Source organism: Pseudoalteromonas sp. BSi20439, from assembly GCF_000241165.1.
Lineage (GTDB): Bacteria > Pseudomonadota > Gammaproteobacteria > Enterobacterales > Alteromonadaceae > Pseudoalteromonas.
Genome location: NZ_BADW01000198.1, coordinates 1 through 57,671 on the forward strand (window position 1 = coordinate 1; position 57,671 = coordinate 57,671).

Below are 57,671 nucleotides of genomic sequence, written 5' to 3' on the forward strand. Positions count from 1 at the left end.
AGCTCCATTACTATTTATAAAACATCACAGTAGCCAAAATATGAGTGGGCCGATACAAGTATTATTATTCAGAGGCTGTGTAAATAACCAAACTGGAAAAGTAGTTAAGCAATCTATAGTAGTACTTTAGCAGCCAAATTATATGCTTATAAAAGTGGTTATCTAATGTGTTTTAGTACAATAAGTTTAGTTTATGAAATTTCAACTCCGTGCCTCAAACGCGCTTAATAAATACTCAAAGGCTGATTTACCTCGCTTGCCACATGAACCTGGTAAACAAGCGGGGGTAAATACCCTAATTAGTGACGGCGATAATTTAAACTGGCAATTGCAGATTATTGATAACAGCTATAAATGCCGTTAAAAAACAATTGCTTGGGTGTGTGGTGGTTATGTCGGGTGGCGTGACTTTGCCACTTAACCGACCTACGTTGGGTGGGTAATGTGTATTGTTGGGGTGTATGTGTTGGGGGGTAAAAAAGCTTGATAACGATATGTTATCAAGCCTTTGTATAGCTGCTTGTTATTCAACCGTGGCTGTTAAACCACGACGTTTAAGTAAGGCTGATGTGTCTGGCTCTTGGCCACGAAATGCTTTAAACGATTCCATCAGGTCACGCGAGTTACCGACTTCTAAAATTTCTTTACGGTATTTGTCACCTAGTTCACGTTTTAAGCCACCTTGCTCTTGTACATAAGCAAATGCATCAGCAGCTAAAATTTCACTCCACATGTAGGCATAGTAGCCTGCAGAGTAACCGCCCCCCATTGAATGAGAAAAGAATGCAGACTTATAACGCGGCGGCACAAATGGCACGTTAACGCCGTGTTTTGTTAAAACATCTTGCTCAAATTTTTCAATATCTTGCAGTGGTGCGTCTGCTGGTAATGAGTGCCATTCCATATCTAATAAAGCAGCAGATACATATTCTAATGTATCAAAACCTTGGTTAAAGCTGCGCGATTTAATCACTTTTTCAAGCAGTTCATCAGGGATTGGCTCACTTGTTTGGTAATGTTTAGCATAGTTTGCAATGACCTCAGGGTGCATTGCCCAATCTTCTTCAAACGTAGACGGGAATTCAACAAAGTCTCTTGATACTGACGTACCAGATAAGGTTGGGTATTTTACTTTTGAAAGCATACCGTGCAAGCCATGGCCAAGCTCATGGAACATAGTGGTTGTTTCATCGTAGCTAATAAGTGTCGGCTCACCTTTGGCGCCTTTTTGAATGTTCATAACATTCACGACAACAGGTTTTTGCCCATGCAAACCAGACTGTTTAACAAACGAGCTCATCCATGCGCCGCCACGTTTACCTTCACGCGCAAAATAATCAGCAAAAAAGATAGCTAGGCTTTCACCATTTGCGTCAAATACTTCATATGCTTTTACATCTGGGTGATACACAGGTAGATCGTTACGTGGCTTAAATGTAATGCCATACAAACGATTCATGGTAAAGAATACACCGTCTTCTAATACACGGTTAAACTCAAAATATTCTTTTACTGCTTTTTCATCAAGGTTGTACTTATCTTGACGTACTTGCTCGGCATAATATAACCAATCCCATGGTTTAAGTTCGAACTGCTCTGCAGATGCATTTATTTTTTCTTGAATATCGGCAGCTTCTAACGCTACATTTTGAGTTAGCCTTGGCACCATGCTAGCAAACATATCAAATACAGCTTGTGGTTTTTTAGCCATTTGCGACTCTAAACCAAATTCAGCCCAGCTGTTGTAGCCAAGTAGCTTTGCTTTTTGTGCTCTTAATTTAACTAGTTGCGCAACAATGTCGCGATTACTAAATTCACCATCTAGCGCGCGCTCTGAAGATGCACGCCACACTTTCTCGCGTAAATCACGGTTTTGTAATGAAGCTAAAACAGGCTGGCGAGTGGTATTGGTGATTTTAATTAAATACTGCCCTTCGTGGCCGGCTTCTGTGGCTGCATTAGCAAATTGTTCAATTTGACCTGCCGATAAGCCAGCTAACTCTTTTTGGTCTTTTACGATGACAACATTACTTTTACTTAGCGCAAGTAAGTTTTGTGAAAACTGCGTCGTTAAGGTTGATAGCGATGAGTTAATATCACGTATTTGCTGCTTTTGTTCATCATTAAGCTGAGCGCCTGAGCGCACAAAACGTTTATAGTAAACGTCTAATAGTCGTGTTTCTTGCGCTGTTAATGCTAAAGAGTCTGTTTTTTCAAAAAGTGTGGCTACTTTTTTAAATAACGCATCATTTAAAAAGATGTTGTCTCTGTGCGCTGCAAGCTTTGGTGCAAGTTCTTTTTGAAGCTCACGACGCGCTGGGTTTGAGCTAGAGCCTGCAAGGTTGTAAAAAATGCTGCTTGCACGCGTTAATAACTCGCCACTTTGCTCAAGTGCCACTATGGTGTTTTCAAAAGTCGTAGGGGCTGTATTATTAATAATGTCTTGTACTTGCGCCATTTGCTGCGCCATACCTTGATTAAAGGCAGGTAAAAAATGCTCATCTTTGATGACTGCAAAGTCAGGGGTTTCGTACTGTAGTGTGCTTTTTTCTAATAATGGGTTGGTAGCTTGTTGTGCTTGCGCTGAAATACTTTGCGCAGTTGTTTGTTGTTTGTTGTCAGCGTTTACATTTGGCTCAGAGCAGCCCGAAAGTAATAACGCCGAGCTGATTGCCGTGGCGAGTAAAGTTTTCATATTTACATTCTCTTATTATTGTAACCAGTCGTTACCTTGTCATTAATCAAGTAAGAGTACGTTGACTTAAATGTAACTACACTTAGGTTGCGATAAAGTCTGTATTAACTGCGACGAGCTGTTGAGTTATATGCCTCATAGTGCGTTTTTTGACGAGCGAGTAAAATATAAAGCAGTAAATAGGAGGGGCGTTGAGTGGCTTAAATACGCCAGTGATGTTTAATTTATTTATTTAACTAGTTATTTATCGACGCACGTCTTTTGGTGCGCCACCTTTTGGCCAGTCATCCGCTTTATTGGCAAAAATAGGGCGTTCTAAATGTGAAAAGTAATAAGCAATATCAACAGCTTGTTGCTCGGTTAACATGCCTTCTTGGCCCAATGGCATATTTCCTTTAATAAATGCCGCTGCGGTGTAAGTGCGTGCCATACCTGCACCATCATTAAACGACTGACTGCCGGCAATGGCTGGGAACATGTAAGTATTATTAGGATATAAGCCTTGACCGTCTAGTTGGTGACAACTTGCACAGTGCTGAACGTAAAGAGTTTTTCCGTTATCGGCGTTTGGTACTAGCTCTTTATTAATAGTGACAAAACCTGTGTTGTCTTGCAGATCGTTTTTGTTTTTTATATTTTGTGATAAAAAGTTCATGTAGCTGACAATAGCCTGCATAGGCACTGAATTAGTAGGCAGTGGCTGACCGTTCATTGAGCGTTGAAAACAGCCATTAATTCTGTCTTCAATGGTGTTTATTTTTGCATTACGTGAACGATACTTTGGATATACCACATTTATGCCCACATAAGGCGCGGCTTTGGCTACACGCCCTTCATTAAGATGGCAAGTGCTACAATTGAGCTTATTATTTACGTTATTGGGAAGTTGTTTATAGGTATCAATAATTAATAAGCGCCCATAACGAATTAAATCCGACTCAGGGCTGGCATCGAGCTCATTAATAGCGGGCGTTACTAGGGTGTTAGGGTGATTTGCTGATAAGTTTATAATTGTGGGCGCATTACTTAACGCTTTTTGCACAAGTGATTGTGCTTCTTGTGAGCATACGGGCAAAGTAAATAACGTCGCGAATACAACACTAAAATAAACTTTAAACATAATTAAAACCTAAATAAAAAGAATAAAACGACAGTGCCATTATTGCTGCAATGTGGCTGAGTATTTTAATACCGCTGAATTAGTTAGGTGAATCAGTAAACCGTGACCCACTATCATTAAAATATAGTTAACGATTACTTAAAGGGTTAATAATTTAGTTTGATTATTGAACAGCAGTGCTTAGGTGGAGGTGTCATTAGTTTGTGATTAATTTATATAAGTTTGGTATGCATAGCTAAATGATTATGAACCATAACGCTATGCAAAGTGAGGTGTTTTTTGACTATTTTATTTACAGTTATAATCCATAATTTTGTGTGATAAAGCGCTAAGTATGTCCACTACTTTAAAACTTGCTTGCTCCATAAGAGATACTTTTTCTACAGCAGTATTGATATCGCCTAATTGGAATGCTTCTAAAGCAGCAAAGCCATTCTTATGGACATCTTCATGTGGTTGCTCTAATGCTTTAAAGTCATTTATTTTTGAGTATTTTAATGCACCTTCACCTTGGTAATACCATTGTCCTAAACGACACATGGTATGATCAGAAAAGTCGTCTGCGGTTTTAGTTGATTGCCCTAATATAACCTTGTAAATATCGTACTTCCATACAATGTGATCCATTTTTACTGTTTGAATAAATGCATCGGCACTTGAATTAACAATAACGCTATACATATTTTGTGATAGTTCAACCACCTTTTTAGCGGTAGCATCAATTTCTGATGAGCTATTTGCAATGCCATCACTTTCTTCGCTAACGTTAGTAATGTTAGTTACAACGCTTTGCATTTGCTCATTGACCTTAGCTATTAAATTAGAGATCTCGTTAGATGCATCAGAAGAGCGCTGAGCGAGCGTCCTTACTTCATCTGCCACAACAGCAAAGCCTCGTCCTTGCTCTCCGGCTCTAGCGGCCTCGATGGCCGCATTGAGTGCAAGTAAATTTGTTTGATCAGAAATCCCTTTAATTATGTTTACAAAATCATTAATTCCGATTGTTACTGACTGCAATTCTTTAACGGATTTAGTGGCTGATTTTGTATCTCTTGAGATATTATGTGTTGACGATGAAGTCGTTGCTAACATATCTAAAATTGTATCAAGTAATTCTTGGGATGACTTAAATGACGTAATATCATTAATTAGTTTATGTGAAGTTGAGGCTAAGCTTTCTCTGATGTCACTAATTAAATCAGATGACTGTAATGATAATGTGTTTAATTCACGCTGTTTTACAAAGGCTGTATCATTTGCTATTTCATTGTCGTTTTGTTGTGATTGCTCGCTGTTTGCTGCTAACAATTGCGCTTCAAGCTTTTTATTGGTTTTTTTTAATTGAATTAACTCGTTATTTAACTCATTAATTTTGTTTTTATATTTTGAATTGAACAGCATGTAGACCCCAATTTAAACACAGAAAATAAATGTATATTTTTTATTAAATTTACCTGAACATTGATTACTTTATTCGATTTTTTGCGGGGGTGGAATTGACGTCCACCCAGGTCGATTTTTATAAAAGTAAGTTACAACACTATAATAGATGATCTATAACCCTTTGGTAAATAAACTTTTCTTTTAATGCTTATAATAAGCTTGTTTAAGGTGAACACTGCTTTAGAAGTTAGTACTTCCTAATTGATTTACTCAACTGGGCTTGAAACTCATCAGGGAATAAAATTGTGCCGTCGTCTTCTTCGGTAGGGAACACGGCCACCAGTAAGTCGTCTTCTTCAAGGCCAGGTGTCCAGCGGCTAAACCAATCGTTTGTTGGAATTGCTGTAGGTGTACAGCCTTGCCATTCGCCGGTTGCCCAGGCTTGTGCGAACTCTCGTGTTGGCCATACAGGCACACAGTCGTCGTCTTCGTTAGTGAGCATGACGCAGCCGTCGTCATCATTTAAAATCCACACTTGCTTAAACTGCTGCACGGTTTCGTACATGTATGCGAGTCGTTTTTTTGCGCCAAGGCCTAAAATTACGTCGTCTTGCTTTGATAAATTGTCAGTGGTCATTTTTGGCTCTCTCTCACTGTGGGGGGAATACAAAAGGCAGCGACATACTGCGCTTTAAAATTTAGTTTAGCTAATGGCTGCAAGCAGCTCATCGGCTAGTTGGTTTAGTGCGTCGGGGTCTTGATTTGTTAATGCGTAAGTGCGCAATCCATAAATACCCATAACACAAAATCGTGCTAGTTCTATGGCACTTCGCCCATTGGTAATTTCTTTATTATCTATCGCTTTCTGTAATTGCTGCGCAAAGGCGTGCTCGTACGCCGTTAAATTAGTACGTAATACGTGGCAAATTTGTGGATCGTTACCCTCCACTTCACTAATGCTTTTTGTAAGCAAGCATACTTTAGTTGCTTCGCCGTCAATACATTCTTGCACAATGATATTAAGGTATTGTTTCAGCGTATCTAAAATACAATTACTGTGCTCAAAAAGCGCCGTAAACTGTGTATTGCGATCGGTTTGGTATTGCTCCGTGGCGGCTAAAAAAATGCCTTTTTTATTACCAAATGCCCCATACAAAGAACCCGGATGTAAATGGGTGGCTTGAGTCAGTTTTTGCATACTGGTTTTTGCGTAGCCATGCAGCATAAACATGGCCATAGCTTGGCGTAGTACAAACTCTTTATCAAATTCTGCAGTTCTCATAATGACTCTTTTAGTGGAGAGAGTAGTAATGAATAAATTTATTTTTCTTAGGCCTGGGTGGCAGTTTACGCAATCTTAAACAAAGTTTCAAAATTATACTTGAATATTCATTCAAGTGACCTTATCTTGAATGTACATTCAACAAAGGATAAATATTATGTCGATTGACTTACTTTCACCTTTTAAATTAAATAACAGCATTGAACTGCAAAACCGCGTACTTATGGCTCCACTGACTCGCTGTATGGCAGATGACAATTTAGTGCCAACACAAGCCATGGTTGATTACTACGCTCGCCGTGCTGATGTAGGCTTAATTATTAGTGAAGCCATTATTATCCGTGCTGATGCACAAGGCTACCCAAATACACCGGGTATCTTCACCAGCGAACAAATTCAAGGTTGGAAAAAAGTCACTGACGCTGTACATGCCAATGGCGGAAAAATGTTTGCACAACTTTGGCATGTTGGCCGTGTAGCTCACCCACACTTTTTTGGTGGTGATGTACTGGCGCCATCGGCAATAGGGGTTGATGGTTCAGTACCGCGTATGCGCGAGCTGACTTATGTTACGCCAAAAGCTGCCACTAAAGACGACATTAAAGGCTTAGTGGCTGACTACGCTAAAGCCGCAGAAAATGCGATGGAAGCGGGTTTTGACGGCGTAGAAATTCACGGTGCTAATGGTTATTTAATTGACCAATTTTTACATTATGCGGCAAATGAACGTGATGACGAGTACGGCCAAACACCAGAAAACATGTCGCGCTTTGCACTGGAAGTAACCGATGCAGTTATTAATGTAGTAGGCAATGAGCGCACCGCAATGCGTTTAACGCCAGGTGCTTATTTTAATATGAGCGAAGACAATCGCGATAAAGCAGTATTTGATTACTTATTACCTGAGCTTGAAAACCGCAAGTTAGCTTATTTACACGGTGGTATTTTTGACGACAGCATGCGTTTTGATTCACTAGAAGGTAAATCAACCTCTGAATTTTTACGAGCTGGTTATGCAAGTACCTTAGTGGGTGTAGGTAGTTATAGTTTTGAAACTGCGAAAGAAGCGATTAACGACAATAAATTTGATTTAATTGCTATTGGTCGCCCGCTTATAGCTAACCCAGATTACATTAGCAAAATTAAAAACGGCGAAGAAGTCACAGCTTACAGTGACGAAATGCTAGCTGAATTGAAATAGTAACTAATTTAGTAAAAACGATAGGGCACTCATGGGCAACTATGGGTGTCTTTTTTTATACATTTATTTGCCATAATTTACTCATAATTGTTTAACCTTGCTGTCAATAAAGTTCCCCCTCGTTGTCATATTTAAAAATTAGACTATGCCCGCTTTCATAATTACCTTTTATAATTAGAATCAAACGGGACAACAATGTACGCTTTAAAAAATAAATCGATTTTGAGCATGGCTGTGGCCATGGCGGTATCAACTTCAGCTTATGCTAACGATAACGTGATAGAAGAAGTAACCGTTACTGCAAAACCAACCAGTTATGCAAACAACGTTATTGAACCTGCCATGCTTGAGCAACAAAGCTCGGTATCGAGTGTGTTATCAGTAATAGATAACTTACCTGGCATTAGCATAAACGAAGGCGACGCATTTGGCGGCGACGATTGGTCAACCACTATTACCATGCGTGGTTTTAGTATCGACTCAAACCAGCAGCAATTAGGTATGACGGTAGACGGTATTCCTAATGGCGGTTCTAATTATGGCGGTGGTGCTAAAGCGAATCGTTACCTAGATAGCGAAAATCTTGTCACCGTGGAAGTAGGTCAGGGCACTTCAGATATTAAATCAGCCTCGTTAGAGGCGCTAGGTGGTACTTTTAACTTTGTAAGTAAAGCGCCTAGCTTTGAAAAAAGCACCACTTTTGCATATACCTCAGGCAGCCATGACGCAAGTCGCTATTACGTTAAACACGAAACTGGCACCATTTTTGATAATACTCAAGCGTATGTGAGTTATTCGCAAACCGATACTAGCCGCTGGATTGGCTCGGGCAGCAATGGCGGGAAAGATAACCAACATGCTGAAGCGAAATTTGTCACCACCCTTGATGAGTTAACTATAACAGGGCGTTTATCCTACGATGATGTAAGCGAGACGAATTACAACAGCGTGAGCTTGGCACAATTTGAACAAACTCCAGATTGGGATCAACTAACATGGAACTGGACAGGCGTTCCGCACTTTGACCAAATGTTTGCAGAAGGTTGGGGCACGCTGCGTGAAAATACTCTAGGGTATTTAAAGTTTGAATACGCGATTTCACCTACCTCATTGTTAACAATTAGCCCGTATTACCATAAAAATTCTGGCCGTGGCGATTGGATCCCTCCTTATTTAACGTCCCCTGTAGATGAAAGTGGTAACCCAACCACAGAAGGTGGCACAAACGCAGGGTCTTATGGCTTTACAGATAGTAATGGCAATCCACTTGCCCCCAACGCAGGTTGTACAGCAAGCTTAAACTGGCCGTGGGAGTCGGGTCCTGAGCTTAACCCTGCATGTTACGACGCTGATGCCACGCCAGTTATGTCTTATCGTCATACACATTATAATAAAGATCGTTTAGGGGTAACTGCTAATTATCAAGCGACCTTTGGCATGCACGATATTGAAGCGGGTTTTTGGTATGAGCAAAGTGACCGTGATGAGTCGCGTGATTGGCATAAAGTTATAGATGCGCGCATTTATCATCACTTTGATAACACCCCATACTGGACGCAATACAAAAACACCTTTGAAACCGATACCCTTAAATGGTACGCCCAAGACTCAATGGCATTTGGCGACTTAACCCTTAATCTAGGGGTTAAAAAGTACTTAGTAGACATAGAAAAGTATGACCATTATCAAAATGCGACAACAGCTAAAGTAAACAGTGATTCAGACCTTCTATTTAGTGGCGGTATTTTATATCAGCTAAATAGTAATACTGAGTTATTTACCAGCTATAGCGAAAACTTTGCTGCCATTAAAGATGGTGTGCTTGAACGCGACAGCTCTGATTTATCAGCTATTGAGCCAGAAACCGCTGAAAATATTGATCTAGGTGTACGCTATCAAAATAATGCACTTAAACTAACGGCAACGGCCTATTCAATTGAATTTGATAACCGTATCACCTTTATCGCACCAGGCAGCGACACCGGCGGTATAGATTACACCATAGGTACTAACGGCTCGTACCTAAATGTGGGAGGTATTGAATCGACAGGTTTAGAGCTGTCAGCAAGTTATATGCTTAATAATGAGTGGAATGTATATAGCTCATACACTAATAATAGCTCTGAATACAAAGGCGATGCGCCAGGCTTTGAAGCAGGAGGCAAGGTAATTGATTCAGTAGATGATTTATTTGTGCTTTCAACCGATTATTACAGCGGTGATTTCCGCTTTGGTTTATCGGCTAAATACACTGGCGAGCGTGGCGATGTAGATAGCTATACCGTGCTTGATTTAAATGCAGGCTATGCAGCCGAAGTTAATGCTGGCCCATTCAAAGCCGTTGATATTGCTTTTGTGGTTTACAACATTACTGATGAAAGCTACCTAGCGGGCGGCACAGGTAATGGGAGCACTTACTTTATTGGCGCCCCACGCACAGCAGCCGTGACGTTAACCGCCACGTTTTAAAACGTAATAAACGTAATTAAGCCCATCATTGATGGGCTTTTTATTAAACGAGGTGTGTATGCAAACAATAATAACAATACTAATAATCGGTTTGGCTTTACTTAACAGTCAGGCGGTTTTGGCTGCACCGCAAAATGTGGTGTTGGTAACTTTAGATGGGGTTCGCTGGCAAGAAGTATTCAATGGTGCCGATAACAAGCTGATTAATAAAAAAGAGTTTGTTAAGCAGCCAGCACAGTTAAGCAATGAATTTTGGCATGAAAGTCCGCAACAGCGTCAACAGTTGTTAATGCCATTTTTAACTCAAACCATTGCAAAACAAGGCGTTATTATTGGCGATAGGGCTAAAGGCTCAACTATGTCGGTGAGTAATCCGTGGTATTTTTCATACCCTGGATATAACGAAATTCTCACTGGCGAAGTGGATGAAAGTATCAACAGTAACGACAAGGTATTCAACCCAAATAAAACTATTTTAGAGCGTTTAAACGCCCAACCTGAATTTAAAAACAGCACCGCATTATTTGGTAGTTGGGATGTGTTTCCTTTCATTGTAAATACCCAGCGCAGCAAGGTGCAGGTGAATGCGGGGTTTATGCCCGTTGCTGATGATTTATTTGCCGACGCAGCGCTACTTAATGCGCTACAAACAGAGATACCTAGCCCTTGGCATAATGTGCGGCTTGATAGTTTTACCTATCGATTTGCCAAGGCGTATATGCTGGCGAAAAAACCAAGACTATTGGTGATTAGTTTGGGAGAGACTGACGACTTTGCTCACGATGGCCATTACGATGCTTACTTAAAGTCGGCCAAACAAAGCGATGCATTTTTAAAAGATTTATGGCAAACCATTCAAAGTACTGCAGGTTATAAAAATAATACCACGTTAATTGTTACTACCGATCACGGCCGTGGAAGTCATGCCAGTGTTTGGCAGCATCACAGCTCTCGTCGAGCATTGCTAGAGCTTAATCTAGGCGCAGATGTGTTTCCTAACGGTATAGTAGGCTCTGAGCATATTTGGCTTGCAGCTATTGGCCCTGCAATTAAAAATAACGGTTTAATTAAAACTAAAAACGAGCTTAAACAAGCGCAAGTTGCCGCCACCGTTTTAAAAGCACTTGGGCAAAACCCACACATAATTAACCCCAATATGGCACCGGCTATTAATGAGATTTTAAAATGAAACAGTTGCTAAAAACCTTTAAGTATTCTGCACTGTCACTGACTATTGTGATTAGCAGTGGAGCAATGGCTGCGCCGTCTAAAATATTATTTGGTTCTTGCGGGCATCAAGATAAAGACATCCCTATCTTTAATGCGATAAATAAAGAGCAGAGTGATTTATTTATATTTTTAGGCGATAACATTTATGGCGATACTAACGACATGGCTGTGCTTAAAAATAAATACCAACGCCTTGGAGCAAAGCCAGGCTTTAAAGCACTACGCGCACAAACACCAATAATAGCCATGTGGGATGATCACGATTATGGTCAAAATGACGCGGGGAAAGAGTATCCGCATAAAGAAGCATCGCGGCAAATCATGCTCGATTTTTGGCAAGAACCGGCAAACTCAAAACGCCGTACCCGCGCTGACGGCATTTATACCTCGTACATGTATGGCGAAGGCGAGCAAACCGTGCAGGTGATCATGCCAGATTTACGCTTTAATCGTGACACACTTAATTCTGTTAGCGAGATTGAGTATTACACCAAGCGTAAAGCAAATAACCAAGGCCCGTATAGTCCAACTGAAGTTAAAGGCGCGTCAATGCTAGGGGAGGTACAGTGGCAATGGCTTGAAGCCGAGCTGAAAAAGCCAGCGGCAATAAAGCTAATAGCGTCGAGCTTGCAGTTACTGCCTGATTTTACCGGCTGGGAGTCGTGGGCAAATTTTCCTGAGGATCGAAATCGTTTATTTGCGCTAATTAAAAAACACCAAGTAAATGGTGTGATTATTATTAGTGGCGATACTCATTGGGGCGAGATTTCAAGGTATCAACAAAACCTTGATTATCCGCTTATTGAAATGACCAGCTCAGGTCTGACAGAAAAGTGGAAAGACGTTAGCCCTAATCAGCATCGTGTGGGTAATTACACACATAATGTTAACTATGGTGATTTAAGCATAGACTGGCAACAAGTCGACCCTGCTATTTCATTAAAGCTTAAAGACATTGAGGGGCAAGTTATTATGCAAAGTGACTTTAGTCTTTCAAGTATTAGTCCTTATAAATAGCATCACTATTTAAATAATAAACGCACTGCGGGTAAAGCTGTGCGTTTAAAATTTCATCTATCGGCGGGCTAACTTGCTGATTTATTAATGCCAATTTCCTCTTAGCGCTACCGCTTAAATTGAAAATATCTTACACTGGCTTTATCTCAAGTAAGGCTGGTATCGTATGCTCAATATTATTCAATCAAACCGTATGGAAGCCCTGCAAGCGCAGTTTCATCAGCTATTAAAAATAAACCCATTGCAAAGCCCATTTGATAAAGAAGTGGTGTTAGTGCAATCGCCGGGTATGTCGCAATGGCTTAAAATAGGTTTAAGTGAAAATTTAGGCGTAGCTGCACAGGTAGACTTTCCGCTACCATCGAGTTTTATTTGGCAGTTGTATCAGCAATTACTGCCAAACGTGCCTAAAGAGTCGGCCTTTAACAAACCTAACCTTGCTTGGAAATTATTTGCCATTTTACCCCAGTGCATAAATGAACCGCTGTACTTACCGCTTAAAACCTATTTAGAGGGCGATATTGACGGCCAAAAAACCTTTGCTCTATGTGAAAAAATAGCCGATGTGTACGACCAATATTTGATGTATCGCCCCCATTGGATAGCCACTTGGGATAGTGGTGTTGATACGCTTGACGATGTTGATATAACGATTGCGCCTTGGCAACCCGATTTATGGCGTCGTATCGTCAAATTAAGCAAGCAGCTGGGGCAAAGCCAATTTCACCGTGCCAATATGCAAGGGCAGTTACTCAGTGCACTTGAGAGCATGGATAGCAGCTTATTACCAAAACGCATTAGTTTATTTGGCATATCGGCGATTGCCAGCTCGCAGCTTGAGGTGTTTGAAGCCTTGAGTAAAAAAACTGAAGTGTTTTTGTTCTTTTTTAACCCCAGCGAGCATTATTGGGGCGATATAATTGATGAAAAAACAGCGGCTAAAATCACCGCTAAATATGCCAAAATGCCGCTGGTGGAAGCACAGCAAAAAAAGCACACCAACCCCGATGAGGAATACTATTTTATTGGTAATCCGCTGTTATCGTCGTGGGGTAAACTAGGCCGCGATTATTTTGAGCAACTAGTGCAGCTTGATGCCCGCTGGATTGATGGCTTTATAGATGCATTTGACGACAGCTTACTTGGCCAAGTGCAAAGTGAAATTTACCAACTTGCCTTTAAAGGTGAGTCGCTCACCAATAACAAAGAATGGTTTATTAACGATGAGGGCAAGCTGCCAATAAGTGTAAACGATGCAAGCATTACACTTAGCGATTGCCATACACCACTTCGAGAAGTAGAGCGTTTGCACGATTACTTACTTAATTTGTTTAATCAGAACCCAGCGCTTACCCCCAAAGACATCATCGTGATGATGCCCGACGTTGGTACCTACAGCCCTTATATTGAAGCAGTTTTTGGTGGTGCACAGGGCAGCCGATTTATACCTTATGCGCTAGCCGATTTAGCCATAGAGCAAGAAAAGCCAGTGCTGAGTTCGTTTGCTAGTTTAGCTAACCTACCGTTTTCGCGCTTTGGTGTGTCGGATATTCTCGATTTATTACAGGTTACCCAAATTGCTGAAAAATTTGGCTTAGAAGCGCATGAATATGAGCAAATTCAGTATTGGTTGGAGCGCGTTGGCGTTAAATGGGGCGTAAACGCTGAACATAAAAGTAGCTTTGATTTACCCGCAATTGAGCTTAACACTTGGCAACATGGCTTAAACCGGCTACTACTGGGTATTGCCATGCGCGATGAGCAATGCCCATTTAATGGTATTTACAGTGCCGATGAGGTTGAGGGCATGGCGCTCGATACACTCAACAAGCTGGTACATTTTATTGATGTGTTGCAAGACTTTAAAGCTAAGCTCACCCCCGATGACACACTCACCAATAAAGCCCAAATTTTAAGTGAGCTGCTCAATACTATTTATGAGAGCGAAAGCGACGACAGTTGGGATTTATTAGTACTGCAAAAAGTACTCGAAGATATAGGTAAGCACCACGATAACGGTGATTACAGTGAGGCCGTATCGCAGCGCATTGTTAGCTATTTAATTAAACAAGGCATACAAGAGAAAGGTGTCGGCCAGCGATTTTTAGTGGGGCAAGTGAATTTTTGTACCCTCATGCCCATGCGCGCCGTCCCCTTTAAAGTGGTATGTATGCTAGGCTTAAACGATGCCGATTACCCGCGCACGGTGCAGCCAATCGGATTTGATTTAGTGCCGTATTCTAAAAAGCAAAAAGGTGACCGTTCACGAAAACTCGATGACCGTTACCTCTTTTTAGAAGCGCTATTAAGTGCCCGAGATAATTTATACATGAGCTACATTGGCCGATCATGTTTTGATAACCAGCCGCGCATGCCATCAACGCTTGTCAGTGAATTGTTAGAATACATAGGTCGCAGCTTTAAACTTAGCGAACCCAGTGATAAATCCTTGCCAGATTGTCTTATTAGCCAGCAACATCTTCAACCTTTTAATAGTCAGTACTATTTGCCAGCTAGCGCTGAACAGGCAGGACTTAACAACCATAGCTATAATCCAATTTGGCTGCCTAGCGAGGCCATTGAGCCAAAAGCAATTACTACGCTTGATGTAACGCCTCCAGAGTTGCTTGATCTTGATGTGTTTATTCGCAGTGTGTGCCATGCCCAAGAGAGCTTTTATCAGCAAAGCTTAGGGTTACGTTTGCCGCAATTTAACGACATAGCCAAAGATGAAGAACCGTTTAGCTTAGATGCGCTGCGCCGTTATTTTTACCTTGATGAAATACTTGAAGCTAATATTAACGATATTCCACTAAGTACCGAGCAAATACTGCAGCGCGGTGAGTTGCCGCAAGCTCATGTTGGCAGCTTAATTTATGAGAACATGCAACATCGCGTTGATGCGCTTGCAGGGCAAGTAAAACAACAAGTAAAAGCGGGTAAAAGCGAACCGATAGAAGTGTTACTGTCGCATGAAAATACCACCATTGAAGGCTGGCTAAACCATGTGTATATGCAAAAACAAGTGTTTTATCGTAGTGCCAGTATTAAAGCTAAAGATTTAATTAAAGGCTTTATTTATCACCTTGCTGCACAAAGCATGCAACAGGAGGTTGAAACCTTATTACTGGGTTTAGATAAGCAAATTAGCTTTGCCCCAATGAGTAAAGCCGATGCCGATTTACTGCTCGCAGATTGGTTTGCGCTTTATAAAGCATTACGCAACAAGCCCGTGGCGTTTTTTCCGGTAAGTGGTTATGAATACGTAAAAAGCGGTGGTGATATGGCAAAAGCCAACAGTAAATTTAGTCCACAGTATATTGGCCGAGGCGAAGGAGAAAACCCTTATATTCGTCTCACGGTGCAATCACTTAATGACTGCCAAGACGAATTTATACATTGGAGCGATAAGCTACTCGACCCATTATTTGAGCACGCCAAGGAGAGTGACTATGCAAGCGCTTAATCCACTCACTATGCCATTATCAGGGCAAAGCTTAATTGAAGCCAGTGCTGGCACAGGTAAAACCTACACGATCACGGGTTTGTATTTGCGCTATTTATTGGGCATGCAAATACCTGGTGAGCTGAATACGCCATTGAGTGTTGAGCAAATTTTGGTAGTCACCTTTACCGATGCCGCCACGCAAGAAATTAAAGACCGTGTTCGCAGCCGTATTATTGCCGCGCGTGATGCGTTACTGGGGCAAGTACCTAATGATGAGCTAATTGAGGGTGTAATAGCAGGCGTTGATGACAAGCACCGTGCGTTTGACTTACTTGATGCCGCAGCTAAATCAATGGACGAAGCGGCTATTTTTACCATTCATGGTTTTTGTCAGCGAATGCTAAAGCAGCATGCGTTTGAATCCGGTGTGGCATTTAACTTAGAGTTCATTTTAGATGAGCGCGATATTCTGCTTGAAACCATAAAAGACTTTTGGCGCGCGTTTGTATACCCACTCAGTAAAGAAAGAACAGATGCGATTTTAGCGGTATTTGCCGCGCCCGAATCACTATTTAGTCATGTAAGTAGTATTTTAAATAAGGCGAACGCAGAGATAACCCCGCAAGTTAGTTTAGATGCGGTATGGCAAGCGCGAGATGAATACTTGGCGTGTGTTCCAGCCTTTAAAAAAGCCTGCCTAGAGCAAGAGTTTATTGGTGCTGTTAAAGCATCCGATTTAAGTGGCTCAAAAACACCTGGGCGAAAGGGCAGTCTTGCTGCACTTGAAGCATTTTGCTTAGGCAATGATGACTTTTTTGAATTTGGTACCAGTAAGTATTCGTTTGAGGTGTGGAGTAGCGAGAGCTTAAGTAATGCCGCTAATTATAAAAAAAATGGCACATTACTGACTCATCCACTTATTAGCCAATTCGATGCCTTAGCAGCACTTAACAACACCATCAACCAAGGGCTAAAAATTGCGATAGTGCAATATGCGGCGAGCTGGGTAAAAGCGGCCATAGTTAAACGCAAACAAGAACAAAGCGTGATCACCCCTGACGATTTGCTGACTAATTTACACAGTGCCTTAAAGAGTGAACAAGGTGATGTGCTCGCACAAAAAATAGCGCAGTTATTTCCGGTGGCAATGATAGATGAGTTTCAGGATACCGATCCGGTTCAGTACGGTATTTTTAGTAAAATTTATGCTCAAAGCAATACCACTTTAGCTATGATAGGCGACCCCAAACAAGCAATTTATGGGTTTAGGGGTGCAGATATATTTACCTACATTGGCGCAAAAGAAGCGGTAGATGAGCCACAACAATTTACATTGGGCACTAACTTTCGTTCAAGCAGTGATATTGTAAATAGCGTAAATAGCTTATTTAGCAAATACGCCAATAGCTTTATTTATAACGATGCCATTCCCTTTAATAAAGTGAAAGCCAAGGGAAAAAAAGCAGATGAGTCGTTTTTAATTGACGGTAAACCGGCCACCGCGTTTGAGTTTAATGTGTTTGTAGATGAAGCCGGCGATGAAAAAAATAAGCCGACCAGTAAAGGCGTAGGGCAAGCACATTTAGCCACCCATTTTGCTAATAAAATAGTTACTTTACTTGAGCAAGCAAACCAGGGTGTTGCCTGTATTGGCGCTAACCCTGTCAGTGCTGCTGATATTTGTATTTTGGTGCGCGACCGCGTTGAAGCACAAATAATGAAGCAAACGCTGAGTAAAGCTAATATCGCCAGTGTGTATTTGTCGCGCGACAGTGTATTTAGCCAAGAGTTGAGTCATCACTTGCTCAATTTTTTAACGGCTTTGCATGGTCAGTACGATGAGGCATTACTACGCGGTGTATTAGCCGGCCCGTTATTTTGTTTAAGCTATAACGATATTTTTGCTTTAGCCGATGATGAAAATAGCTGGCAGGAACACCTAAACTTTCTTGCTCAACTTAGCCATATTTGGCACAAGCAAGGGGCAATGGCAATGCTTGAACGCTTACTGAGTCATAATCAGCTCAGTGCCAAATGGCAAGGTTTGGGCTATAACGTAGAGCGGTGGCTTACCGACTTTAGGCACCTTGGCGAAATACTGCAGCAAAAACAAATTGAGCTTGAAGGGACACTCCGTTTAGTACGTTGGTTTGCGCAAAAGGTGAGCCAGCAAGATGGCGAAACAGTGCAAGTTCGCTTAGAAAGTGATGCGAACTTAGTTAAAATTGTGACTATGCATGCTTCTAAGGGGCTTGAATACCCATTGGTATTTATGCCATTTGCCAGTGGTTATCGTGAAACTAAAGACGCGCTTTATCATCAAAATGGCAAGTTGATTTACGATTTAAGTAAAAATGAAGATGCCCTGCAAAAAGCCGAGCAAGAACGTTTAGCTGAAGATTTACGTTTGCTTTATGTAGCACTGACTCGTGCAGTGCATTTTTGTTCGCTGGGCGTGTATAACATTTCTCAAGGGCAAAGTAGCCGTTTAGCAATTCAAAGTAGTGCGCTGGGGCATGTATTGTTCTCAGGGTTAGAGATAACCAGCAGCCAAGTGTGGCGCACCCATTTAAGTGAATTTTGTGAGGCTAATCATGCTATGCAATATCAGCAATTTACCTCTGGCGAACTAGTTGAGCAGGGCATACTTCGCTTAAATAACAGTGACACTAAACAGCACGATTTACTTATTAATACAGTAACGGCGCAGATTGAACGTGACTGGCGAGCAACCAGCTTTAGTGCCTTGAGCTTTAAAAAGCATGCAGAGCAACTTGCTCCAGGGCGCAGTGATGAAGATCATCAAAGAGATGAGTTTGCTGTGCAGCAAGATGAACTTCCTTCACCGTATAGCTTTCCAAAGGGTGCAAAACCAGGGAGTTGTTTGCACGAAATATTTGAGCAGCTTGATTTTACCAGTCCGGTAAATCATCCCACGAATACAGAGCAAAACTTAACGGCTGTGATTGAGCGTGCTTTTGAAAAATACCATATCGATGAGCAATGGCAGCAAATTACCGAGCAATGGGTACTCGATGCACTTAATTGCCCGTTAAACAGCGAGAATAATTTAAGTTTGAGCCAATTAGCGCCAAGTGACTGTTTAGTAGAAATGGAGTTTAATTTACCGCTTAGCAGCCTCAGTGCCCCTAAGCTTAATGAAGTGTTGATTAAACATTTTGGCTTTAACCAGAGTAAACTTGAGTTTGCCCATGTGAAAGGGTTACTAAAAGGCTTTATTGATTTAATTTTTTGCTACCAAGGCAAGTATTATATTTTAGATTATAAATCGAATTATTTGGGCAGCACCCCTGCCGATTATGTTCCTGAGCAGCTAGAGCAAGCCATGACCAGCCATCAATATCATTTACAGTATTTAATTTATACCGTAGCGCTGCATCGCTTGCTTAAACAGCGAATTCCCGATTATTCAATAGAGACGCATTTAGGCGGTGTTTATTATACTTTTTTACGCGGTATGCCAGCAGGAGAGGGAGTGTACTTTAAACAGCTAAGTGCAGATCAAGTCGTTATTTTAGATGGCTTGTTTAGCCAAGGAGCCATGCTATGAGTGATTTAAATCAACAACCGGGTTTGTTTGATGACTTAGATGATGCGCCTTTAGATGAACCTGTGCTCACAACAGCGCAGCCAACGATGCAGACCAGCGAAAGCATTAAAGTCGTGCCGTTGCTAACGTATTTAACGGACGAACATAGAGTGCGTGTGGTTGATGTAAAACTGGCTGAATTACTCAGTGGCACAAACGCACAGCAAGGGTATGACGACCTCTTTTATATAATTTTAATGCTGTGTTTATCGCAGCAAAGCCAACATAGCTGTTTAACCCTAACAGAGGTTGATTGGACTAATCCGTTTAATTTACGTCAAAGCGACTTTACTAAACTAGAGGGCACACAGCCTGACACTCTGAGCCCATTTAGTAATGACTTTACGACTGAGGCGGCAATACGTTATTTACTCTCACATCACAGTGTTGGGGATCAAAAGCCGCTGCAATTGTTTAATCAACGGTTATATTTTTCTCGTTTAGCAGGCTATGAACAGACTCTTGCGCAACGATTACTAACAATGAGCGAGCGACAACTTAACATTGATGATGCAGTACTTGCTCAGTTATTAACCCGCTACTTTCCTGATGATCCGAGTATTGACATTGATTGGCAAAAAGTAGCGTGTGCGATTGCCGCCACAAAAGGTTTTAGTGTGATCACGGGCGGGCCTGGCACCGGTAAAACCACCACGGTAACAAAGCTGTTAGCGATTTTACAATCGTTATATAAAGCGGCGCCATTGAGCATAAAATTAGTAGCACCCACCGGTAAAGCAGCGGCACGGCTAACAGAGTCAATTTTAGGGGCTAAAAATAAGCTTAGTGAAATACCGGCTGATATTAATTCGTTGATCCCGCAAAGTGCGCAAACCATTCATCGTCTGTTGGGAGTTAAGCCATTTACCAATAAATTCCGGCACGATAAAAGCAATCCGCTGCATGTTGATGTGCTGATTATTGATGAGGCCAGCATGGTCGACTTATCACTTATGGCTAAATTAATTGAGGCCTTGCCAGATCATGCACGATTGATTTTACTCGGTGATAAAGACCAACTTGCCTCGGTTGATACTGGCAGCGTAATGAGTGATTTATGCCAAGGGTTAGTGCTTGGGCAAACACCACATTATTCGAAAGTACGCTGCGAGCAATTGAACACGCTGTGCTTTAATGGCGCCATTAAACTCAACGCGCAAACTCAAAGTGAGTTTAAACTCGCTGACTGCATTGCTTTTTTACAACATAGTTATCGGTTTGATGCCAAAAGCGGTATTGGTCAATTGGCGCTGGCTGTAAATACCAACAACCGAGGAATATTAAACTATGTTGAACAACAAAGCAGCGAAGGGCATTTTAGCGATATTATTTTAGACTATGATTTTGTTTCCACACCGATTGAAAAGTTAGTAAATAGTGCCGCAAGTCATTATGCTAATTACCTAACACTGATAGCCCAAGATGCCAGTGTTGCACAAATACATGCAGCTTTTGCCAGTTATCAGTTACTGGCTGCGGTTCGTGAAGGTGATTATGGTGTTAATAGTTTAAACCTGCGTATTGAACGGGTATTGCAACAGCAAGGTTTAATAAGCGTTAACCCTAATCAGCGGCATTATACAGGGATGCCAATTATGGTTAGCCAAAACGACTATCAGCTAAAATTATTTAACGGTGATATAGGGATTTTAATGCCCGATGATAGCGGTCAACTCAAGGCACTGTTTATTGATGAGCAAGGCAATGAACGGGCATTTTCGCCCGCACGATTACCGGCGCACGATAAAGTGTATGTAATGACCATTCATAAATCCCAAGGCTCAGAGTTCAGTTATACAGCGATGGTATTACCACCGCTCAAGCAGGCGAGTATCGGTATTAATAGGCAATTAGTGTACACGGGAATTACCCGGGCAAAGCATACCTTTGAGCTGGTGGCAGATAAAAAAGTGCTGCAACTGGCCATGGGTAAAAGTGTATCACGGGCGTCAGGCTTGTATGAGCGATTAGTGTAAAGCCATACTTATACTAATCGTTTATTTTTCGGGTTCGCTTTCTAAAAACGTTGGGTTGCCAGCCAAAATGCAGTGCGCCCAATCTTAGAAAACGGTTACCAATAATGAACCTATAATGCACCATAAATAAGGTGCTTCTAATAAAAATAGCGTGGCATAGGTTAAGCCTCCTGCAAAACACGCGGTGGAGTAAAGTTCTTCGCGCATCACCAGCGGTACTTCTCTACAGATCACATCACGTATTAAGCCGCCAAATATACCCGTTGTCATTCCCATTGTAAGCGCAACCACCATGGTTGTGCCTTCAATGAGTGCTTTTTCAATACCGACCACATTAAAAATAGCCATACCAATGGCGTCAACCAGCAACATGTAATAGTTAGACACATCGGGTAAGTGGCGAATAAACATTACGGTGACAAAAATAGCGCCATAGGTAGCGTATAAATAATCGGGGTTGGCTATCCAAAATACAGGTTGGTTAAGAAGAATGTCTCTTAGTGTGCCACCACCTAACGCAGTGACTGAGCCAACAACGACAACACCAAATCCACCAATGTCTTTGTCATGGCCTAATAACGCACCTGAAATTGCAAAAAATGCGACGCCAATAAGGCTCAAAAAGTTAAAATATTCTGCCGTCATTGAGGTGTCCTTACCAAGTTGAGAATTTACATTAGATATTAAAGGTAAGTGATTGGGGGTTTATATTAGCTGAATAACACTCTCTATAACATAAGCACAGGTTATTAGCCCTGTGCTTGTTATACTGGGTTGTTATTGTAAGTAGTCAACGACCAGTTGTGATAATGATTCTACGCCAAGTTGTAAGGCATTTTCGTCAACATAAAACTGAGGTGAATGATTACTTGGCGCCGTTTTAGCGTTTTGATCTTTTGGAGTGACACCTAAAAAGTAAAACAGTCCAGGGGTTTCTAGCGCATAATAACTAAAGTCTTCTGCACCGGTAATCAAGTCTGTTGTAATAATGTTGTCAGCGCCAGCAATACGGGCAAGCGTAGGGGTCATTTTTTGAGTCAGTGCAATATTATTTACTGTTACAGGGTAACCGTGATCTATATGCACGTCGGCTTTTGCACCAGCGGATTCGGCAACCAGCTCAGCGGTTTTAGCTAAACGTTTTTTAATATCGGCGCGCATAGTTTGATCAAAGGTTCTAATTGTTCCAATTAGCTCGACGTTATCAGGGATTATATTTGAGCGTATGCCGCCATTAATCGCGCCAAACGAAATAACAGAAGGTGCTTTAGTTACATCAACTTGGCGTGAGGCGATTGTTTGAGTTGCCATTATAATTTGTGATGAAGCAACTATGGGATCTACGCCATTCCAAGGGCGCGAGCCATGAGTTTGACGACCCGTTACGTTAATTGTGAAAGAGTCTTCACTGGCCATTAGTGGCCCTTCTCTAAAGCCAATTTGACCAGTATTAAGTGAGCTGGTGACATGTAAGCCAAACACCGCTTCAGGTTTTTGTTTAAATAAACCTTCTTTTAGCATTAGCTCAGCGCCACCTTCTTCTCCCTCGGGGGCACCTTCTTCAGCCGGTTGAAATACAAACAGTACTTCACCCGCTAACTGATCTTTAATTTTTACCAGTGATTCTGCTACGGCCATTAAAATAGCAACATGAGTGTCGTGCCCGCAGGCATGCATAACGCCTACTTCATTACCACGATAGGTTGAGGTTTGTTTAGAGGCAAAGGGTAAATCAACTTGTTCGGTAACGGGTAAAGCATCCATATCGGCACGAAGGGCGATTAAAGGGCCTTTTTTACCACCGCTTAATTTAGCCACAACACCGGTATGCGCAACACCAGTTTGTACTTCAAGACCCAGTGATTTTAAATGGTTAGTAATGTACTTCGCGGTTTCAAATTCGCGATTACTCAGCTCTGGATATTGATGCAAATGCCGACGCCATGTAATGACTTTTTCACTCACGCTTTGTGTTGCATGTTCAAGTTGGGTGTTAATGCTACTAGCAAAACTAGGCGCTGAAATAGCAGTAAATAAAACACTGCCAAAAATTATTTTTTTTATCATTTTAATTCCTTGGTTTTCATCGTGTGTAATTAACTTACGCTATTACATCAATAAAAAGTAGTGTTGTTTAATAGTTAATCGCAGTCCAAGAAAAGTTTGTTGAAGCTGCTTAAAAAAGTATTTATTGCTATTTTGTTTAGCACAATAGTTTAGCGCTTTTGTCGTATTTTAGTGCAGATGTTTAGCTTTAACGGTGGAAATGATAACAAAATGTTGCATTTTTTGAGTTTGTTCCCAATACTGGTCAGTGCATTGCTTTTATCATGCACTGACATCAGCGTGTAATAAGCTAAGCATAATAAAAATATTGAATCAGTTAAGGATTAATATGAATAACACACACATATTTAAACGCGCGACTTTATTTGCAGCCGCAATAGGACTCTTAATGAGTTTTTCTGCGCTCAGTAAAGAGTATAAAGTAGTTTTAATTCATGGCTTGCAAGTATCTCAGCTTACTAATAAAGCAGGCAGTGATGTGGTAAATGACGGTCAAAGTTATTGGCAGTCTTATTGGGTGAATCGTGCAGATGAGCGTATTGATTGGCCTGCATATGAGCGAATAGAAGGCAAAATTACCACAGATTGGGTATGGCCCAAGCTACAACAGATCTCTCGTTCAAATCTATGCGAACCAGGCTGTGTGTTTGTAACCCACTCAACCGGTGATTTAGTTGCCCGATATATCATAGATAACCAAGAAAACTGGCTAGAAAACGCGGGTTTAAAACCGCTTAATATTATAGCGACCTTTGATTTAGCAGGTGCTGGTGGCGGCAGTGAATTAGCCGACTTAGCGGTGAGCGCGTTAAACGGCGCATCATGGAATTTTGCAGTTGATGCTGCATTAACATGGTGGCTAGGCAGTGAGGTTAATGAAGCGGTAGGTGTTTTACACGATTTAAAAGTTAATAATGCACGCAGAATTGCGCCATTACCTGATGCGCGTACACCACGATTACGTTTTGTGGCCGATGGTAATGCTTACTTAGGTTTAACGGCAGGCTTTTTACGTGGTAACGATGATTCGGTAGTCGCTACTCACTCATCATGTGGCGCAAGCTCGGTAAGCTCATTTGGTAGTTGTAGTGCCAATATTGACACCAATGGGCGTTTAACTTCACAAGGTGATCCTGTTAGTAGCTTTATGCCATACCATTATCCTTTAATGATGACTAATAGCTACAGCCATAACGAAATTCAACAAGCGCAGCGCCAAGGTAACGTAACGGTGGCGATGAATAATATTAGCGTAGCTGGTGATACATTAGGATATGAAACTGTAGATGAAACCACCGGTAGCTGGTTTTGGAAAAAACAATACCGTTATGTAAAAGGCTCAGATAATTTGAGTGCATCAGCACTTATATATAATGTGATCCCATAAATGTGATTGTGCGTGCGGCTTTATATGCTGCACGCTTTTTATATTAATTCGCTTTATTCAGTGATTTATTTTTAGGTAAGAAAACCTGAATGCAAATAGCAACAGGTTATCGCTCTAACAATGATTAACTGCTATTGCGAATTGATGTTATAGGATAAATAACAATGAAAAAATCCTACGTTATTGCTTTAGTGATTATTGTTGCCGGCTTGATGTGGTTTTTACGTCAAGGTAATGCTAGTTATTCAGCTTCGCAAACAACAGCTAAAGAGCATAATAAAACACCTGAACTTGCGGCTATGTCGGCAAAATCAGAGGTACCAGCAGTTAAATCAAGCATAAAAAAAATGCCTGAAGAGCAGCATGAGTTTAATGAAGATATAGCTAAAGCAGCATCGGCGGTAGCGCAGCAATATCAGCAAAGCTTAGCATTTCCGCCATATTCGCAACCTCTAACGGTATATGATGAAGACCGGCTTAAGCCAAATCAGTTTTTTCCGGTTAGTAGCCCAGTGGGAGAGCAGGGCGGGGAGTTAACCTTAAGTTTATCTCAATATCGCTATGTCTACCCGCAAGCGATTAAATTAACCATAAGTGCACAAAATTTAGACAAAGCACAGGTGGCACTCAGTAATACTGATACTAAACAGCCGTTAAAAACACACAGCGGTGTTGCTCGTGACAATGAGCTGGCAATTACGTTTAAAGGTGAAGAAGATTTCCCTCGCAATTTACAATTATTAGTTGAGGCAGACATTGCGGGTAAAATGGTTCCTGTGGTGGCACAAATACAATATATGCCGCCTAGTGCAACCCTAACTAGCTTTGATAACGCGTATCCACGCAATGATAATATGATAGTGCCTGCTAACTTAACAGTGATAAAAAGTGGCTTATATCGTCTAAGAGCTAACTTATACAGTGGAACTTCGCCATTAGCACATTTAGTTGCTAAAGCACGTTTAAATGAAGGCAGCCAACAAATTGATTTTAAAGCGCATTGGTCTGTTTTGCCTAAGCAAACGAATGACTTACGGTTGAGGGACTTTGTTATTGAACGTATGTCGCCAAGCCCAGGTGAGCGTAACAGCTTTGGACAAAGTGAAATAAGTGAGTTTACTATTGAGGATTTTGCTTACGATAGCTTACAACAGCTGCCTTATCAGGCGAATAAACAAGAAATGCAGAGTTTAGAGTTTTTACAAGGATTAGCTGCCGGTAAGTAGCAGCATAGAACAGAGTGTAGGGTTTGCATTACTGCAAACCCTTAAAAATTAGCTTAAGTTAATAGTAACTACATCTGCTTGGTTTGTTTCATCTTGTTCAGGATTAACCGGCGCTTTTGGTATGTCGGGTTTATCTAACGCAATGTCGCCACCATCAATAACGTCACCGGTTTGCAGATTTGCAAAATCAAACAGTTGGTTATCAGCTAAATGCGAAGGCACAACATTTTGCATGGCAGTAAAAATACTTTCTATACGCCCAGGGTGCTCTTTATTCCATTGCGCTAGCATATTTTTAGTGTGCTTACGTTGTAAGTTTTCTTGTGATCCACATAAGTTACACGGAATAATAGGGTAGCCTTGGCTAAATGCGTATTGGCTAATATCGGCTTCTTTACAATATGCTAATGGGCGAATAACCATGTGCTCGCCGTTATCACTCATTAGCTTAGCCGGCATACTTTTAAGTTTGCCACCGTAAAACATATTTAAAAACAAGGTTTCTATCATGTCATCGCGGTGATGGCCTAAAGCTATTTTTGTGGCTCCTAGCTCTTTAGCGGTGCGGTACAAAATACCACGACGCAGACGAGAGCAAAGTGAGCATGTTGTTTTACCTTCAGGAATAATATCGGTAACAATACTGTAGGTATCTTCTTCGACAATTTTATATTCAATATTTAAGTTATCAAGGTATTCAGGCAGTACATGCTCAGGGAAGCCTGGTTGTTTTTGGTCAAGGTTAACCGCAAAAAGCTCAAACTTAATAGGGGCAACCCGCTGTAAATGTTGCAGCATATCGAGCATAGTATAACTGTCTTTTCCGCCCGATAAGCACACCATAAGACGGTCGCCTTCTTCTATCATGTTAAAGTCCATGACAGCTTGACCTGTGAGGCGGCGTAAACGCTTTTGAAGCTTATTTAAGTTGTGTTGAGCTTTGGCTTGAGCAGAATGAGACACTACGCCCCCTTATAAATAGTACGGCAAAATTAATTGCTAAAAATAAAGGGGCGTATTATATGCCATATGTAATATCACAGCTACAGCAAACGTTAACTTTCTGCAAGGGGGCTTACATAGCCGTCAGGTTTCAATGCAAGTACATCACAATCAAGGCTGTCAATAACATGCTCAGCGGTGTTACCTACTAATGCTGCACTTAAGCCGGTACGTCCCACAGTGCCAATAACCACTAATTCACTATTTAAACGTTTAGCAACATCTGGTATCACATCTTCTGGCAAGCCTTCTTCTATAAAGCACTGCTCAGAGGTTAAGTTAAACTCATTAGCTAGTTCATTAGTTGACTCAATATGATGTTTTTTAACTGATTCGTTGTAAAGCCCGGGGTTAAACTCAGGAATTTCTATGGCAATATTTACCGGTGTAGCAGGGTAAGCATTGACTAAGTTAAGTTTAGCATTAGCGAGTTCACATAAAAACTGTGCATCTTTAATAATGCGCTTATTAAGTGAGAGGTGCTGTTCATTTTCACTGACTGCATTTACGGCAGCTAAAATATTACCTTGTGCTGGCCATTGCATATCTTTTACAAATAATACCGGCGTTGGACACTTTCTTACTAAGTGCCAGTCTGTAGGAGTAAAAATAACCGCTTTTAGTGCGCCGTGTTGATGCGTACCTTTGATAACTAAGTCGTATTTATCATTGATAACGGTATTAATTATTGCCTCGTATGGGCGATTATGCCAAATAACTTGCGTATCAATATTAATATTTTGATAAGGAGAGACCAGATCTTTAAGCCATAGCTCGCGATCTTTGAGGACGGCTTGACGCATTGCTTCACGTTCATCGCCTGATAACATAGTGGTCATTTCGTAAGAAAAATCGTAAACCGTCATAAAGGCGGTAATGCTCGCACCCGATTTTTTGGCTAAATCTATTGAACGCGCGAGGGCATTTTGATCGTCTTTAGTTGGGTCAATAACCGCGATAATACGTTTAATCGTTTCCATTGTGCTACTCCATTCACTTAACAGTTATATATTTAGTGTAACGCAAATACACAACAGTTAAAGGGGTAGCACTAAGATTATTGTTCTATATCAATTTATTGATCTATTAACGGGGTTTTACAATCGCAGCTGTTTTCGCAAGCGCGTCATTATCTAAAATAGTAATAAACTTACCTTCTACTTTGATTAAATCTGCCTTTTGAAAACGGCTCAATAAACGGCTAATGGTTTCAACAGTTAAACCAAGGTAGTTGCCAATTTCACCGCGAGTCATAGTAAATCTAAATTCTTTACGTGAAAAACCACGTTCACCAAAACGCTCTGATAAATTATAAATAAAACTCGCTAGGCGCTCTTCGGCAGACTTTTTATTAAGTAATAGCAGCATTTCTTGATCGTAGGTTATTTCACTACTCATTAAGCGCATAATTTGTTGGCGTAGCTTAGGCAGTTTACCAGCAAGTTCGTCAAGGGTATCAAAGGGGATTTCACATACCATTGAGGTTTCTAGTGCTTGAGAAAAGCTTTGATGCTGCATTTTGTTAATGGCATCAAATCCAACAAGGTCGCCAGCTAAGTGAAAACCGGTAATTTGTTCATCGCCTTGCTCAGACAAGGTATACGATTTAAACGAGCCTGAACGAACCGCATAAATTGCATTTAAAGGCGCGCCTGATTCAAATAAGTAGTCACCTTTGTGTAATGGTTTTTTTCGCTCAATGATCTCATCAAGTTTATCCATTTCTTGGCCATTTAAAGAAAATGGTAAACATAACTGGCTAATACTGCAGTTATTACAGCTAATAGCACAATTACCTTTAGCACGACTTTGAGAAAAATCCATAAGTTCAATCCGTTAAATTTCTATGCACGACATTTATCAATGTTAATGCACTAGCTTATCTGTTGCAATGATCAGAAGGTAGATACCGTACCAAATGATAACACTGCCTAATGTTATTCGTGTCCATGGGTGGTTAAAAAGCGTATTTAGCTTTTGTGCAGCCACACCTAAAGTGATCATGGCAGGAAATGTCCCTAGGGCAAATGCCAGCATAACCAAAGCACCATTGAGGGCGTCGCCACTGGTCATTGCCCAAGTAAGTGCAGAGTATACTAAACCGCACGGTAACCAGCCCCATAACGCGCCATAACCAAGGGCTTTTAAAGGCGAATCAATGGGCATTAAATATTTATTAAGTTTAATTAAGTGCTGCCAAATAAGGGTTTTACCCAGTTTTTCAAGCCACTGTAAGGTGGCGGCTATGCGCATAATATAAACGCCGACCAGTAACATGAAAATACCAGCTAAAAATGACAAAAATAATGAAAAGGCAGAGTTTTGCGTGGCAAACTGGCTACTAATACCCGCAACAAGGGCTCCTGCTAGCATATAACTTAAAGCTCGACCGCTGTTATAAGCAACAGAATATAACCATGTTTGACGTTTATTGCTGGCAAGTTGTAACGAACTGGCAATCCCGCCACACATAGCAATGCAATGACCACTGCCAATTAAGCCCATTAAAAAAGCACTAACAAATATAGGGTCAATCATTACTTTTATTGTGCTGCTCTTTGTCGTCTTCAAACAAAATGCTGTGGCCTTGCTTGTTTAAATCAGAGAATTGCTCGCCTTTTACAGCCCAAAAAAATACGCCAATAGCAATTAATACAAACAAAATAGCAATAGGAACTAAAATATAAATTATGCTCATAACTTTAATAGCCTTAGTGAATTACATATCACAATAATTGAGCTGGCAGACATACCAATAACCGCCATCCACGGCGCAACTAAGCCCATAGCAGCAAGCGGTAATATTGAGCCATTATATAATAAAGAAAGTGTTAGGTTTTGTTTAATTATACGTCGTGTTTGCTTGGCAACGGTTAATAAATGCGAGATGGAGGCTAAGTCACTGTTAAGCAATACAACATCGGCACTGTTTTTAGATATATCGGCACCGGTTTCCATGGCGATAGATAAATGGGCACTGGCAAATACTGGGCTGTCGTTTACGCCATCACCAACCATAGCAACAATTTCACCTTGCGATGACCAGTGATCAACGGCATTTTGTTTATCTTTTGGACTGCAACTGGCTTGCACTGAGTTAAGCTTTAACTTTTTAGCGACTTTGGCACCCGCATCAGATGCATCACCAGTTAGCATATGGCAACTAAGGTTAGCCGCTTGTAAAACATTAATTAGCTTATCGGCATCGGCTTTAACTTTATCTACAAAGTAAAAGCGTGCAACAGCCTGCTTGTTTATGTAAAGCGTGGCCTGTGCGTTGGTTTTCTTTGTATCAAACCAACCACTTTTACCAATAGCGTAATGCGTATTATCAAACTGAGCGCTGATCCCAATGCCTGGGTGGAGTTGTACATCGTCAAATTTACGCTGTCCTTTAAACTCCTTAAATGCACTGGCAATAGGGTGTTCAGAATAACTTTCAAGCTGGGCTGCAATATCAAGAACTTGCTCTTTACTGTAGTTATCATCAAGTATGTCAACCACGTCGAGGCTAAACTTACCTTGTGTAAGCGTACCTGTTTTATCAAAGGCAAATAAAGTGAGCTTTGATAGGGTTTCGAGCACATGCGCTTGCTTAATTAATATGCCTTTGCGGGTTAAGGTTGCTACAGCACAGGTTAATGCGGTTGGAATTGCTAAACTTAATGCGCACGGGCAAGTGGCCACTAACACCGAAATAGTGATCCAAAATGCAACGTCAGGGTCTACCTGATACCAACCAATCGCAGTTATGGAAGCAAATAGCAGTAATACAGCAACAAACCACTGCGCCACTTTATCGGTAATTTCAACCAGTCTTGGGCGTTTTGTCAGGGCATTATGTTGCAGGCGAATAATTTGATTAAGCAGGGTGTTTTGGCCGAGCTTATTGATTTTTATTTCAATTATACCATCATGATTAACCGTGCCTGCATATACGTTATGATCAATATACTTTCGTACTGGTTGATGTTCGCCGGTCATCATCGACTCATCAACACTGGTACTGCCTTTAACTAATATGCCATCAGCAGGAATGGTTTCGCCTGCCTTTATTAACACAATATCGTTAAGTTTGAGTTTTTTGGCGGCAATGATGTGCTCATTACCGTGTTCATCGAGCGTACGCGCAGTAAGTGGTAACAACTTTTGCAAGTTAGCAGTAAATTCACTGGCTTTTAAACGCGCTCTAAACTCTAAGTATTTACCTAATAAGAGTAAAAAGGTAAACATACAAATAGATTCAAAGTAAACTTCGCCTACTTCCATTACTGTGGCATAACAGCTAGCGCCATAAGCACCAAAAATAGCCAATGATACTGGCAAGTCCATATTCAGCTGTTTTGCTTTTAAGCCATTAATTGCATTACTTAAAAAGGGCAGGGCGCTGTATAGAATAACGGGGGTGGCGAGAATTAAACTGATCCATCTAAAGTACTGTTCAAAATTGCTGTCCATTCCAGAGAACATGCCAAAGTACATTGCAAAGGCAAACATCATCACTTGCATGGTCATCAAACCTGCAACACCGAGACGACGAATATACGCTTTGGCAGTTTGCTGTTTTTGCTGGGCTTCTAAATCTGATTGGAATGGGTACGCTTTATAACCTATTTCAGCCAGTGAGGTAATTAGCTCACTTAAAGGCGTGGCGTTTTTATCCCAGTGGATCATGGCGCGGTTTGTTGAGGTATTTACATCAACGCGTTTTACTGATTTAAGGTTTAATAATTGCTTTTCAATAAGCCAAGCACAGGCAGCGCAAGTTATACCTTCAACACTCAGTAGTACCTCAGAGCTGTCGTTATGGGTGCTAATAAACTCATCTTGAATATCTTCATTGTCATAGCTTTTAATAAAAGCGAGCTGTTCAGGAACCAGTTGTTCTACTTTACCAGCGCTAACAGTGCGGTATTTGTAGTAATCGGTCATTCCTTGGTCAATGATATTCTGTGCAACAGCCTGACAGCCAATGCAACACATTGGCTGAGATGTATTGTCTATAACTACATGTGCGCTAAACCCAGCAGGCACACTTTCAAGACAATGAAAGCAATTTTTAGACATACTAAATACTACTTATAGTTAGGAGTAACTAAAACGGTGGTTGTGGTTGGTAAAGTGACACTTTCTTTCATTTTCCAACTAGCATCAACGGGTTCAATAAACACTGAGTAAGCACCAGCCGTGTAGCTTTCTAATAATGCAGTAAACTCTTGATTAGCATTTGGAGTGAGAGTAGCTTCAAAATCGTGGGCTTTAATAGTACGGTGGAAAAATGACAATTTTAGTGCGTGGATATTACTGGTATCGCCTTTAGTAAATTTAAAGCTTACTCGCTCATCAGATACATTTAGGTCACCATGCAGATACAAGGCTTTTGCTTTATCAAACTTGATTAGTTCTAAGTTGATTGCTTTGCCTTTTTTATAGTAATCGTCCACAACCATATCTGGACCGTTACCTATAGCTGTAATAAATAAACTAATGCAGCCAATAATTGCAGCTAGAGGGAAGAAGATTAAAAACCAAGGCCAAAAATTTTTATACCACGGAGTCGGTTGCATAGTTGCTCTAAAATTGATGAATGTGCAGCTATATTATAATAAATAAAAGAAAAAGACTAAAAAAAGCCTCCGAGTGGAGGCTTTTTTGATCTGTATTAATCTATTGAAATAAAAAGATTAAAACTGAAACGTTTTGTTAACTTTATCGTTATTTTTCTTGCGATAAGCTGTAAACGTAAGCAGTTAATAGGTGAATTTTGTCTTCGCCTAAAATCTCTTTAAATGCAGGCATTACACCAGCACGACCGTGGTTAAGTGTTTCTTCAACAGCACGTTGAGAACCACCGTATAACCAAATGTTATCAGTTAGATTTGGTGCACCAAACGGTAGGTTATGCGCAACTGAGCCTTTACCATCTGCACCATGACATGCTGCACACATCGCGAACTTCGCTTTACCTGCCTCAGCGTCTTTTTGGTTAACAGTACGACCAGATAGGCTAAGTACGTAAGCGGTCATTTCTTTAACGCCTTGCTCGCCTAATGCATCACCCCAAGGCGGCATTGCTGCAACACGACCTAAAAGTAACGTTTCTCTGATTTTGTCAGGTGTACCGCCATATAACCAGTCGTTATCTGTTAGGTTAGGGAAGCCAGTACCACCACGAGCATCAGAGCCATGACATTGCGCACAGTTTTGAGCAAATAAGCGTTGACCAATTTCAACTGCTAATTGACCCTGCGTTTGTTCATGTTTAGTGCCATTTTCAAGAGCGATTTGCTGAGCTGCATCACCCGCTAATTTAGAGTCAACTAATTCTAAAACAGGGGTTTTTGCCAATTCATTAAAAATCGGACCAAAACGCTCTTCAGCAGCGCGGTATTCTGCATCTAGCTTTACAAAGCGGCCATCTTCTTTAGCATCAATGACTGCTTCTTTCGATTCAGTTAAAGAGGTAACACCTTGATTTGAGCTAGTCCACTTTGCCAAGCCTTCCCAATTACCTAAACCTGGGTAAGCTGCTAGGTAATAAACAGACCATACAAACGTTGCGAAGAACATGTAAGTCCACCATTTTGGTAGTGGATTGTTTAATTCTTCAATGCCGTCAAACTCATGTCCACAGCTTTCACCTTCTTTTACGCCTACATAGTTTTTTAAGTTCCAAACTAGTAGACCAAAGATAATGATTAAGCATGCAAGGGTTAATACAATAACCCATATACTCCAAAAGCTAGTCATTTCTCAGACCCCTTTTCCTCGTTAGAGAGTGTATTGTTGTGTTTTTTTTCATCTTCAAAGATGACATTAGCAGCGTCTTTAAAACGACTTTTACTACGCTTGCTATATGCCCATCCAACAATCACAATAAATAATACTAAAATTACCAGAGTCAAAATGCCTCTGTATGTCCCGTAGTCCATAATAATCTACTTCAAATGTGTGCCAAGTTGTTGCAAATAAGCAATAAGGGCTTGCATTTCTGTTGCACCTTTACCGTCATTCATTGCGTCAACTTTAGCAATGTCAGCGATTAATTCCTCGTCACTGCCATAACCTAAACCCGGGTGTTTTGGGTTTTCTGGGTTAATAGCAAACGTGTCACGGAAAATTTGTAGCTTTTTCAGAGTTAAGCTTGTATCGAGCGTGTTCTCTGCTAACCAAGGGAAGCCTGGCATATTCGACTCAGGAACCACAGCACGTGGATCAACTAAGTGCGCATAATGCCAGTCATCTGAGTAACGTTTACCTACACGTGCTAAGTCAGGACCAGTACGTTTAGAACCCCAAAGGAATGGGTGATCCCATACTGACTCACCCGCAACCGAGTAGTGACCGTAACGCTCAACTTCATCACGAAATGGACGAATCATTTGTGAGTGACAGTTAGCACAGCCTTCACGTACATAGATGTCACGACCTTCAAATTCAAGCGCGTTTAATGGGCGTAACCCATCAACGGGTTTAGTTGTGTCGTCTTGGAACATTAGCGGGGTAATTTCTACTAATGCACCAAAGCTGATTGCGAAAACAGTCAAGATAGCCATAAGGCCGATGTTTTTCTCGATAATTTCGTGTTTATTTTGCGAATTTTTATTGCTCATTATCTGACTCCGTTATGCTAACTGCGCTTGTTCATCAAGTTCTAGCGAATTATTTTTCGCTGAAACTGTACGATAAACGTTATAAGCCATAATCAGCATACCTGCGACGATGAAAACACCACCTAAGAAACGCATAACGTAGAAAGGATGAGAGGCTTCTAACGACTGAACAAAGCTGTACATTAATGTACCGTCAGAGTTAACTGCACGCCACATTAGACCTTGCATTACACCTGAAATCCACATTGCAACAATGTATAAAACAACACCCACTGTGTGTAACCAGAAGTGTGTATTGATTAATTTAATGCTGTACATACGACCTTGTGAGAATAACGCTGGGATAAGGTGGTAAATAGCACCGATAGAAATCATTGCAACCCAACCTAATGCGCCTGAGTGTACGTGACCTACAGTCCAATCTGTGTAGTGCGATAACGCATTTACAGATTTAATTGCCATCATTGGGCCTTCAAACGTCGACATACCATAGAAAGACAATGAAACCACTAAGAAACGTAAAACTGGGTCAGTACGTAGCTTATGCCATGCACCTGAAAGTGTCATAATACCATTGATCATGCCACCCCAAGACGGTACAAATAAGATAATAGACATAACCATACCTAAACTTTGCGTCCAATCAGGAAGTGCAGTGTAGTGAAGGTGGTGAGGACCTGCCCAAATGTAAAGCGAGATAAGAGCCCAAAAGTGAACAACCGATAAACGGTATGAGTAAACTGGACGACCCGCTTGCTTTGGCACAAAGTAATACATCATACCTAAGAAGCCAGCTGTTAATAGGAAGCCAACGGCATTATGACCGTACCACCACTGAACCATCGCATCAACAGCACCAGCATAAATAGAGTATGACTTAGTTAGCGATACAGGCACAGCCATACTATTTACAATATGTAATACCGCAACAGTAATTATAAAGCCTGCATAGAACCAGTTAGCCACGTAAATATGCGCTACTTTACGTTTAGCAATAGTACCCATAAAGACGATAGCGTATGTGACCCAAACGATGGCAATTAAGATATCGATAGGCCATTCAAGTTCTGCATACTCTTTTGAGCTTGTTAAACCCATAGGAAGTGTTATTACTGCAAGAACAATCACTAGCTGCCATCCCCAAAAGGTAAAGGCGGCTAATTTATCTGAAAGAAGGCGCGTTTGACAGGTACGTTGTACGACGTAATAAGACGTCGCAAAAAGAGCACTTGTACCAAATGCGAAAATTACTGCGTTCGTGTGTAACGGACGAAGTCGAGAGTAAGTTAACCATGGTGTGTCAAAGTTAAGTGCTGGCCAAGCTAGTTGGGCAGCAATCAGAACCCCAATACCCATGCCAACGATGCCCCAAATCACTGTCATAATAGCGAATTGGCGTACAACTTTATAATTGTACTCAGTTTGTGATGCTACTGTTTGGCTCATTTTCTGGCTTCCGCTGCAATAAATGCGTTTAGAAATGAATTACCCACTTGTAAAAGTAGGACCTACTACTATTCCAAAGTATACTATCTAAAACCCACAATATGTGGTTGTTAAAGATAATAATCTCAAGAAATACTTGTTTTTTTTTGCGGTTGAAATGATAAATTTTTTGGCCTTAAAAAGATAGGTCAATTGCGTAATAATATGACATCAATCAAACTTTATTAACTTGCTGTCTATTTTTTGAGGTGATTTGTACCTTACTTGCCCATTAAAGCCGATAATCAACCAACGTGTCCAAATGTTGGACTAATACATTAGATACTTTGAGAACCTGCATGTATATATATAGAGTATGTTTACTTTCTTTTCTACTATTCTTACTAGGTTGTGACTTTTCTGGATCAACACCAAAAGTAAGCCAATCACAAACCGAGTGTAAAAATAACGCCCCCTGTATTTTTGCAAATCAAGTTAAAGTGTGGCTGAGCGAGGAAACCCTATCACCGGAAACACCGTTTTCAATTTATGCACAGTTACCGGCTGGCGTAACAATAACAGCGGCTAAGTTAGAGGGAGTAACTATGTATATGGGCTACATTCCGGTGCAGTTTACTAAACAGGGTCATATTTGGTTAGCAAATACTATGGTTGGGATTTGCTCAGAAAAAAACATGGTGTGGAAGCTTATTCTTACTACTGTCGATACAAACACCGCCACAAGCGAAAATGTTGAATACTTTTTTAACGTTACCTATTAAAGATATTCTATTCAGGTGCGGCTTTTAACTGTGCCATTCCCATAGCATTATAGTGGCAAAGCAAAATATCACCTATCTCACACTCAATAGTTATCTGCAGTTAAAGCACGTCAATTAAAATAACCACCCTAACTGATCACAAGAAACCTATTTATCTTCAAGTTTAATAGCTTTAGTGCTGATGGGCTTACTTATTTAATTGTGCTCATACATGCAATAAAGCACCCATATCATTTATAGGTGGGTTTATCTAATGGACCCACTTTGATGGCAGTTTTTGCTTTAACTTGTAACCAGTCTGAAACTCTCAATACACATAAAATTTGCATGATTAAAACTTATAACAAAAAATTTCAGACTAAATAAACAATCTCCTTGCATAAATATGGTTAGTAATTAACACCTAGTTTTACCGTTTTAATAACGAGCTGTGATTAACATGTTAACTTTCCTATTTAAGGCACATTATCCCGATAGTTACATTTAATTACAAACTCTACCTATTTGATTTCATCTGTGTTTTTTGTGTGATTGTTTTTCGTTTAGTATTTGATTTGCATCTGTTTTTATTGGTTAACAATGAAACAACCATTAACACCTGTACCTTTTTTAATCATACAGAAATTGAGCTGCTCTTTAATTGGTCTTACGTTAAGTTTTCGTTCAGTTAAAGGCGCCTAAGTTGCTCCCGCTCACTCAAAATTCTCATAAAAGTGGGCATTACCAATTCAGGTAAATTTTCAACAAGTAGGGTTCATCCATGAAAAAATCAACTCTTGGTTTAGCTGTAATTGCAGCAATCCCAATGTTCTCAAGTGTTCAGGTTTTAGCTGCAGACGAAGCAGCAAAGTCAATTGAAAAAATTCAAGTAACGGGCTCTCGTATCAAGCGTTCAGATATGGAAAACGCAAGCCCAGTTACACTTATCGGTGCTGATGACATCCAAGCTATGGGTGCAACAAGTATTGATAGCGTTTTACAAAAAATGACCGCTACAGGCGGTGCAATGACCAACCCTGGTGTTAATAATGGTTCAGGTGGTAATGCACGTATCGATTTACGTGGCTTGGGTGCTAACCGTACATTAGTACTTGTTAATGGTCGTCGTATGATTGCATCAGGTACTGGTGCAGCATCAACGGTTGATTTAAACACCATTCCAGTTTCAATGATTAAGCAAGTAGAAGTACTTAAAGATGGTGCATCTGCTGTATACGGTACTGATGCGGTTGCAGGCGTAGTAAATATTATCTTAAAAGATAATTTTGAAGGTCTAGACATGAACGTCAACACTGCAATTACAGGCGAAGGCGACGCAACAGAAAATTCTATAGATTTCACTGTAGGCAGCTCATTCGACAAAGGTAATATTGTTATCGGCATGCAGTACACTGACCGTGGTAAAGCATCTCAAGCTGATCGTGATTACTCAAACTGTCCAATTGCTGAAGGTGCAAACGGCTTATATTGTACAGGTTCTTCATACAATGAAGGCGGTCATATTTGGAACGGTAACGGTGAAAAAGGCACAACTGTAAACGCTAAAGGCGAAGATACAACAGTTTCTCTTATCGATGATAATGGTGTAACAGGGCGTGGTGGTGATTACCATCGTTATACTAATGAAGATGCTTATAACTACTCACCAGCAAGCTACCTTTACACGCCAATGGAGCGTTTAAACTTAACAGGTATCGCTACATACGAACTATCTGATGACACAAGCGTATTTGCTGAATTTACTTATACAAAGCGTTGGTCAGAGCAGCAAATGGCACCACAGCCAGTATGGTTTGATTTTGAGTACAATACAGAGAATATGGGTGACTCACTATTAACTCAAAGCTATGATAATCGTGTTGATTTAAATGGTGACGGCTACTTAGATAAAGATGCTGATGGTAACTACATCACACAAGAAACGAATTACAAAAATGGTGATGCAATTTCTTACGGTCGTCGTATGTCAGACACTGGCGCGCGTTACTTTGAACAGTCAGTTGATACTGTTCGTGCTGTAGTAGGTGCAGAAGGTTTTGTGGGTGATTATTCTTGGGACGTATCAGCTAACTTCGGTCGTAACGACTCAGTTGATAAGTTAAGTAATCTTCACAACATGGGTGCCATTCAGGATCAAATCACTGAAGGCAAATTCAACCCATTAGATCAAGCTGCATGGGTATCTGAAGATTTCCGCAAAAATGTTTACACAGAAGTTAACAACGGTGGCAGCCAATTATTCATATTAGCAGCGTCTGTTTCAGGTGAAATGTTTGAATTACCAGCAGGTTATGCTGCATTTGCAGCGGGTGTAGAGCGTCGTCAAGAAAAAGCATGGTTTACGCCAGATTCATTAACAGCGCAAGGCCTTGCAAACGACCCTATGGTTGAGCCAACTGCAGGTGGTTTTGATGTAAACGAAGCCTATGTTGAGTTCGCTATTCCTCTACTAGCTGATGCACCTCTTGCACAAAATGTTGAGCTAAGCGCAGCAATTCGTGCATTCGATTACAGTACATTTGGTTCTGATGAGACATGGAAACTAGGTCTTACTTGGAAAGTAAATGATGAATTAATGTTACGTAGTGTTGTTTCAACAGCTTTCCGTGCACCAACGGTTTCTGAGTTATATTCAGGTAATTCACCATCGTTTGATCAAATTGATTTCCCAGGTGCACAAGAACAAGCAGAAGTAACAGTCGGTGGTAATGATGCATTAACACCAGAAGAAGCTGATACTTTAACTGCCGGTATTGTTTATGAGCCACAGTGGTTTGATGGTTTCTCAATGACACTTGATTACTATGAGATTGACATTGAAAATGCGATCACACAAGTTGATAGTCAATACATTGTTGAACAGTGTCTAAATAACCCAGCAAATTCTAGCACAGCACTTTGTAAGTCAGCGGGTGTTTCAATGGATGCAACTGGCCGTGTTAAATTTAATAACCAGTTACAAAACGTAGGTTCTGAAAAAACATCGGGTGTTGATTTAAACCTAGCATACAGCTTTGAAGCTGCAGGCCTTAACTGGAAAGCAGGCTTAGACACAACATACTTAGAAGAGTATGTAGTTGCAGTAACGGGTTCTCCAGTTGATTACGCCGGTGTAATTACTTCTGGTACTGGTGGTTATGCAGATCTTAAGTCAAACCTAACCATTAATGTGTCAGGTGACAACTGGGATGCACAATACCAAATGCGTTACATCGCGGGTATGGACAGCTACGCATGTCTAAATAAAGACACGTGTTATGCACCTACAACACCATCAGTTATCTATAGTGACCTAAGTGGTAGCTACCTAGTAAACGATACTGTTTCTCTTTCAGCAGGTGTAAACAACTTGTTCGATAAACAGCCTCCTTACTACACTGGTAACAACGACTCAAACACTGACCCGTACACTTACGATGTGTTAGGTCGTCGTTTCTTTGCAAGCGTAAACGTTAAATTCTAATTTTAACTAATTAGAATTGCTAAAAGGCCTAGTTTTTACTAGGCCTTTTTTGTTGAACAAAATTAAAGAGGCACGTAAACTTGAATATCAGACCCTAGGAGGCATCATTGTTAAAGCAAGACGAAAATTTATCGTTTGTTATTGAACCGCAATTATCACCGCGTGCAGAGCAGCGTCTCGATCTCTATTTTTCTATCCCAAACGAGATGGGTATTAATGCACAAACCCTTAGCGAAGAGTCTTACTTTAATAACCAATTTAAATCTTTTATAGCCTACAACGCTAATAATATCCACCTTCCATTGGTACGAAGCCGCTTTGTGAGTAAAAACAAAGGTGAGCAACAAGACTACCGACAAAATCTAAATTTATATTGTTATCAAGTACGCCTTGCTATTGATGCTGATATTAAAGATGCGTTAAAAATTCAAGAAAGCGATGAATTTTACCAACGTGCAATGGAGCTTTGCGAGCAAAGCCAAAGCCTACTTCGAAAACTCAGACGTTACACCCCAGATAACGAAAAGTTGATCCCGTTTTATACTAATGCTGATAACTACCTAAGCTGGCAAATTGAACAAACTTTTTTAAAGCTGCTTGATGAAGGCCCGCGTAGTAGCGATCACGCTAAAGAGCGAAATGACTTACTAAACTTTTGTAAGTCAGAGAGTGAGTATCGAGCAGAGCAGCAATATAATTCTGATTCAACACTTAAAGACGCCAATAGAATTACTAATAAGATGCGTTTACTCCAGCGTTTAATAGAGCATGGAGTGATTTTACAGCGCCAAACACGCTATCTTAATAGCTATTTAAAACGTTTGGTAAAAGGCTCTGTAACGGCCGTTATAATGGCTTTTGTAATGGTGGTTATTTTAAATGCGCGTTCTACCTTTACTGAAATAACCGCTTCATTGATTTTAATTTTAGGGGTTATTTACGGGCTGAGAGAAATATTTAAAGAAGATATTACCCGTATTATTTGGCGTGCTATTGTGCGGGGGCGGCCAAAATGGCGCTTTATTTTTAAAAACAGTATTACAAAAGATAAAGTAGCCAGTCAGTTTATTTGGTTAGAATACACGCGGTTTAAAAAAATTCCTAAAGAAGTGAGGAAAATTTTCTCTAAGCGTCGTCAGCAAAATAAACAGGCGGCGCAATGGCTGCATTTTGCTAGTGAAACGCGGGTCAGTGCTAAAGAATTTTTGCCAGGCTACGATAGCTTACAGCAAACACTGCAATTTAATCTTGCGCCATTTGCACGTTATTTAAAAAAGGGGGAGGGGAAACTCTACCATTTAGAAAATAATAAAATTTCTAAACAGGGAGTCGAAAGACGCTACCAATTAAATATGGTATTAGTTCTAACCGAATCTGATAATGCACTGTATCAACGCTACAAAATCACTTTAAATCGCAGTAAAATTGTCAATATAGAGCTGATTTACACCAGTGACGCTAAAAAAGAGGAATAACATACGTTATTCCTTTATTTCTTAACCTTAACTAGCTTACTTATCTGTTAGCCCTTTTTTGCTGTATAGCGTTACTTTGTCTGATACTAAGGTAATTTCGATGTTTTTAGCGTCATCACCCCAAGTACAGCTAGTATGCAGTGTTTTTTCTACACAATTATCAGCACTACCTAAAATGGCTTCAACTTCAGTTTTGTCCATTCCGATTTTAATTTTTTCGTAATTTTCCAAGCTTACTTTCGAACAAGCCGCAAGACTCAGTGCTGCAGCAATTATTAGTAGTTTTTTCATTGTTATTTTCCTTAGAGTAAATACCGTTAATGATTAAATTTTCGAATTTGTACAATCATCCCCAGTCGAGGGTGATCAAAGTAATGAATATCTTCGCTAAACACCCGTCTAAACTGTGAAAAACGGGCTGACTCTAGCTCTCCGTTGTCACGTTTTTCACTAATATCAAAGTGTGCATTAATGAATAAGTAATGGCGCAAGTGTATTTTAAATAGCCCATCTAATTCCCATTTCATTTCGGGAGATTGAGTTTCGATAAATAGTGGCTCAGGCGTATTTATCAAGCTAATAAAATCAGAATTGGCGTAACTAATCGCGGTGTTTATATTGTTCTTTAATTGGCTGCCTGCAAACAAGTGTATGCTAGGCGAACGTGATTTGCTCGCACCTTCAAATCGCCAACCGGTATGTAATAAAGGAGTAAGCCCTTTGCGGTTTAAAGCTTGACGTTGCGATTCGAACTGCAATTGCTCAGGGGCTAACAGGTAAGTTTGCTCCATCGTCTCTAGTGCTGGTGCCTGAGGGGTTACTGGTAGCACATCGTAACTTTTTACATAATCAATGCTGTCGTTACACGCTGCTGACTGTGGGTTTGAATTAACTAAGGTGTCAGCAAAGGTACGTGTTTGAAAACGCGGATCGCCGTTTATACACGCGTCCATTGCTTGGTTTTTATAAACTGGGCTTAGTAAATCTAAGGTGTTTTTATCTTCTAAGGCATCGTGCTTTAAGCTAAAGTCTTCTTGTAGATATGGGGCAGGGCGTTGTTTAAATATCAATACCTCTACTTCAAACCAGCGCTCTGCAAATGCAGTACTGCTGAACAAGCAGCATAAAATAACCAGCGATTTTTTCAGCAACATTAATGGCTAACCTTTTTTTCGAAATCTGCAATCATAGCAGTGATCATTTTTAAGCGTTCACGGGCATTTGCCTCGCTAATGACAAAGCGTAATTTATTTGCGCCATCCATCTTGTAGATATGCGGCGCACTTTGTATCAAACCAATAATGAAGCTAGGATTAACCTTAGTATTTTGACTAAACTCAAAGTAACCCCCTTTCGGGTTAGCTTCAATTTTTGTTATGCCTAAATTACTCGTCTGCATTTTTAGTTGTTGTAAGCTAAACAAGTTTTTAGCTGCATCGGGTAATAAACCAAAGCGGTCTATCAATTCAACTTGCAGCTCATCAATATCAGCAAGACTAGCACAACTTGCTACACGCTTGTACATACCTAAACGCGCGTTAACATCGTGAATATAATCATCTGGCAACAGAGCCGGTAGCTTTAAGTCTACTTCTGTTTGTTTTTGTAATAGATTTTCAAGAGTTGGCTCTTGACCATTTTTAAGTGCGTTAACGGCCTGTTCAAGCATTTCCATATACAAATTAAAGCCAATGGTCTGCATTTGCCCTGATTGATCATCCCCTAATAGCTCACCCGCACCACGAATTTCTAAATCATGAGTTGCTAAGGCAAAGCCAGCGCCTAAATCTTCTAATGAGGCAATCGCGTCTAAACGTTTTTTCGCATCTTTAGAGAGTGCCTTAGGGTTACCGGTAAGTAAATAAGCATAGGCTTGGTGATGGCTTCTACCTACACGTCCGCGTAATTGGTGTAGTTGAGCAAGACCAAGTTTATCGGCTCTATCCATAATTATGGTGTTTGCTGTGGGCACATCAATACCGGTTTCAATGATTGTGGTACACACAAGGACATTGTATTTTTGATGATAAAAGTCGGTCATTATCTGCTCAAGCTCTTGCTCTCGCATTTGCCCATGTGCAGAGGTTACTGTTGCCTCAGGCACCCATTCGCTAATTTCTTGAGCGACACGTTCAATGGTTTCTACGTTGTTATGTAAAAAGTATACTTGGCCGCCGCGTTTAATTTCACGCAGTACCGCTTCGCGAATAAGTTCTTCGTCGCGTTGGCGTACAAAGGTCTTAACCGCTAAACGTTTAGCCGGTGGAGTGGCAATAATTGATAGATCACGCATGCCACTCATCGCCATGTTTAATGTACGCGGAATAGGGGTTGCGGTAAGAGTGAGTATGTCTACATCAGCTCTCAGGGCTTTAATTTTTTCTTTTTGACGAACCCCAAATCGGTGTTCTTCATCAACAATTAACAGGCCTAAATCTTTAAAGTTGATATCTTGTTGAATCAATTTATGAGTGCCAATAACCACATCTAGCTTGCCATCACTCATTCTTTCCAGGGTTTCTTTTTGCTCTTTGGTCGAATTAAAACGCGACAGCACGCCCACTTCAATTGGAAAATCAGCAAAGCGGTCTTTAAAATTATCGTAGTGTTGCTGAGCAAGTAGGGTGGTAGGGACTAAAATAGCCACCTGCTTATTATCGTTAACTGCTACAAAGGCTGCACGCATAGCTACTTCGGTCTTACCAAAACCTACATCACCACATACTAAGCGATCCATGGCTTGTTTTGACTGCATGTCACCAAGTACCGCTTCAATGGCGTTACGTTGATCATCCGTTTCTTCAAACGGGAAGCTATCGCTAAATTGGCGATAGGCTTGGCCATCAAGCGTAAACTTATTACCAGGCTTAGCTTGGCGTTGTGCATATATGTCGAGTAACTCTGCGGCTACATCACGTACTTTTTCGGCGGCGCGCTTTTTCGCTTTATCCCAGGCATCAGAGCCGAGTTTATGCAGTGGCGCACTGGCCTCTTCACCGCCTGAGTAACGACTAAGCATATGAAGTGCCGATACCGGCACATAAAGCTTTGCTTCACCTGCATAAGTAATTGTTACAAATTCAGTCACCACACCGGCGGCATCAATCGTTTGCAGCCCTTGATAACGGCCCACACCATGGTCAAGGTGCACAACCGGTTGACCTTCTTTAAGCTCTGCTAAGTTACGAATTAGCGCGTCTTGGCTTGCTTCATACTTGTGCTTACGACGTCTGCGTTGTGATACTTTGATCCCAAGCAATTCTTGCTCGGTAATAATGCTCAAGCTTGGTTTAGTACTAAGCACTACACTTTGCTCAAGCGGACTGACAATTAAACCAACGTCATTACTGCTGTTGGTAAACTGCTCAAAACTATCAAATTCTTTAAATTTTAAGCCGCTAGGTTTTAATATACTCAGTAATGATTCGCGTCGACCGTCTGACTCAACACTGATGACAACTCGGCCTTTTTTCTTTTTTGTTCTGCCACATAATTTATAAATGCATCGTAGGGTTGATGTTGTTTATGATCGATGCGTACATTGGGCAATTCATTAACTGCGAGGTTTTTATTACCTGCTTTGGTGCCTAGCTTTGCTTGCGATAGGCGAATGCGTCCATAATTGCCTAAATTGGAAAACAGCTCATTAATTGGCTGATATAATTCATCGGGCGGTAATAGTGGACGCAGAGGATCTACACGGCGGTTCTCATAACGCACATTAACATCGTGCCAAAAGTTATCCGCTGCATGCTCTAAATCCCCTAACTGCATGACGGTTGTTGAGTCAGGCAAGTAGTCAAAAATAGTCGCCAAGCCTTCAAAAAACAGCGGCATGTAATACTCTATACCTCCAGGCCAATTACCTTTACTAACTTGCATATAGACAGAGTCTTGTTCTGCGCTTGCGCCAAACTTTTCACGATAGTTTATTCTAAAGCGTTCAATATCTGATTCGTTAGTAGGGAACTCATGAGCAGGCAGTAGCTCAATTTTTTCAACTTTTTCGTCTGAGCGTTGTGTTTCCACATCAAATAAACGGATGGTATCTAGCTCATCATCAAAAAAGTCGAGCCTAAATGGATGCTTACTCCCCATGGGGTATAAATCAACAATAGAGCCGCGTATGGCATATTCGCCATGTTCCATGACTTGTTGCACATGTAAGTAACCCGCTTGCTCTAAATTTTCTCGCAGGGCATGGGTGTCTAATCTATCGCCTACTTTAAAGTTCAGCGTTGAGCCGTATATAAATGATGCTGGGGCAGTACGCAGCATCAAGGTTGATACCGGCACAATGAGCACGCTTTGTTGCTCTTTTTTCAGTGTATTGAGTGTTGCTAAGCGCGCTGAAATAATATCTTGGTGGGGTGAAAAGTGATCATAAGGCAATGTTTCCCAATCCGGAAATATCATCACTGGGTTATCAGGCAGCAAGTACTCTAATTCTGTTTCAAGGCGCAGAGCACTTGGTGTATCAGGGGTAACAATTAACACCAAGTTATCTTGCTGTTTTACACCTTGTGCAATAGCAATGCTTAAGCCACTGCCTAAAAGTTCGCCCCATTGAATTTTATCTTTTTGAGATTTTACCCAAGGCAAGGCTGCCCATTGCTCAAACGCCATTAATTACTCCATTAAATTAGGCTCTTAACGAGTAAGAGCCACACTATTATTTAGTCACGGTAAATTTTTGTTAAATCTTGATAATGATCAATTCTACGGTCGCGTAAATACGGCCAGATACGTCTTACGTTCTCGCTGCGTTTTTGATCAAGTTTTACCAGTAATATTTGCTCATTTTGGTTATCAGCCTCTGCCAACATTTCACCTTGAGGGCCTGCAATAAACGAGTTACCCCAAAATTGAATACCGTCACTTTGACCGCTCGGGTCGCGCTCAAGGCCAACACGGTTACAACTAATCACCGGAACGCCATTAGCAACCGCATGCGCTCGCTGTGAAATAACCCAAGCATCTTTTTGGCGGGTTTGCTCGTCTTTATCATCGCGAGGGTCCCAGCCAATGGCTGTTGGGTAAATTAAAAGCTCAGCACCGGCCATTGCCATTAAGCGCGCGGCTTCAGGAAACCATTGATCCCAACATACCAGTACACCTAGTTTACCTACAGAGGTTTGAATAGGCTCAAAGCCTAAGTCACCAGGAGTAAAGTAAAACTTTTCATAAAACCCAGGGTCGTCTGGAATATGCATTTTACGGTATTTACCTGCAATGCTGCCGTCTTTTTCAAGCACCACGGCGGTATTGTGGTAAAGGCCCGTAGCACGTTTTTCAAATAATGACGCTACAATCACAATACCGAGCTCTTTGGCGAGTTCACCTAAAATATTACTACTTGGGCCTGGTATTGTTTCGGCCAAATCAAATACATCAACGTCTTCGGTTTGGCAAAAATATAAACTACGGTGTAATTCTTGAAGTACAACAAGTTGCGCTCCTTTACTTGCTGCATCGCGAATGCCCGCAATTGACTTTTCAATATTATGTTCAGCGTTGTCACTGTTACTTTGTTGCACTAAGGCAACTGATAAATGTGCAGGGCTTGTCATTGTGCTGCTCCAGCTAAAAATCCACGGGGTAATTGCATTGTAATGCAGTGAAGACTGCCAAATTGCTCAATAATAGGTAAACAATTTACACCAATAATTGTGTGCTCAGGGTATGCTTTTTGAACTTGCGTTAAAGCGCGTTGGTCGCTTGCATCGTCATAAGTAGGCACTAATACCGTATTATTAATAATTAAGTAATTTGCATAGGTGGCGGGTAGACGCGTATTTTCATCGTCATACACAGCTTTTGGCCACGGTAACTCAATTAGCTTATATGGGGTGTTATCAGCGGTTTTAAAGCTTTTTAGTTGTTTTTCCATGGCATCTAGCGCGCTAAAATGCTCATCGCTTTCATCGTCACATTTTACATACACAAGGGTGTTATTAGGCGCAAAGCGCACTAGCGTATCAATGTGGCTATCGGTGTCGTCACCCGCTAAATAACCATGATCAACCCATAAAAAACGTGTTGCCCCTAAGTGCGCTTTTAAAAGAACTTCTATGTCACTTGGCGTTAAATTAGGGTTACGATTTTTATTCAGTAAACACTCGCTGGTTGTTAGCAATACACCGTGTTCATTTATTTCAATACCACCGCCTTCAAGTACCATATCGAGGGCTTGATACTGGTTGTTTGTACTACTTAGCTGTTTAACTAATATGTGATTTATTTGATTATCAAGGGCACTTTCAAACTTATTACCCCAGCCATTAAAGGTAAAGTCGTAGACTTTTAGTTGCTCTGGCTTTTCTATAGCGCTACACGTAAGCGGTCCATGGTCACGCGCCCACGTATCGTTAGTGGGAGTAACAACAAAATATACACGGGTCTGCTTAATACCAGCATCATTTAGTAATGAGTTTATGTGGGTTTTTAATGCCTCATCATGAGCTACAATCACTAAGGCTTGTTTCGCAGTAATATGTTTTGCAAGTTCAATATAAACGGGTTCAACACGCGCTAAATTATCAGCCCAATCGGTATTTTTGTGTGGCCATGTAAGCATAACTGCATCTTGCTCGGCCCATTCAGGTAAAAGTCTAAAGTTCATGGATTTTTAATACAAATAAAGATGGGGCTAGTTTAGCAGTTCAATTACGGCTAAGTCACTTTTAAATAAGTGTTTGAACTACAATTTAAAGCGGTAAATAAACACTGGTGTTACTCGTTTGGACTCTCTTTCGCTTTTTCAAGTTGCTGACGCTTTTTAAGCTGGCGTGTTTGCGCATGTAAACTGGCTCTAACAACCAGCTCTTGATCACTGTCTCTTATTGATACAAAGAGCAGGGTATATTGGTAATGCTCATTGTCTTGTTTTTCTATAGCAACGACTTCGCTATAACAATACACTGCAGAGGCTTCGTGTTGTAAAAACAGTTTGGTACGAAATTTCTGACCTAATGTGTACAAATGTTCACTGGTAAACTTAATTCCGCCACCGCCATAACTATCGCAATAAATAGAGTTATCTTCAGGTTGTTCAGAAGCTAAAATATGGCTCATGATCAAATCTATTTTGCGCGACTGGGCTTGTAAAAACGTCGTCAGTTCTTGGGCAATATCTCCTAAGTTACGCAAAGGACCCAAGGCGCTTTGATCTAAACTACTGACTTCGTTAGCGAGTTTAAATAAAGGCGGAATGTCTGCGTCTAGTTCAGCCAAGCTTTTTGGTACCACTGCGTCATCTACAGCAAATAGATTGACGCGATTGCTTTCTTCAATTTGAAAGTAAAGCTCAAAATCAGCTAATTTTTGATTATTCATTTGTAACTCCTAACCTCTATCCGTTAATAGTAGCGTTGCGATTAGTAAATTACTACACAACAAACCAATAAAAATAAGCTAAATAACTGTTTGGCTTCACTATAAAAACGCTAGGGGTGCTACTTTTTATACAGCCATAATGATTAAAAGCATAATAAACATTCATACATTTATACTGAGTATGTATGTTAGCAACTAATAAATAACCAATAATTAACAAAATGCCTTGTAATTAACCTTAAAACTCGTAATCTTACGGTAATAATAATAACAAGGGACTACCCACGTGGCTCAAGGACTTAAATTGGCCAGTACTTTCTCAGACATAACTACGCAATTACGGCGCTTTGTGTCTAAAATCGTATTACCTGACGATGTTGATGATATTGTTCAAGAAACCTTTGTTAAAAGCTATGAAGCAGAGCTAAAACAAGATATTCAATACACCCGCAGCTATATGTTAAAAACAGCTAAGCACCTCGCCTTGAATCATATAGCTAAATGGGATAATAAATTTAGTACTCCTTTGAATCACGAAACTGAACTTCCTAAATTGCTCAAATCAATGCAATTAGAAGATGAATACACCTCCAAAGAGCGTTTTTTACTATTTTGTCGAGCTACTGAGCAATTAAGCCCTGTGGTAAGAAAGTGTTTTATATTAAAAAAAGTATATGGGATGAGCCAAAAAGAGATCGCACAGCAAATGCAGCTAAGTCAAAGCACGGTAGAAAAGCACATTGCTAAAGGACTATTAAACACCATGCTGTATATGCGCGAGCAAGCGCAAGATGAGAGTGAGCATGGGCAACAAAGTGCGAGCATTGTGAGGGCAGTAAAATGAATAACATCCATCAATTTACTTCAAAAGAATTAATCTTAGAAAAAGCATCGCTATGGATAAGCGCGATTGATCGTGGCTTAAGTACACAAGAGCAAGAGCAATTTAAACTATGGATGCTACAAAGCACCGCTCATCAAAATGCGGTATATGAGTTAGCGCAACTGTGGGACGACTTAAGTGTGCTTAACGAACTTAGCGTATTGTTTCCTAATAAACACTCAGCTGGCATTAAAACCAAGCCTGCCTATGTATATGGTATTGCAGCAAGTATTATTGCAGCCTTAATGATGTGCAGCTATTTTTTGATAAACATTGATAGCAACTTTAACCAAAATTTAGCTAAAGTAAATTATACAAAAATTTATAAAACAAAGGTTGGCGAGCAAGCAACCTATGTTTTACCAGATGGCACAATAGTTCAGCTTAATACCAATAGTTCATTGGAAGTAGCTTATAGCCAAGGGCGCAGACAGTTATTACTAAGCCGTGGGGAAGGACGTTTTAACGTAGCTAAAGATGCATCACGACCATTTAGTGTGATGGCGGGTGACAAAAGCTTTACCGCACTTGGTACAGTCTTTAATGTGCAGCGCAATACCTCATCAGATCTCGAGTTGGTAGTCACTGAAGGTAAAGTGATGATCACCGATCCCAGTGTTGCTGTTAATGCTGACGATTTTAAAGCTTATCAGCAAGCGAGCAACAGTAACCAAGAAATCCGCAAAATCAATGCCAATATTGTGATATCAGGTGAAAAAGCAGTTATTGAACAAAGCGTTACAAAACCAATCACACAGTTATCGGTTGATGACGTACAACGTGATTTAGCTTGGCAAAATGGCATGTTGATTTTTAATGGTGAACAGTTGGTTGATGCCTTAAACGAGGTTAGCCGTTATACCGCCACGCGGTTTGAATTATCATCTGATGAATTAGCGCGCATTAAAGTGGCTGGCGTCTTTAAAGCAGGTGATGTTGCAGGGCTGTTAGAGAGCTTACAAAATAATTTTTCAATTGAGCATGAACGTTTAGGCGAGCATGTTGTTAGTTTAAAATATCAAAAAAAATCATAGGTAATGGTAATGAAAATCACGCCATTGTTAATCAATGTTACTCATAAGGGTGTAAAAAGTAATTTAAAGATTAAAAAAATGATAAAAACCTATAGAGGATTTTTGTTTGCTAACTGTTTATATAAGTTGCGCAGTAACCATACGTGTTATTTAAGTCCGCTGGGACTCGTTGCACCGCTGTTTTTTAGTATCAGTGTGCACGCGAGTCAAACTGAGGGACAAATGATGCAGTTTGATATAAAAGCGCAACGAGCAGACAAAGCCTTAATAGAATTTGCTAAGCAAACTGAACAAACAGTGGTTTTTTCGTATGAGCTTGCTAAACAGTACGAGGCAAATTCATTATATGGATTTTATTCTCAACTCGATGCGTTAAACGCATTGTTAGCTGAGACTGAGCTCGATGCGGTTGTTGATCAAAATGGTTTACTGAGTATTAAACTCAAACAAATCAATAGGAAAGATAACAACATGATGAAGCTTTCAGGAGTTAGTGCTGCCGTATTACCTGCTTTACTTGCAGTTAATTCACAAGGAATAAATGCCGCTGAACAAAGCGCAGAACAAAACATCGAAAAAATTGCTATTGTAGGTAGTCGTGTCGCAGGACGTTCAGTTGAAGACTTACCTGTCCCCGTTGATATTTTAAGTGCAGAAGCACTCGAAAACACCGGCCAAACAGAAGTTGGCCGCATGCTTCAAGCTATCGCACCTTCTTTTAACTTTTCAAGTTCATCTATTAGTGATGGTACTGATGCATTAAGACCTGCAACGTTACGTGGCCTTGGCCCGGATCAAACATTGGTATTGATCAATGGCAAGCGTCGTCACCAAGCAAGTATTATTCACATTAATACTTCTGTTGGTCGTGGTACTGCGGGTACTGACATGAATGCGATTCCAGCCTCAGCAATTAAACGTATTGAAGTGCTTCGCGATGGCGCTGCAGCTCAATATGGTTCGGATGCAATTGCCGGTGTTATTAATATCGTGCTAAAAGATGGCAGCGAAGGTGGTAAAGCGGCCGTTAACTACGGTGAGTATTCAGAAGGTGATGGCGAAACCGTTAATATCGACTTTAATAAAGGCTTTGCTTTAGGTGATAACGGTTATTTAAATACAACTATTAACTACCGTGATCGTGCACCAACTAACCGTGCGGGCCTTCATGGCTCATGCCAGTTCTATGGCTGTACTGAACTTTCTGATGGCACCTTGCTTGCAGGTGATCCACGCGAATTAACCGCGCCACGTGATACATTCAGAATTGGTGATGCTGATTCACAACAATTTGGTTTAACAGTTAACACCGGCTACGAATTAGGAGCGGGTGAACTATACGGTTTTATTACCTATTCAACTCGTGATAACGAATCAGCGGCATTTTTCCGTCATAATGCCAATGCAGGTGGTAATCCGGTACTTCAAGATGGCGATGCAACTATCCCAGCTGGCTTCTTACCTAAAATAAATACCACGATTGATGATATTTCCTATAACTTTGGTTATAAAACTGAATTTGATAACGACTCAAGCTTAGATTTATCGTACACCTATGGTGAAAACAGTATTGACTACACAACCAGCGATACTATTAACGGCTCTTACGCGAATTTTTTACGTTATGATCAAGGCCTAAGTGCAGCAGATATTCGCGCCACGATTCCACGCCAAGGTTATGCTTATGGCATGGAGCTATCATTGCAAACGATCAATCTTGATTTTACTCAAAATTTTGATGATTACTCATTGGCAATGGGTGCTGAAATTCGTACCGATGAGTACCGAATTTTAGAGGGTAGTGAATATGCATATCGCGATTACGATACCAACAATGGTGTTAATATTTACGATGGACTAAGCAGTGGTATTGGCAGCGAAAACGCATCCGGTGGCACACAAGGCTTTGGTGGTTCATCGCCAGCGTCGTCGGTTGATGAGTCGCGTGATGTGATCTCGTTTTACTTAGACGCTGAAGCTTACGTTATTGAAGATGTAATTATCTCAGGGGCGTTACGTTACGACAATTACAAAGGGTTTGGCGATACAGTTAACTTTAAACTAGCCGGTAACTGGTCAGTAACTGAAGATATTTCACTTCGTGGTGCGCTAAGCTCAGGCTTTAGAGCACCTTCAATGCAGCAGTTGTATTTTAACAACATCAGCACACAGTTTGTTGTAGGTCCTAATGGTAATTTAGTGGCTGAAGAAGTGGGGACCTTTAGAAACGATTCAACCCTTGCGCAAAGTTTAGGTATTCCTAAGCTCACAGAAGAGAAATCTCAAAACCGCAGTTTAGGTATCGTTTATAACGTAAGCGATAATATTAATGTAACCCTAGATTACTACTCAATTGATATTGACGACCGTATTGTAATTAGTAATCGCTTAGGTAAAGGCTTATCAAGCAGTCTTGATGCTGCGTTATTAAGTTCAGGTGCGGGTGCAGGGCAGTTTTTCTTAAATGGCGCTGATACTGAGACACAAGGTATCGACTTTGTGGCTACATGGAATACAGAAGGCCTTGGTGGCACGCTTGATTTTACTTTAGCGGCTAACTTTACAGAAACTGATGTCGTGTCGTTATTTACCCCTGCAGGTTCTGGTCTTGAAACCGTGCCAGTCGATGATGTGTTTTCTGATCAAGAAATTTCTATTATTGAAGAATGGCAACCAGAAGATCGAATTAACTTAAGTGCACTTTATCGTCGCGACGACTGGACCGTAAACCTATCGCTTAATCGCTTTGGTGAATACACAGTGGAAGATGGCGGCCGCCAGACTTATGGTGCTGAAATTTTAACTGACATCAAAGTAAATTACTTTGTGACTGACGATTTATCAGTAAATATTGGCGCAAATAACTTATTTGATGTTTACCCAGATGAAAACACCATAGGTAATTCACGTTCAGGCACAATTGTAGACGCTCAAGGTAACACCATTGTCAGCAGCGATGGTGTATTTAAGTACTCACGTCGTTCAGCGCCATTTGGTTTCAACGGTGCTTACTACTACGTAGGTGCAGAGTACCGCTTTTAATTAATAACTCTCCTATTGTTATTTAACAACCAAAGGGCCGTCAGGCCCTTTTATCGTTTTTAAACTTAATGTTTTTGCATTTTACTCATTTCAGCATGGCAGCTCTGCATAGTAAGTAATACTTTTGATAACGCTGCTTCACAATCATGAGACTGAGGCTTTTTCAACGCTACTTTTATTTCTTCTAAGGTTTTATCTTCTACTTCCTCAAGCTCTTTAACGTAGGTTTGATCGTTATCGTTAGCAAATTTACTAATCAAAGTAGTAAATGCACGGCGTGCTTCTACAACAAACGACGAGCCATCTTCGCGCTCACCTTGTTGATTAATTGCGTAAGGTTGTAAACTCTCCACACTGACTTTACGAGCGTCAATCATACGTTGGAATAGGGCTCCTATAGCGGGGTCTTGTACTTTATCTTGTGCTGTTTGGTAAAAGTCGATGCCGCTATTCATTACTTGGATAATGTCGGTAATATGATTAATTTCTTGTCCTTGATGGGTGCTCATAATAATGACCTCTGTTAATTTAAAATACAGTCATTACTAAGCAAGCGCTATTCCAAGTAGGTTTTGTTTTTTAAGCTTTTGTATTTTATGGTTTTTAATTTTTTTTAATAGTTTGGTAGGCTTGCTAACTAAGCGTTAGCAAGCAAATTTTACATTAAGGTATGTAAGAAGGTTATTTTAGCTCATCCGCTACTTCAGCTACTTTTTGGCGTAACCAAATATGACTAGCGTCTCTGTGTAATAAAGGACTCCATATCATATCAAGTTCAAATGGCGGGATAGGAAAGGGTGGCTCCAGTATTTTAAGCCCAGGATCGTCTAAATAAATATTGGCCGCTTTTGAGGGCAAAGTCGCAACTAAATTTTTCTCTTTGGCTAAGTGAACAGCCACATGATAGTTACGAGTAAAAGTGGCAATATTACGGTGTTTACCAAAATGCGCCAGTGCCTCATCAACCCAGCCCAGCTTCTGCACATCTTTAGGGTCCATCCCCACACCAACACCAAAGCCTGTTTTACTTACCCAAATATGGCGAGCTTTTAAATAGCTGTCTAGGCTAAAGTTTTCAATAATGGGGTTATCTGATTTTACTAAACAACAAAAGCTGTCTTTCCAAATACGTTTATGATGAAACGACTGTGGTAAATTTTCAAAGCGGTTAATCGCCATATCAACTTTACCGTTTTCAACATCGTGAAAGGTAACATCACTAGGAGTTAAAATATCTAAGGTGGTGTCGGGCGCTTCTTCGTGTAGTTTCCCTAATAAACGCGGTGCCATGGTACTGGCCGCGTAATCACTGGCCATGATCCTAAACACTCGCTTACTTTGTTTAGCCTCAAACTCACGGTTAGGTGCCAGCGTTTCTTCAAGGGTCATCAAAATTCCACGAATCACAGGCTGCAACTCAATAGCACGCTCAGTCGGTACCATACCATCGCTGGTACGCACTAAAATAGGATCATTAAAAAGGTTACGTAGGCGTTTAAGTCCGTTACTCATTGCCGGTTGAGTAATGCTAAGCTGGTTTGCAGCACGAGTAACATTACATTCGCGCAGTAACGTATCGAGGTAAACCAGTAAATTTAAATCTATTTTACTTATATTCATTGTGTGTCCTTAACGTTTACCAATAATGGATAAAACGCTGTGCTGTAGGATAGGGATAAATATGACTCACCTTTCCATTTTTTATATTTTGTTGTGCTTGTTTCCAAAAGTTAACATCAAGTAATTCAGGGTGCGTGCTAGTTAAAAATTGTTTATATGTTGGATTAGGCATTACAAAGGTACATAGCTGCTCTGGAAATACATCCTGAGGAGCAACCGAGTAACTTTGTTCGTCCATTAAATAATCGTCATAACTTTTTGCTTTAGGTAGCGCTCTAAAGTTCATGTCTGTTAAATATTGCACTTCATCGTAATCATAAAAAATAATCCGTTTGTGCTTACTTACACCAAAGTTCTTTAACAGCATATCGCCAGGGAAAATATTCACGGCAATCATTTCTTTAAGCGCCTGCCCATACTCTTCAATGGCATCGGCGGCACTTTTTTCGTCTGCATTTTCTAAAAACAGATTAAGCGGTGTCATGCGTCTTTCAATATATAAATGTTTTATAATTAACCAGTCACCTTCAATAACCATTGATGATCCAATGGTTTTATGTAACTGCGCTAACAAGTTACTATCAAAACGCGCTAAAGGAAATACGACGTTTGAATACTCTATAGTGTCGGCCATTCGCCCTACACGGTCGTGGCTTTTAACCAATTGATAGCGTTTTAATACGGTATCGCGACCAAATGGCTTACTTTCACCAAATTTATCTTTGATGACTTTAAATACATAACCAAATGAGGGCAGAGTAAATACCATCATCACCATACCAGGGGTGCCAGGTGCAATGGTAAATTCGTCATTAGAATGGGTTAAATGATTCAAAAACTCACGGTAAAACTCAGTTTTTCCTTGTTTATGAAAACCAATCGCATTGTAAAGCTCGGCTAAGGTTTTATTCGGCATCAGTTGGTTTAAAAACCGCACTAACGCGGAAGGGGCGTGAGTTTCTACCATAAAGTAGGCTCGTGCAAAGCCAAAAATAACCCGCATTTGCGACGACTTAGTCAGCAGGGCATCAAGATATAACCCCTGGTCTTCATGGTGAAGTACCGCAATGATAAAAGGTTGAACGCCACTTTGCGATACAACACGCCCTACAATATACGCGGCTTTATTGCGGTAGAACGGCGTGTGTAATATATCAAAACGCATTTGCCAATGCTGGTGGTGAGTATCGGGGGCCTGCTTATAAAACGCTTTAACTAATAAACGAATATCGCGCTCAAGATTGACAAAATCGGCTTTAAAATCAAAGTGGTTAATGATTCGTTTAATGGTTGGTTTTAAACCGTCCACTACAGGGAAGTAGCTTCTGTATTCAGCTTCTACAGGCACTGAAGGCGCATCTTTGAGTGTTGCTTCAACAAAAATAAAATCGTTATGGAAATAGCGGCGGTGGTACAGGCGGCAAAATACGGAGTTATAAAATGTCTCAGCAAGCTCAGCTTGCGGATGAAAACATAAAAAATGCTGGTAAATTTTCTTTACTTCAAGCCATAAGCTTTCGTTTAGCTGGTCTGTTTGCTGGCGTTCACGTAAGGTTTTTGTGGTTTCGTTAACCCGATCATCGTAATAACTAATACGCAAGCGGCTAATATCATTAATTGCTTGCCAATCTCTTTTAGCAAACGCATAGGGCGCTTTTGCTGTTGTTCTTTGAAACAGCAAGTAATGTTTTTTAAATCCGGTTAAAATTAATTCAGCAATTTGGCGTGGTTGCATCAGTACTCCTTAATTGACGCCTTTAGGTGTTTAGCAAAGTGCAGGTGGATACCATTTAAATTGTAAAAGGTGGTTAAAAGAAGTTGCACCACTAAACACGCATTAGAGTTCGAACTCTACGGTTGTTAAGGGTATGTTATTTTATGTTTAA

Annotated in this window: 41 protein-coding genes and 2 pseudogenes; 16 read left to right on the plus strand and 27 right to left on the minus strand. The window is 40.6% G+C overall.

Annotated features, from left to right (window positions below; translation table 11 throughout):
* Window positions 1–193 precede the first annotated feature (193 nt).
* The gene (locus P20439_RS18335) at window positions 194–364 is read left to right on the plus strand and encodes a hypothetical protein (protein WP_008468131.1); all 171 of its coding nucleotides are present in this window, start codon (window positions 194–196) and stop codon (window positions 362–364) included.
* A 159-nt stretch (window positions 365–523) separates the two neighbouring features.
* Here the strand turns inward: P20439_RS18335 and P20439_RS15270 are convergent, their stop codons facing one another.
* The 5 genes from P20439_RS15270 to P20439_RS15290 all read right to left on the minus strand — a co-directional run bounded on the left by P20439_RS15270 (window position 524) and on the right by P20439_RS15290 (window position 6,480).
* Entirely contained in the window at window positions 524–2,695 is a 2,172-nt protein-coding gene (locus P20439_RS15270; RefSeq protein WP_008468133.1) for a M3 family metallopeptidase, read from the minus strand.
* A gap of 244 nt (window positions 2,696–2,939) precedes the next feature.
* Window positions 2,940–3,815 (minus strand): c-type cytochrome, encoded by an 876-nt coding sequence (locus P20439_RS15275; RefSeq protein ID WP_008468135.1) that lies wholly within the window; start codon window positions 3,813–3,815, stop codon window positions 2,940–2,942.
* A gap of 288 nt (window positions 3,816–4,103) precedes the next feature.
* Window positions 4,104–5,216, minus strand: a complete 1,113-nt coding sequence (locus P20439_RS15280) for a methyl-accepting chemotaxis protein (RefSeq protein WP_008468136.1) — start codon at window positions 5,214–5,216, stop codon at window positions 4,104–4,106.
* 229 nt (window positions 5,217–5,445) lie between these two features.
* On the minus strand, window positions 5,446–5,835 hold the full coding sequence (locus P20439_RS15285) for a DUF2750 domain-containing protein (protein ID WP_008468138.1): 390 nt from the start codon (window positions 5,833–5,835) through the stop codon (window positions 5,446–5,448).
* A 66-nt stretch (window positions 5,836–5,901) separates the two neighbouring features.
* A complete protein-coding gene (locus P20439_RS15290) occupies window positions 5,902–6,480 on the minus strand; it encodes a TetR/AcrR family transcriptional regulator (protein ID WP_008109773.1) in 579 nt (192 codons plus the stop codon).
* A 157-nt stretch (window positions 6,481–6,637) separates the two neighbouring features.
* Between P20439_RS15290 and P20439_RS15295 the strand changes: the two genes are divergently transcribed.
* The 7 genes from P20439_RS15295 to recD all read left to right on the plus strand — a co-directional run bounded on the left by P20439_RS15295 (window position 6,638) and on the right by recD (window position 21,431).
* Window positions 6,638–7,681, plus strand: coding sequence for an alkene reductase (locus P20439_RS15295; RefSeq protein ID WP_008468140.1), 1,044 nt, complete (start codon window positions 6,638–6,640; stop codon window positions 7,679–7,681).
* Window positions 7,682–7,876: 195 nt separating this feature from the next.
* Entirely contained in the window at window positions 7,877–10,150 is a 2,274-nt protein-coding gene (locus P20439_RS15300; protein ID WP_008468141.1) for a TonB-dependent receptor domain-containing protein, read from the plus strand.
* A 58-nt stretch (window positions 10,151–10,208) separates the two neighbouring features.
* The gene (locus tag P20439_RS15305) at window positions 10,209–11,339 is read left to right on the plus strand and encodes an alkaline phosphatase family protein (RefSeq protein ID WP_193371997.1); all 1,131 of its coding nucleotides are present in this window, start codon (window positions 10,209–10,211) and stop codon (window positions 11,337–11,339) included.
* Window positions 11,336–12,397 (plus strand): alkaline phosphatase D family protein, encoded by a 1,062-nt coding sequence (locus tag P20439_RS15310; RefSeq protein ID WP_008468145.1) that lies wholly within the window; start codon window positions 11,336–11,338, stop codon window positions 12,395–12,397. The genes P20439_RS15305 and P20439_RS15310 overlap by 4 nt, the downstream gene beginning before the upstream one ends.
* A gap of 166 nt (window positions 12,398–12,563) precedes the next feature.
* Window positions 12,564–15,863, plus strand: a complete 3,300-nt coding sequence (gene recC / locus P20439_RS15315; protein ID WP_008468147.1) for an exodeoxyribonuclease V subunit gamma — start codon at window positions 12,564–12,566, stop codon at window positions 15,861–15,863.
* The gene (recB, locus tag P20439_RS15320) at window positions 15,850–19,416 is read left to right on the plus strand and encodes an exodeoxyribonuclease V subunit beta (RefSeq protein ID WP_008468148.1); all 3,567 of its coding nucleotides are present in this window, start codon (window positions 15,850–15,852) and stop codon (window positions 19,414–19,416) included. Before recC ends, recB begins: the two co-directional genes overlap by 14 nt.
* Entirely contained in the window at window positions 19,413–21,431 is a 2,019-nt protein-coding gene (gene recD / locus P20439_RS15325; protein ID WP_008468150.1) for an exodeoxyribonuclease V subunit alpha, read from the plus strand. The genes recB and recD overlap by 4 nt, the downstream gene beginning before the upstream one ends.
* A 13-nt stretch (window positions 21,432–21,444) precedes the next feature.
* Here the strand turns inward: recD and P20439_RS15330 are convergent.
* Window positions 21,445–22,076, minus strand: a pseudogene (locus P20439_RS15330) (trimeric intracellular cation channel family protein).
* Window positions 22,077–22,208: 132 nt separating this feature from the next.
* Window positions 22,209–23,498, minus strand: coding sequence for an amidohydrolase (locus P20439_RS15335; RefSeq protein ID WP_008468154.1), 1,290 nt, complete (start codon window positions 23,496–23,498; stop codon window positions 22,209–22,211).
* 328 nt (window positions 23,499–23,826) lie between these two features.
* Between P20439_RS15335 and P20439_RS15340 the strand changes: the two genes are divergently transcribed.
* Together P20439_RS15340 and P20439_RS15345 are read left to right on the plus strand one after the other, a co-directional pair.
* Window positions 23,827–24,885 (plus strand): hypothetical protein, encoded by a 1,059-nt coding sequence (locus tag P20439_RS15340; protein WP_008468155.1) that lies wholly within the window; start codon window positions 23,827–23,829, stop codon window positions 24,883–24,885.
* Between the two features lie 164 nt (window positions 24,886–25,049).
* Window positions 25,050–26,111, plus strand: coding sequence for a hypothetical protein (locus P20439_RS15345; protein ID WP_008468156.1), 1,062 nt, complete (start codon window positions 25,050–25,052; stop codon window positions 26,109–26,111).
* 48 nt (window positions 26,112–26,159) lie between these two features.
* On the opposite strand, the gene ttcA is transcribed toward P20439_RS15345, so the two are convergent.
* The 11 genes from ttcA to ccoN all read right to left on the minus strand — a co-directional run bounded on the left by ttcA (window position 26,160) and on the right by ccoN (window position 36,172).
* Complete coding sequence (gene ttcA / locus P20439_RS15350) at window positions 26,160–27,074, minus strand: tRNA 2-thiocytidine(32) synthetase TtcA (RefSeq protein WP_008468157.1); 915 nt, start codon at window positions 27,072–27,074, stop codon at window positions 26,160–26,162.
* Window positions 27,075–27,166: 92 nt separating this feature from the next.
* Window positions 27,167–28,093 (minus strand): universal stress protein UspE, encoded by a 927-nt coding sequence (gene uspE, locus P20439_RS15355; RefSeq protein WP_008468158.1) that lies wholly within the window; start codon window positions 28,091–28,093, stop codon window positions 27,167–27,169.
* A 106-nt stretch (window positions 28,094–28,199) separates the two neighbouring features.
* Window positions 28,200–28,937, minus strand: coding sequence for an FNR family transcription factor (locus P20439_RS15360; RefSeq protein ID WP_008109801.1), 738 nt, complete (start codon window positions 28,935–28,937; stop codon window positions 28,200–28,202).
* Window positions 28,938–28,979: 42 nt separating this feature from the next.
* Window positions 28,980–29,651, minus strand: coding sequence for a sulfite exporter TauE/SafE family protein (locus tag P20439_RS15365; RefSeq protein WP_008468159.1), 672 nt, complete (start codon window positions 29,649–29,651; stop codon window positions 28,980–28,982).
* Window positions 29,644–29,811, minus strand: coding sequence for a cbb3-type cytochrome oxidase assembly protein CcoS (gene ccoS, locus P20439_RS15370; protein WP_008109812.1), 168 nt, complete (start codon window positions 29,809–29,811; stop codon window positions 29,644–29,646). Before ccoS ends, P20439_RS15365 begins: the two co-directional genes overlap by 8 nt.
* Entirely contained in the window at window positions 29,808–32,180 is a 2,373-nt protein-coding gene (locus tag P20439_RS15375) for a heavy metal translocating P-type ATPase (RefSeq protein WP_008468160.1), read from the minus strand. The genes ccoS and P20439_RS15375 overlap by 4 nt, the downstream gene beginning before the upstream one ends.
* An 8-nt stretch (window positions 32,181–32,188) precedes the next feature.
* Complete coding sequence (locus P20439_RS15380) at window positions 32,189–32,680, minus strand: FixH family protein (protein ID WP_008109815.1); 492 nt, start codon at window positions 32,678–32,680, stop codon at window positions 32,189–32,191.
* 148 nt (window positions 32,681–32,828) lie between these two features.
* Window positions 32,829–33,863, minus strand: coding sequence for a cytochrome-c oxidase, cbb3-type subunit III (ccoP, locus tag P20439_RS15385; RefSeq protein WP_008109816.1), 1,035 nt, complete (start codon window positions 33,861–33,863; stop codon window positions 32,829–32,831).
* A complete protein-coding gene (locus tag P20439_RS15390; protein ID WP_010389598.1) occupies window positions 33,860–34,045 on the minus strand; it encodes a cbb3-type cytochrome c oxidase subunit 3 in 186 nt (61 codons plus the stop codon). Before P20439_RS15390 ends, ccoP begins: the two co-directional genes overlap by 4 nt.
* A gap of 6 nt (window positions 34,046–34,051) precedes the next feature.
* Window positions 34,052–34,726 carry a cytochrome-c oxidase, cbb3-type subunit II gene (gene ccoO / locus P20439_RS15395; RefSeq protein ID WP_008109817.1) on the minus strand — a complete coding sequence of 225 codons (675 nt, stop codon included), beginning with the start codon at window positions 34,724–34,726 and terminating at the stop codon, window positions 34,052–34,054.
* Between the two features lie 12 nt (window positions 34,727–34,738).
* Window positions 34,739–36,172 (minus strand): cytochrome-c oxidase, cbb3-type subunit I, encoded by a 1,434-nt coding sequence (gene ccoN / locus P20439_RS15400; RefSeq protein ID WP_008468161.1) that lies wholly within the window; start codon window positions 36,170–36,172, stop codon window positions 34,739–34,741.
* A gap of 338 nt (window positions 36,173–36,510) precedes the next feature.
* Between ccoN and P20439_RS15405 the strand changes: the two genes are divergently transcribed.
* From P20439_RS15405 to P20439_RS15415, 3 genes are all read left to right on the plus strand, one after another.
* Window positions 36,511–36,933: a hypothetical protein gene (locus tag P20439_RS15405; protein ID WP_008468163.1), complete on the plus strand. Its 423-nt coding sequence runs from the start codon at window positions 36,511–36,513 to the stop codon at window positions 36,931–36,933.
* A gap of 760 nt (window positions 36,934–37,693) precedes the next feature.
* Window positions 37,694–40,396 (plus strand): TonB-dependent receptor, encoded by a 2,703-nt coding sequence (locus tag P20439_RS15410; protein ID WP_008109820.1) that lies wholly within the window; start codon window positions 37,694–37,696, stop codon window positions 40,394–40,396.
* A 107-nt stretch (window positions 40,397–40,503) separates the two neighbouring features.
* Window positions 40,504–41,871 carry a hypothetical protein gene (locus tag P20439_RS15415; RefSeq protein ID WP_008468171.1) on the plus strand — a complete coding sequence of 456 codons (1,368 nt, stop codon included), beginning with the start codon at window positions 40,504–40,506 and terminating at the stop codon, window positions 41,869–41,871.
* A 36-nt stretch (window positions 41,872–41,907) separates the two neighbouring features.
* Here P20439_RS15415 and P20439_RS15420 read toward each other — a convergent pair whose 3' ends face one another.
* The 6 genes and pseudogenes from P20439_RS15420 to P20439_RS15445 all read right to left on the minus strand — a co-directional run bounded on the left by P20439_RS15420 (window position 41,908) and on the right by P20439_RS15445 (window position 49,206).
* The gene (locus P20439_RS15420) at window positions 41,908–42,162 is read right to left on the minus strand and encodes a hypothetical protein (RefSeq protein ID WP_008468173.1); all 255 of its coding nucleotides are present in this window, start codon (window positions 42,160–42,162) and stop codon (window positions 41,908–41,910) included.
* Window positions 42,163–42,188: 26 nt separating this feature from the next.
* The gene (locus P20439_RS15425; protein WP_008468175.1) at window positions 42,189–43,025 is read right to left on the minus strand and encodes a peptidoglycan binding protein CsiV; all 837 of its coding nucleotides are present in this window, start codon (window positions 43,023–43,025) and stop codon (window positions 42,189–42,191) included.
* Window positions 43,025–46,497: pseudogene (gene mfd / locus P20439_RS15430) on the minus strand (transcription-repair coupling factor). The gene P20439_RS15425 and the pseudogene mfd overlap by 1 nt, the downstream one beginning before the upstream one ends.
* A gap of 50 nt (window positions 46,498–46,547) precedes the next feature.
* A complete protein-coding gene (locus P20439_RS15435) occupies window positions 46,548–47,441 on the minus strand; it encodes a carbon-nitrogen hydrolase (protein WP_008468179.1) in 894 nt (297 codons plus the stop codon).
* Window positions 47,438–48,493 (minus strand): agmatine/peptidylarginine deiminase, encoded by a 1,056-nt coding sequence (locus P20439_RS15440; RefSeq protein ID WP_008468181.1) that lies wholly within the window; start codon window positions 48,491–48,493, stop codon window positions 47,438–47,440. The genes P20439_RS15435 and P20439_RS15440 overlap by 4 nt, the downstream gene beginning before the upstream one ends.
* Window positions 48,494–48,603: 110 nt before the next feature.
* Complete coding sequence (locus P20439_RS15445; RefSeq protein WP_008468182.1) at window positions 48,604–49,206, minus strand: PilZ domain-containing protein; 603 nt, start codon at window positions 49,204–49,206, stop codon at window positions 48,604–48,606.
* A gap of 286 nt (window positions 49,207–49,492) precedes the next feature.
* On the opposite strand from P20439_RS15445, the gene P20439_RS15450 reads away from it, so the two are divergent.
* Genes P20439_RS15450 through P20439_RS15460 form a run of 3 tightly spaced genes read left to right on the plus strand, consistent with a single transcriptional unit; the run spans window position 49,493 to window position 54,165 of the window.
* Entirely contained in the window at window positions 49,493–50,050 is a 558-nt protein-coding gene (locus P20439_RS15450; protein WP_008468183.1) for an RNA polymerase sigma factor, read from the plus strand.
* Window positions 50,047–51,123, plus strand: coding sequence for a FecR family protein (locus tag P20439_RS15455; RefSeq protein ID WP_008468184.1), 1,077 nt, complete (start codon window positions 50,047–50,049; stop codon window positions 51,121–51,123). The genes P20439_RS15450 and P20439_RS15455 overlap by 4 nt, the downstream gene beginning before the upstream one ends.
* A gap of 9 nt (window positions 51,124–51,132) precedes the next feature.
* Window positions 51,133–54,165 carry a TonB-dependent siderophore receptor gene (locus P20439_RS15460; protein WP_008468185.1) on the plus strand — a complete coding sequence of 1,011 codons (3,033 nt, stop codon included), beginning with the start codon at window positions 51,133–51,135 and terminating at the stop codon, window positions 54,163–54,165.
* Window positions 54,166–54,230: 65 nt separating this feature from the next.
* Here the strand turns inward: P20439_RS15460 and P20439_RS15465 are convergent, their stop codons facing one another.
* From P20439_RS15465 to aceK, 3 genes are all read right to left on the minus strand, one after another.
* Window positions 54,231–54,674 carry a PA2169 family four-helix-bundle protein gene (locus tag P20439_RS15465; RefSeq protein ID WP_008468186.1) on the minus strand — a complete coding sequence of 148 codons (444 nt, stop codon included), beginning with the start codon at window positions 54,672–54,674 and terminating at the stop codon, window positions 54,231–54,233.
* Between the two features lie 172 nt (window positions 54,675–54,846).
* Window positions 54,847–55,785, minus strand: coding sequence for a LysR family transcriptional regulator (locus P20439_RS15470; RefSeq protein WP_008468187.1), 939 nt, complete (start codon window positions 55,783–55,785; stop codon window positions 54,847–54,849).
* 16 nt (window positions 55,786–55,801) lie between these two features.
* Window positions 55,802–57,520 carry a bifunctional isocitrate dehydrogenase kinase/phosphatase gene (aceK, locus tag P20439_RS15475; protein ID WP_008109841.1) on the minus strand — a complete coding sequence of 573 codons (1,719 nt, stop codon included), beginning with the start codon at window positions 57,518–57,520 and terminating at the stop codon, window positions 55,802–55,804.
* Window positions 57,521–57,671: the final 151 nt, after the last annotated feature.

Excerpts from the sequence above, each read along its gene's own strand:
- P20439_RS18335 (WP_008468131.1), top strand. The coding sequence starts at position 194 with ATGAAATTTCAACTCCGTGCCTCAAACGCGCTTAATAAATACTCAAAG.
- P20439_RS15270 (WP_008468133.1), bottom strand. The coding sequence starts at position 2,695 with ATGAAAACTTTACTCGCCACGGCAATCAGCTCGGCGTTATTACTTTCG.
- P20439_RS15275 (WP_008468135.1), bottom strand. The coding sequence starts at position 3,815 with ATGTTTAAAGTTTATTTTAGTGTTGTATTCGCGACGTTATTTACTTTG.
- P20439_RS15280 (WP_008468136.1), bottom strand. The coding sequence starts at position 5,216 with ATGCTGTTCAATTCAAAATATAAAAACAAAATTAATGAGTTAAATAAC.
- P20439_RS15285 (WP_008468138.1), bottom strand. The coding sequence starts at position 5,835 with ATGACCACTGACAATTTATCAAAGCAAGACGACGTAATTTTAGGCCTT.
- P20439_RS15290 (WP_008109773.1), bottom strand. The coding sequence starts at position 6,480 with ATGAGAACTGCAGAATTTGATAAAGAGTTTGTACTACGCCAAGCTATG.
- P20439_RS15295 (WP_008468140.1), top strand. The coding sequence starts at position 6,638 with ATGTCGATTGACTTACTTTCACCTTTTAAATTAAATAACAGCATTGAA.
- P20439_RS15300 (WP_008468141.1), top strand. The coding sequence starts at position 7,877 with ATGTACGCTTTAAAAAATAAATCGATTTTGAGCATGGCTGTGGCCATG.
- P20439_RS15305 (WP_193371997.1), top strand. The coding sequence starts at position 10,209 with ATGCAAACAATAATAACAATACTAATAATCGGTTTGGCTTTACTTAAC.
- P20439_RS15310 (WP_008468145.1), top strand. The coding sequence starts at position 11,336 with ATGAAACAGTTGCTAAAAACCTTTAAGTATTCTGCACTGTCACTGACT.
- recC (WP_008468147.1), top strand. The coding sequence starts at position 12,564 with ATGCTCAATATTATTCAATCAAACCGTATGGAAGCCCTGCAAGCGCAG.
- recB (WP_008468148.1), top strand. The coding sequence starts at position 15,850 with ATGCAAGCGCTTAATCCACTCACTATGCCATTATCAGGGCAAAGCTTA.
- recD (WP_008468150.1), top strand. The coding sequence starts at position 19,413 with ATGAGTGATTTAAATCAACAACCGGGTTTGTTTGATGACTTAGATGAT.
- P20439_RS15335 (WP_008468154.1), bottom strand. The coding sequence starts at position 23,498 with ATGATAAAAAAAATAATTTTTGGCAGTGTTTTATTTACTGCTATTTCA.
- P20439_RS15340 (WP_008468155.1), top strand. The coding sequence starts at position 23,827 with ATGAATAACACACACATATTTAAACGCGCGACTTTATTTGCAGCCGCA.
- P20439_RS15345 (WP_008468156.1), top strand. The coding sequence starts at position 25,050 with ATGAAAAAATCCTACGTTATTGCTTTAGTGATTATTGTTGCCGGCTTG.
- uspE (WP_008468158.1), bottom strand. The coding sequence starts at position 28,093 with ATGGAAACGATTAAACGTATTATCGCGGTTATTGACCCAACTAAAGAC.
- P20439_RS15360 (WP_008109801.1), bottom strand. The coding sequence starts at position 28,937 with ATGGATTTTTCTCAAAGTCGTGCTAAAGGTAATTGTGCTATTAGCTGT.
- P20439_RS15365 (WP_008468159.1), bottom strand. The coding sequence starts at position 29,651 with ATGATTGACCCTATATTTGTTAGTGCTTTTTTAATGGGCTTAATTGGC.
- ccoS (WP_008109812.1), bottom strand. The coding sequence starts at position 29,811 with ATGAGCATAATTTATATTTTAGTTCCTATTGCTATTTTGTTTGTATTA.
- P20439_RS15375 (WP_008468160.1), bottom strand. The coding sequence starts at position 32,180 with ATGTCTAAAAATTGCTTTCATTGTCTTGAAAGTGTGCCTGCTGGGTTT.
- P20439_RS15380 (WP_008109815.1), bottom strand. The coding sequence starts at position 32,680 with ATGCAACCGACTCCGTGGTATAAAAATTTTTGGCCTTGGTTTTTAATC.
- ccoP (WP_008109816.1), bottom strand. The coding sequence starts at position 33,863 with ATGACTAGCTTTTGGAGTATATGGGTTATTGTATTAACCCTTGCATGC.
- P20439_RS15390 (WP_010389598.1), bottom strand. The coding sequence starts at position 34,045 with ATGGACTACGGGACATACAGAGGCATTTTGACTCTGGTAATTTTAGTA.
- ccoO (WP_008109817.1), bottom strand. The coding sequence starts at position 34,726 with ATGAGCAATAAAAATTCGCAAAATAAACACGAAATTATCGAGAAAAAC.
- ccoN (WP_008468161.1), bottom strand. The coding sequence starts at position 36,172 with ATGAGCCAAACAGTAGCATCACAAACTGAGTACAATTATAAAGTTGTA.
- P20439_RS15405 (WP_008468163.1), top strand. The coding sequence starts at position 36,511 with ATGTATATATATAGAGTATGTTTACTTTCTTTTCTACTATTCTTACTA.
- P20439_RS15410 (WP_008109820.1), top strand. The coding sequence starts at position 37,694 with ATGAAAAAATCAACTCTTGGTTTAGCTGTAATTGCAGCAATCCCAATG.
- P20439_RS15420 (WP_008468173.1), bottom strand. The coding sequence starts at position 42,162 with ATGAAAAAACTACTAATAATTGCTGCAGCACTGAGTCTTGCGGCTTGT.
- P20439_RS15425 (WP_008468175.1), bottom strand. The coding sequence starts at position 43,025 with ATGTTGCTGAAAAAATCGCTGGTTATTTTATGCTGCTTGTTCAGCAGT.
- P20439_RS15435 (WP_008468179.1), bottom strand. The coding sequence starts at position 47,441 with ATGACAAGCCCTGCACATTTATCAGTTGCCTTAGTGCAACAAAGTAAC.
- P20439_RS15440 (WP_008468181.1), bottom strand. The coding sequence starts at position 48,493 with ATGAACTTTAGACTTTTACCTGAATGGGCCGAGCAAGATGCAGTTATG.
- P20439_RS15445 (WP_008468182.1), bottom strand. The coding sequence starts at position 49,206 with ATGAATAATCAAAAATTAGCTGATTTTGAGCTTTACTTTCAAATTGAA.
- P20439_RS15455 (WP_008468184.1), top strand. The coding sequence starts at position 50,047 with ATGAATAACATCCATCAATTTACTTCAAAAGAATTAATCTTAGAAAAA.
- P20439_RS15460 (WP_008468185.1), top strand. The coding sequence starts at position 51,133 with ATGAAAATCACGCCATTGTTAATCAATGTTACTCATAAGGGTGTAAAA.
- P20439_RS15465 (WP_008468186.1), bottom strand. The coding sequence starts at position 54,674 with ATGAGCACCCATCAAGGACAAGAAATTAATCATATTACCGACATTATC.
- P20439_RS15470 (WP_008468187.1), bottom strand. The coding sequence starts at position 55,785 with ATGAATATAAGTAAAATAGATTTAAATTTACTGGTTTACCTCGATACG.
- aceK (WP_008109841.1), bottom strand. The coding sequence starts at position 57,520 with ATGCAACCACGCCAAATTGCTGAATTAATTTTAACCGGATTTAAAAAA.